The sequence below is a fragment of the Serinicoccus marinus DSM 15273 genome, from assembly GCF_008386315.1.
Lineage (GTDB): Bacteria > Actinomycetota > Actinomycetes > Actinomycetales > Dermatophilaceae > Ornithinicoccus > Ornithinicoccus marinus.
Genome location: NZ_CP043808.1, coordinates 54,854 through 112,524 on the forward strand (window position 1 = coordinate 54,854; position 57,671 = coordinate 112,524).

The 57,671-nt window shown below is 72.6% G+C and carries 50 protein-coding genes and 5 pseudogenes (2 of these 55 running past the window's edge); 20 read left to right on the plus strand and 35 right to left on the minus strand.

Annotated features, from left to right (window positions below; genetic code table 11):
* Positions 1-278, minus strand: the 5' portion of a protein-coding gene (locus FU792_RS00290; protein ID WP_022923414.1) for a hypothetical protein. Its footprint begins 514 nt before the window's first position; only the first 278 of its 792 coding nucleotides appear in the window; it begins with the start codon at positions 276-278; its stop codon lies beyond the left edge, outside the window.
* A gap of 243 nt (positions 279-521) precedes the next feature.
* Between FU792_RS00290 and FU792_RS00295 the strand changes: the two genes are divergently transcribed.
* Positions 522-803, plus strand: a complete 282-nt coding sequence (locus FU792_RS00295; protein ID WP_022923413.1) for a DUF1540 domain-containing protein — start codon at positions 522-524, stop codon at positions 801-803.
* Here the strand turns inward: FU792_RS00295 and FU792_RS00300 are convergent.
* Both FU792_RS00300 and FU792_RS00305 read right to left on the minus strand, forming a co-directional pair.
* Positions 788-1,585, minus strand: a complete 798-nt coding sequence (locus FU792_RS00300; protein WP_022923412.1) for a hypothetical protein — start codon at positions 1,583-1,585, stop codon at positions 788-790. The genes FU792_RS00295 and FU792_RS00300 overlap by 16 nt on opposite strands.
* A 57-nt stretch (positions 1,586-1,642) precedes the next feature.
* Entirely contained in the window at positions 1,643-2,668 is a 1,026-nt protein-coding gene (locus FU792_RS00305) for an endonuclease/exonuclease/phosphatase family protein (protein ID WP_022923411.1), read from the minus strand.
* 188 nt (positions 2,669-2,856) lie between these two features.
* Between FU792_RS00305 and FU792_RS00310 the strand changes: the two are divergent.
* Together FU792_RS00310 and FU792_RS00315 are read left to right on the plus strand one after the other, a co-directional pair.
* Positions 2,857-5,217: pseudogene (locus FU792_RS00310) on the plus strand (excinuclease ABC subunit UvrA).
* 114 nt (positions 5,218-5,331) lie between these two features.
* Positions 5,332-6,504: a serine hydrolase domain-containing protein gene (locus FU792_RS00315; protein WP_149814443.1), complete on the plus strand. Its 1,173-nt coding sequence runs from the start codon at positions 5,332-5,334 to the stop codon at positions 6,502-6,504.
* A gap of 182 nt (positions 6,505-6,686) precedes the next feature.
* Here the strand turns inward: FU792_RS00315 and FU792_RS00320 are convergent, their stop codons facing one another.
* The gene (locus FU792_RS00320; protein ID WP_022923409.1) at positions 6,687-7,124 is read right to left on the minus strand and encodes a hypothetical protein; all 438 of its coding nucleotides are present in this window, start codon (positions 7,122-7,124) and stop codon (positions 6,687-6,689) included.
* Between the two features lie 86 nt (positions 7,125-7,210).
* Here FU792_RS00320 and FU792_RS00325 point away from each other — a divergent pair, with 86 nt between their 5' ends.
* Positions 7,211-8,143, plus strand: a complete 933-nt coding sequence (locus tag FU792_RS00325) for an exodeoxyribonuclease III (RefSeq protein ID WP_022923408.1) — start codon at positions 7,211-7,213, stop codon at positions 8,141-8,143.
* Positions 8,144-8,803: 660 nt separating this feature from the next.
* Here FU792_RS00325 and FU792_RS17495 read toward each other — a convergent pair.
* The 5 genes and pseudogenes from FU792_RS17495 to FU792_RS17510 form a co-directional block, all read right to left on the minus strand.
* Positions 8,804-9,256 (minus strand): NAD-binding protein, encoded by a 453-nt coding sequence (locus FU792_RS17495; protein WP_338101193.1) that lies wholly within the window; start codon positions 9,254-9,256, stop codon positions 8,804-8,806.
* A gap of 103 nt (positions 9,257-9,359) precedes the next feature.
* Positions 9,360-9,680, minus strand: a pseudogene (locus FU792_RS17500) (NAD(P)/FAD-dependent oxidoreductase); the annotation flags it as partial.
* The gene (locus tag FU792_RS17505; protein WP_237739959.1) at positions 9,566-10,387 is read right to left on the minus strand and encodes a response regulator; all 822 of its coding nucleotides are present in this window, start codon (positions 10,385-10,387) and stop codon (positions 9,566-9,568) included. The gene FU792_RS17505 and the pseudogene FU792_RS17500, both read right to left, overlap by 115 nt.
* Before the next feature lie 13 nt (positions 10,388-10,400).
* A complete protein-coding gene (locus FU792_RS00335) occupies positions 10,401-12,128 on the minus strand; it encodes a Na+/H+ antiporter (RefSeq protein ID WP_238706016.1) in 1,728 nt (575 codons plus the stop codon).
* Positions 12,094-12,330: a hypothetical protein gene (locus FU792_RS17510; protein WP_238706017.1), complete on the minus strand. Its 237-nt coding sequence runs from the start codon at positions 12,328-12,330 to the stop codon at positions 12,094-12,096. Before FU792_RS17510 ends, FU792_RS00335 begins: the two co-directional genes overlap by 35 nt.
* A gap of 109 nt (positions 12,331-12,439) precedes the next feature.
* On the opposite strand from FU792_RS17510, the gene FU792_RS00340 reads away from it, so the two are divergent.
* The 5 genes from FU792_RS00340 (at position 12,440) to crtI (ending at position 19,271) form a co-directional block, all read left to right on the plus strand.
* Positions 12,440-13,945 (plus strand): MmgE/PrpD family protein, encoded by a 1,506-nt coding sequence (locus FU792_RS00340; protein ID WP_022923403.1) that lies wholly within the window; start codon positions 12,440-12,442, stop codon positions 13,943-13,945.
* The gene (prpB, locus tag FU792_RS00345) at positions 13,942-14,862 is read left to right on the plus strand and encodes a methylisocitrate lyase (RefSeq protein WP_022923402.1); all 921 of its coding nucleotides are present in this window, start codon (positions 13,942-13,944) and stop codon (positions 14,860-14,862) included. Before FU792_RS00340 ends, prpB begins: the two co-directional genes overlap by 4 nt.
* 13 nt (positions 14,863-14,875) lie before the next feature.
* Complete coding sequence (locus FU792_RS00350) at positions 14,876-15,991, plus strand: bifunctional 2-methylcitrate synthase/citrate synthase (RefSeq protein ID WP_022923401.1); 1,116 nt, start codon at positions 14,876-14,878, stop codon at positions 15,989-15,991.
* A gap of 143 nt (positions 15,992-16,134) precedes the next feature.
* On the plus strand, positions 16,135-17,790 hold the full coding sequence (gene idi, locus FU792_RS18680; protein WP_022923400.1) for an isopentenyl-diphosphate Delta-isomerase: 1,656 nt from the start codon (positions 16,135-16,137) through the stop codon (positions 17,788-17,790).
* Entirely contained in the window at positions 17,787-19,271 is a 1,485-nt protein-coding gene (gene crtI, locus FU792_RS00360) for a phytoene desaturase family protein (protein WP_022923399.1), read from the plus strand. Before idi ends, crtI begins: the two co-directional genes overlap by 4 nt.
* Before the next feature lie 9 nt (positions 19,272-19,280).
* Here the strand turns inward: crtI and FU792_RS00365 are convergent, their stop codons facing one another.
* The gene (locus tag FU792_RS00365) at positions 19,281-20,420 is read right to left on the minus strand and encodes a lycopene cyclase family protein (RefSeq protein ID WP_022923398.1); all 1,140 of its coding nucleotides are present in this window, start codon (positions 20,418-20,420) and stop codon (positions 19,281-19,283) included.
* 45 nt (positions 20,421-20,465) lie between these two features.
* Here FU792_RS00365 and FU792_RS00370 point away from each other — a divergent pair, with 45 nt between their 5' ends.
* Both FU792_RS00370 and FU792_RS00375 read left to right on the plus strand, forming a co-directional pair.
* A complete protein-coding gene (locus tag FU792_RS00370) occupies positions 20,466-21,389 on the plus strand; it encodes a phytoene/squalene synthase family protein (RefSeq protein WP_022923397.1) in 924 nt (307 codons plus the stop codon).
* On the plus strand, positions 21,386-21,826 hold the full coding sequence (locus tag FU792_RS00375; RefSeq protein ID WP_149814445.1) for a hypothetical protein: 441 nt from the start codon (positions 21,386-21,388) through the stop codon (positions 21,824-21,826). The genes FU792_RS00370 and FU792_RS00375 overlap by 4 nt, the downstream gene beginning before the upstream one ends.
* On the opposite strand, the gene FU792_RS00380 is transcribed toward FU792_RS00375, so the two are convergent.
* The 3 genes from FU792_RS00380 to FU792_RS00390 are packed head-to-tail and all read right to left on the minus strand — an operon-like array spanning position 21,766 to position 25,425.
* Positions 21,766-23,010 carry a cytochrome P450 gene (locus FU792_RS00380; protein ID WP_022923395.1) on the minus strand — a complete coding sequence of 415 codons (1,245 nt, stop codon included), beginning with the start codon at positions 23,008-23,010 and terminating at the stop codon, positions 21,766-21,768. The genes FU792_RS00375 and FU792_RS00380 overlap by 61 nt on opposite strands.
* 1 nt (position 23,011) lies before the next feature.
* Positions 23,012-24,595, minus strand: coding sequence for an FAD-dependent oxidoreductase (locus FU792_RS00385; protein WP_149814446.1), 1,584 nt, complete (start codon positions 24,593-24,595; stop codon positions 23,012-23,014).
* A complete protein-coding gene (locus FU792_RS00390) occupies positions 24,592-25,425 on the minus strand; it encodes a methyltransferase domain-containing protein (RefSeq protein ID WP_022923393.1) in 834 nt (277 codons plus the stop codon). Before FU792_RS00390 ends, FU792_RS00385 begins: the two co-directional genes overlap by 4 nt.
* Before the next feature lie 140 nt (positions 25,426-25,565).
* Between FU792_RS00390 and FU792_RS00395 the strand changes: the two are divergent.
* The 6 genes and pseudogenes from FU792_RS00395 to FU792_RS00420 all read left to right on the plus strand — a co-directional run.
* Positions 25,566-26,453 (plus strand): annotated as a pseudogene (locus tag FU792_RS00395) (ABC transporter ATP-binding protein); the annotation flags it as partial.
* Positions 26,454-26,551: 98 nt separating this feature from the next.
* Positions 26,552-26,839 (plus strand): annotated as a pseudogene (locus FU792_RS19010) (hypothetical protein); the annotation flags it as partial.
* A gap of 151 nt (positions 26,840-26,990) precedes the next feature.
* A complete protein-coding gene (locus FU792_RS00400; protein WP_161600170.1) occupies positions 26,991-27,623 on the plus strand; it encodes an ABC transporter permease in 633 nt (210 codons plus the stop codon).
* Positions 27,620-28,300 (plus strand): ABC transporter permease family protein, encoded by a 681-nt coding sequence (locus FU792_RS00405; protein ID WP_149814448.1) that lies wholly within the window; start codon positions 27,620-27,622, stop codon positions 28,298-28,300. Before FU792_RS00400 ends, FU792_RS00405 begins: the two co-directional genes overlap by 4 nt.
* On the plus strand, positions 28,261-28,785 hold the full coding sequence (locus FU792_RS00410; protein WP_238706102.1) for an ABC transporter permease: 525 nt from the start codon (positions 28,261-28,263) through the stop codon (positions 28,783-28,785). Before FU792_RS00405 ends, FU792_RS00410 begins: the two co-directional genes overlap by 40 nt.
* Positions 28,786-28,921: 136 nt before the next feature.
* Positions 28,922-29,773 carry a LolA-like protein gene (locus FU792_RS00420; RefSeq protein WP_022923389.1) on the plus strand — a complete coding sequence of 284 codons (852 nt, stop codon included), beginning with the start codon at positions 28,922-28,924 and terminating at the stop codon, positions 29,771-29,773.
* On the opposite strand, the gene FU792_RS00425 is transcribed toward FU792_RS00420, so the two are convergent.
* Both FU792_RS00425 and FU792_RS00430 read right to left on the minus strand, forming a co-directional pair.
* Positions 29,754-31,748 (minus strand): ABC transporter ATP-binding protein, encoded by a 1,995-nt coding sequence (locus FU792_RS00425; RefSeq protein WP_022923388.1) that lies wholly within the window; start codon positions 31,746-31,748, stop codon positions 29,754-29,756. The two genes, FU792_RS00420 and FU792_RS00425, sit on opposite strands and share 20 nt — an antisense overlap.
* Positions 31,745-33,480: pseudogene (locus FU792_RS00430) on the minus strand (ABC transporter ATP-binding protein). Before FU792_RS00430 ends, FU792_RS00425 begins: the two are co-directional and overlap by 4 nt.
* Before the next feature lie 234 nt (positions 33,481-33,714).
* Here FU792_RS00430 and FU792_RS18265 point away from each other — a divergent pair.
* Positions 33,715-37,398 carry a cell wall-binding repeat-containing protein gene (locus FU792_RS18265; protein WP_022923386.1) on the plus strand — a complete coding sequence of 1,228 codons (3,684 nt, stop codon included), beginning with the start codon at positions 33,715-33,717 and terminating at the stop codon, positions 37,396-37,398.
* 160 nt (positions 37,399-37,558) lie between these two features.
* Here FU792_RS18265 and FU792_RS00440 read toward each other — a convergent pair whose 3' ends face one another.
* The 7 genes from FU792_RS00440 to FU792_RS00465 form a co-directional block, all read right to left on the minus strand.
* Positions 37,559-38,578: an ArsA family ATPase gene (locus FU792_RS00440; protein WP_022923385.1), complete on the minus strand. Its 1,020-nt coding sequence runs from the start codon at positions 38,576-38,578 to the stop codon at positions 37,559-37,561.
* 13 nt (positions 38,579-38,591) lie between these two features.
* Positions 38,592-38,876 (minus strand): cory-CC-star protein, encoded by a 285-nt coding sequence (locus FU792_RS00445; protein ID WP_022923384.1) that lies wholly within the window; start codon positions 38,874-38,876, stop codon positions 38,592-38,594.
* Between the two features lie 19 nt (positions 38,877-38,895).
* The gene (locus FU792_RS00450) at positions 38,896-40,635 is read right to left on the minus strand and encodes a carbon starvation CstA family protein (protein ID WP_022923383.1); all 1,740 of its coding nucleotides are present in this window, start codon (positions 40,633-40,635) and stop codon (positions 38,896-38,898) included.
* 134 nt (positions 40,636-40,769) lie between these two features.
* Positions 40,770-41,555, minus strand: a complete 786-nt coding sequence (locus FU792_RS00455) for a DUF4097 family beta strand repeat-containing protein (protein WP_022923382.1) — start codon at positions 41,553-41,555, stop codon at positions 40,770-40,772.
* Positions 41,552-42,247, minus strand: a complete 696-nt coding sequence (locus FU792_RS00460; RefSeq protein WP_022923381.1) for a response regulator — start codon at positions 42,245-42,247, stop codon at positions 41,552-41,554. The genes FU792_RS00455 and FU792_RS00460 overlap by 4 nt, the downstream gene beginning before the upstream one ends.
* A complete protein-coding gene (locus FU792_RS18685; RefSeq protein ID WP_338101195.1) occupies positions 42,244-42,504 on the minus strand; it encodes an ATP-binding protein in 261 nt (86 codons plus the stop codon). Before FU792_RS18685 ends, FU792_RS00460 begins: the two co-directional genes overlap by 4 nt.
* Positions 42,501-43,673: a sensor histidine kinase gene (locus FU792_RS00465; protein ID WP_149814452.1), complete on the minus strand. Its 1,173-nt coding sequence runs from the start codon at positions 43,671-43,673 to the stop codon at positions 42,501-42,503. Before FU792_RS00465 ends, FU792_RS18685 begins: the two co-directional genes overlap by 4 nt.
* Before the next feature lie 450 nt (positions 43,674-44,123).
* Between FU792_RS00465 and FU792_RS00470 the strand changes: the two genes are divergently transcribed.
* The gene (locus tag FU792_RS00470) at positions 44,124-45,662 is read left to right on the plus strand and encodes an ATP-dependent DNA ligase (protein WP_022923379.1); all 1,539 of its coding nucleotides are present in this window, start codon (positions 44,124-44,126) and stop codon (positions 45,660-45,662) included.
* Between the two features lie 61 nt (positions 45,663-45,723).
* Here the strand turns inward: FU792_RS00470 and FU792_RS00475 are convergent, their stop codons facing one another.
* The 6 genes from FU792_RS00475 to FU792_RS00500 all read right to left on the minus strand — a co-directional run bounded on the left by FU792_RS00475 (position 45,724) and on the right by FU792_RS00500 (position 50,935).
* Entirely contained in the window at positions 45,724-46,107 is a 384-nt protein-coding gene (locus FU792_RS00475) for a hypothetical protein (RefSeq protein ID WP_149814453.1), read from the minus strand.
* Positions 46,108-46,307: 200 nt separating this feature from the next.
* On the minus strand, positions 46,308-46,739 hold the full coding sequence (locus FU792_RS00480; protein ID WP_022923377.1) for a hypothetical protein: 432 nt from the start codon (positions 46,737-46,739) through the stop codon (positions 46,308-46,310).
* Positions 46,740-47,856: 1,117 nt separating this feature from the next.
* Entirely contained in the window at positions 47,857-48,285 is a 429-nt protein-coding gene (locus tag FU792_RS00485; RefSeq protein WP_149814454.1) for a hypothetical protein, read from the minus strand.
* 113 nt (positions 48,286-48,398) lie between these two features.
* Positions 48,399-50,318, minus strand: a complete 1,920-nt coding sequence (locus FU792_RS00490) for an alpha/beta hydrolase (protein ID WP_022923373.1) — start codon at positions 50,316-50,318, stop codon at positions 48,399-48,401.
* Between the two features lie 54 nt (positions 50,319-50,372).
* Entirely contained in the window at positions 50,373-50,675 is a 303-nt protein-coding gene (locus FU792_RS00495) for a hypothetical protein (protein ID WP_022923372.1), read from the minus strand.
* On the minus strand, positions 50,672-50,935 hold the full coding sequence (locus FU792_RS00500; RefSeq protein ID WP_022923371.1) for a hypothetical protein: 264 nt from the start codon (positions 50,933-50,935) through the stop codon (positions 50,672-50,674). Before FU792_RS00500 ends, FU792_RS00495 begins: the two co-directional genes overlap by 4 nt.
* 155 nt (positions 50,936-51,090) lie before the next feature.
* On the opposite strand from FU792_RS00500, the gene FU792_RS00505 reads away from it, so the two are divergent.
* A complete protein-coding gene (locus FU792_RS00505; protein ID WP_338101136.1) occupies positions 51,091-52,548 on the plus strand; it encodes a long-chain-fatty-acid--CoA ligase in 1,458 nt (485 codons plus the stop codon).
* Between the two features lie 35 nt (positions 52,549-52,583).
* Here FU792_RS00505 and FU792_RS00510 read toward each other — a convergent pair whose 3' ends face one another.
* The 7 genes from FU792_RS00510 to FU792_RS00540 all read right to left on the minus strand — a co-directional run.
* Entirely contained in the window at positions 52,584-52,889 is a 306-nt protein-coding gene (locus FU792_RS00510) for a hypothetical protein (RefSeq protein ID WP_022923369.1), read from the minus strand.
* The gene (locus tag FU792_RS00515; RefSeq protein ID WP_022923368.1) at positions 52,886-53,683 is read right to left on the minus strand and encodes a hypothetical protein; all 798 of its coding nucleotides are present in this window, start codon (positions 53,681-53,683) and stop codon (positions 52,886-52,888) included. The genes FU792_RS00510 and FU792_RS00515 overlap by 4 nt, the downstream gene beginning before the upstream one ends.
* Positions 53,676-54,149 (minus strand): hypothetical protein, encoded by a 474-nt coding sequence (locus FU792_RS00520; protein ID WP_022923367.1) that lies wholly within the window; start codon positions 54,147-54,149, stop codon positions 53,676-53,678. The genes FU792_RS00515 and FU792_RS00520 overlap by 8 nt, the downstream gene beginning before the upstream one ends.
* On the minus strand, positions 54,146-54,475 hold the full coding sequence (locus FU792_RS00525) for a hypothetical protein (RefSeq protein ID WP_022923366.1): 330 nt from the start codon (positions 54,473-54,475) through the stop codon (positions 54,146-54,148). Before FU792_RS00525 ends, FU792_RS00520 begins: the two co-directional genes overlap by 4 nt.
* A complete protein-coding gene (locus tag FU792_RS00530) occupies positions 54,472-55,473 on the minus strand; it encodes a hypothetical protein (protein WP_149814456.1) in 1,002 nt (333 codons plus the stop codon). Before FU792_RS00530 ends, FU792_RS00525 begins: the two co-directional genes overlap by 4 nt.
* Before the next feature lie 138 nt (positions 55,474-55,611).
* The gene (locus FU792_RS00535) at positions 55,612-56,856 is read right to left on the minus strand and encodes an NAD(P)/FAD-dependent oxidoreductase (RefSeq protein ID WP_022923364.1); all 1,245 of its coding nucleotides are present in this window, start codon (positions 56,854-56,856) and stop codon (positions 55,612-55,614) included.
* 65 nt (positions 56,857-56,921) lie between these two features.
* Positions 56,922-57,671, minus strand: partial view of an amidase gene (locus tag FU792_RS00540; protein WP_022923363.1) — the 3' portion only. 624 nt of this gene lie beyond the right edge of the window; the window shows 750 of its 1,374 coding nt (coding positions 625-1,374); its start codon lies beyond the right edge, outside the window; its stop codon occupies positions 56,922-56,924.

The following is a 57,671-nucleotide window of genomic DNA, read 5'->3' on the forward strand; positions in this document are numbered from 1 at the left end:
ACCGCCGCGGAGCCGTCGAAGAGCTCTACCTGGATGCCGGTCCGGGGCGCCGTCAGCTCGCCGTAGACGTCGCCGCCGGTCTCCTCGGCCACCCAGGTCTCGAGCTCGCCGCTGAGCACCTCGCGCAGCCGGGTCTCGATCCGGCGGAACGTCTCCACGCCCTCGGTGAGCGCCTGCTCGTCGGCCTCCCTGCCGGAGTCCTCGGCGTCTGCGGCGGCGAGCGCGTCCTCCCAGCTCTGCCCCGCATCCCGTGGGCACAGGGTGATGTCGTAGCTCATGACCCCATCTTGCCCGCTCCGGCGCTCGCCCTGAGCACGCCCTCATCGGGAAGGCGCATGAATGCGTCAGCGAAATCATCCGAAATGTCCGCAGCCGCACCTGCGCGGCGCCTCGGCGTCAAATGAGAATGCCCTTTTCCCCTTTGTCCGATCAGGTGCGATGTCCTTGTGCGCCGCGTCCCGACGGCCCTACCGTGATGGTGTCGGAAACATTTCCGTGGCCGACGAGAAAGGACCAGAACCATGGCCACCATGACCGCAATCACCTCGTGCGCCGCGACCGCGTGCGCCTACAACAATGGTGGGTGCAGCGCCGAGGCCGTCACCATCGCCGGTGACTCCGGCGGCGCCTCGTGCGGCACCTTCGTCGAACTGGACGTGCGCGGGGGCCTGCCCGTCGCCGAGGGGCACGTGGGTGCCTGCCAGCGACTGGAGTGCGCGCACAACAAGGACCTCATGTGCACGGCCGAGGCCATCACCGTCGGCGGGGACACCGCCAACTGCCTGAGCTACACCGCCGGCTGACCCAGACCGGTCACCGCGGCCTCGAGCTGATCGAGGTCGCGGACCGGTGCGTCGAAGGGCACGAAGACCGTCCGGGTCCGGTCGGCGTCGATGCGTAGCCACGTGCAGCCGGTCCCGTCGACGTCGGCCAGCACCGTCTCGCCGACATGGGGTCGCACCGACGCCGGGGTGGGGTGTCCCTGGCCGACGACCCCGGCCCGGTCGCCGGCGCAGACCTGCGCCACGACGGCCGCGGGGTCGTCGACCGCCTGGGCGATCTCGTGGCAGAGCCATTCCTGCGACCGGTGCGGGAAGCGGTCCGAGCAGACCAGCTCGGCGAACGCCAGGGGGGTGACCCCTCCCTGGTCGTGCAGGAGCACGCGGTCCAGCGCGAGCAGCGCGACCCGGGCCCCGGCCTCGGCGGCCCACCCGACCTCGGTCGGGAGGAGCCCCAGGGCGGCCAACCGGCCGAGCTCCACGTCCTCCACGAGCCGCAGGTGCGCGAGGGCGTGCACGCTGGCCGTCGAGACCCGCAGCCGAGGGTCGGCGCCGTGCTGGTCGATCCGCAGCCGGACCTCGTGGCAGCCCTCGCCCTCCGCCAGGCAGGCGGTGGGGAGCGCGACGGCCAGGACGTCGGCCGGGGTGAGTCCGTGCGCGAGCACCTGATGCGGTCGTCCCGCGTCCTCGCGGTAGGCCACGACCGTGGCGCGACCGGCGCCGTCGAGCAGCCGCGCGGCCGTCGACCGGGTCGTCGCGGCGCGGGGGTCCAGCTGCGGCCCGACGACCGGTGGGGTGCTCGTCATGAGGTAAGGATAACCTCACCCCTTTAGCACCAGGCAAGCCCCGCGCATACCCCCAGGTCAGGCCGGGTCGTGGGTGAAGCGCACGAGCACGATGCCGTGGTCCGCGGTCCCGTCGGCCTTGTGGTCCTCGGTGTTGAGGTGGTCGTTGTAGATCACGAGCCCGTCGAAGAGCCAGCGCCGCCGGTAGGAGTGGTCGTAGAACTGCTCGGAGACGAGGACGTGGTCCAGCGACTCGCGCAGGTCCTGGTAGACGTGCGTGTAGTAGACGTCGCGGGTGTCGCGGTACTGCTGCAGCGTCTGCGCCGTGTAGAGGGCGATGTCGCCCCCGCCACGTGACTCGCCCACGAGGTAGCGGGGCTGCTCGGTGAGGATGTTGAGGGTGTTGGAGTGCTGCCCGTCGTTGACGTCGCCGAGCACGATCACCGGCGTCACGGTGCCCTTGGTCTCCGCGGTGAGGATCACCCGCAGCGCGGCCGCCTCGGCGGTCCGCCGGATGGTGGACAGCGCCGCCCCGATGGCCGTGGTGTGCGGCTTGTAGCGGTCGCGGTCGGCGTTGTACCACCCCTCCCGCCAGATCTGGGTCGGCGCCTTGGACTTGAAGTGGCAGACGTAGACCGCGGTCGGCGGCTCGTCCTCGCGCGGGGCGATCTCGAACCGGAGCACCGGTCGGGAGAAGCCACGGATGCCCACGTCGATCTGCGGGGTCTGCGGGTCCTCACCGGAGGAGGTCAGCCGCAGGTCGTCGGGGAAGTCCTGGATCCACCGCGCCGAGTCCGGGACGAGCAGGTCCCGCCGCACCAGCGCCCCGCACACGATCCTGGCACCGGTCGCGGGTGCGGCGAGCAGCTCGTAGTCCTCGTCCATCCCGGCCTGGGTGACCACCTCGGCCAGCGCGTCGGCGTGCCACCGCTCCTGCACCCCCAGGACGTCCGGTGCCAGCTCGCGCAGCAGGCGCGCCGACCAGGCGACCTTGGCGGCATACTCCTCGATGCTCCAGCCGTCGGCGTCCTGGTACATCGGGCCGCCGGGCAGGTTCAGGTTGTAGAGGTTGAAGGTCGCGACGGACAGCTCGTCGGCGTTCATCGGTGCGCCTCCTGCGGGTTCGCGGCGGGTATGCCTGTGCTCACCCTCTCAGAGCGGGGCGGCACCACTCGGATACGGACTGGTCACCGGCGGCTCAGGGAGTCCCGGAACCGCGGCGTCCGGACCGGACGCCCCGTGCGTCCAGATATCAGGCCCCTCCGGTCGCGAGCGCGTGGCACGATCAGCGCATGCATCCTGCTGACGGTCACGACGTCATCAGGGTCCGTGGCGCCCGGGTCAACAACCTCCAGGACGTCGACGTCGACATCCCCAAGCGTCGGATGACCGTGTTCTCCGGTGTCTCCGGCTCGGGCAAGTCGAGCCTGGTCTTCGGGACCGTCGCCGCGGAGAGCCAGCGCCTGATCAACGAGACCTACTCCGCCTTCCTGCAGTCCTTCATGCCGGTCACGAGCCGCCCCGAGGTGGAGGAGCTGGACGGGCTCTCGGCGGCCATCGTGGTCGACCACGAACGACTCGGTGCCAACGCCCGGTCGACCGTCGGCACCGCGACGGACACCTACGCCCTGCTCCGGATCCTCTTCAGCCGGCTCTCCGAGCCGCACGTCGGCCCGAGCTCGGCCTTCTCCTTCAACCAGGCCTCGGCCAGCGGCAGCGGCCGGCTCGTCGTCGAGAAGGACGGCAAGCCGCCCAAGGGAGAGGTCGCGACCTTCGAGTTCATCGGCGGCATGTGCCCGGTGTGCGAGGGGCTGGGGCAGCAGGCCGCGATCGACGAGGACGTCGTCGTCGACCGGTCGCTCTCGCTCAACGACGGTGCGATCCTCGTGCCCGGCTACGGCGTGGGCACCTGGGGCTGAAAGATATACGGCGACGAGGGGGCCGCCGCCGACGGCAAGCTCGACATGGACAAGGTCCTGGGGGACTACTCCGAGCGGGAGTGGCACTGGCTGATGTACCAGGAGCCCACCAAGGTGAAGTTCGCCGGGATCAACCTCACCTACGAGGGCCTGGTCGTGCGGATCCGGCGCACCCTCTTCGGCGACAAGGAGCCGAAGCAGAAGCACATGATCGACTTCAAGGAGCGGGTCGCCACCACCGGTCCGTGCACCGAGTGCGGCGGCACCCGGCTCAACGAGGCGGCGCGGACGGCCACGGTGGCCGGCACGACCATCCCCGAGTGCACCGCGATGCAGGTGAGCGATCTCGCCGAGTGGGTGCGCGGCATACCGGACACCTCGGTCGCGCCCCTGGTCAGCAACCTCGCGGCGATGCTCGACTCGTTCACCGAGATCGGGCTGGGCTACCTCTCCCTCGACCGGGAGGCCGGGACCCTGTCCGGCGGTGAGGCGCAGCGGGTCAAGATGATCCGGCAGCTCGGCAGCGCGCTGACCGACGTCACCTACGTCTTCGACGAGCCGACCGTCGGTCTCCACCCGCACGACATCCGCCGGATGATCGCGCTGCTGGAGTCCTTGCGCGACAAGGGCAACACGATCCTCGTGGTCGAGCACAAGCCCGAGGTCATCGAGGCCGCCGACCACGTCATCGACATCGGCCCGGGCGCCGGCAACGACGGCGGCTCGATCACCTTCGAGGGCGACGTCGCAGGGCTGCGGGCCTCCGACACGGTCACCGGGCACTACCTCGACCACCGTGTGCCGCTGCGCGACCCGGAGGAGCTGCGGTCCGCGACCGGGGCGATCCACATCCGCGGCGCCGCGACGCACAACCTCAAGGACGTCGACGTCGACATCCCGACCGGCGTGCTCGTCGCGGTGACCGGTGTCGCAGGGTCCGGCAAGAGCTCGCTGGTCCACGGCTCGCTCAGCGGGCGTGAGGACGTGCTCATCGTCGACCAGTCCGCGATCCGCGGTTCGCGCCGTTCCAACCCGGCGACCTACTCCGGGCTGCTCGACCCGATCCGCACGGCCTTCGCGAAGGAGAACGGCGTCAAGGCCGCGCTCTTCTCGCCCAACTCCGAGGGGGCCTGCCCGGCGTGCAACGGCCAGGGCGTCACCTACCCCGAGCAGGGCATGCTCGTCGGCGGCCCGTCGCAGTGCGAGACCTGTGGGGGGCGACGCTTCCGCGAGGACGTGCTCGAGCACACCCTGCACGGGCTCACCATCGCCGAGGTCTTCGACCTCTCGATCGCGCAGGCCGCGGAGGTCTTCACCTCGGGCAAGGCGCAGGGCATCCTGGCGCGGCTGGTCGACGTCGGCCTGGGCTACCTGCGCCTCGGTCAGCCGCTCACGACCTTGTCCGGCGGCGAGCGGCAGCGGCTCAAGCTCGCCTCCCAGCTGGGGGGCAAGGGCACCACGATCGTCCTCGACGAGCCGACGGCGGGACTGCACCTGGCGGACACCGAGCGTCTGGTCCAGATGCTGCATACCCTCGTGGACCAGGGGCACAGCCTGGTCGTCATCGAGCACAACCTCGCCGTCGTGGCCAACGCCGACCACGTCATCGACATCGGTCCCGGGGCGGGGCACGACGGTGGTGAGGTCGTCTTCGAGGGCACCCCGGCCCAGATGGTGCAGGACGGGTCGACGCTGACCGCCGAGCACCTGCAGGAGTGGGTGGGCGCCCGCTGACCGCCGCGATCTCCGTCCGTGGGAGGAGTGATCTCCTGCCACGGGCGGAGGCGTGGCGCCCCGGGTGGGGGCAGGGTGGGAGGTATCGGTTCATCCACATCTGGGAGGGACACCATGCACCGACGCACCATCACCACCAGCATCGCCGCCCTGGCCCTGGCGGCCGTCCCCGCCGCGGCGGGAGCCGTGCCGGGCACGCAGGAGCAGCCGCAGCCCGACGCCCTGCCGGCGCCGATGACGGTCGAGCCCGAGGACGAGCTGCGCCGGTCGATCCGCGAGGCAGCGGCGCAGGCCCAGCGGTCGACGGCGGCAGACCTGCCGGCGACGCAGGGGCTGCCCGGCACCGACCGGCTGCCCCGCTCCCTGCGCCCCGACCTGGACGCCGGGCTGGAGCAGCTCGTGGCCGACGGCGCCATCGGGGTCACCGCACGGGTGGACACCCCGACGCTGCGCTGGTCCGGCTCGGCGGGGACGCGGAGCTTGGACGGCGCCGCACCGGCGCTGGACCGCAGCCCGCTGCGCGTGGCGAGCAACACCAAGATGCTCGTCGCGACCCTCGTCATGCAGGAGGTGGAGGCGGGCACCTGGACCCTCGACACCCCGGTGGAGGAGGTGATCCCCGGCCTCTTCCCGGACCACCCCGAGGTCACGATCCGGCACCTGCTGAGCCATACCTCGGGTATGCCCCGGGGCACCGGCGAGCTCATCGCGCCGTACCTGGGGGACGACCCCGAGGACTGGGACGCCTTCGTCGCGGCGGTGAGCCGGGACTACACCGACGACGAGCACATCGCCGCGGTCAACGCCGTCGAGTGGGATCTGGAGCCGGGGGAGGGGTTCCTCTACTCCAACGCCGGCTACGTCGCGCTCGGGATGCTCCTGGAGGAGGCGACCGGCAGCGACGTCGGGACCCTCATCACCGAGCGGATCCGTCGGCCCGCGGGCATGGGCCAGACGCGCTACCCGGACGAGCCGGGGATGCAGGGCGCCGCCCTGCACGAGGCGATGTTCGTCGACGGACGGGGGTGGATCGGGCTGGAGACCTTCGACCCGGACGTCTTCCGCGCCTCGGGTGCCGCTGTCGCCACGGTCGAGGACCTGCAGGACCTGACCGGCTCCCTGATGTCCGGTGAGCTGCTCTCCCAGGAGAGCGTCGAGGCGATGGTCACGCCGTCCTCGGACAACATCATGAACTACGGGCTGGGGATGTACTCCATCCTGACCCGTGCCGACCCGGCGAGTTCCTCCACGGCCACGACGGCGGGTCGCTGGGCAGCCTCAGCCTGACCTTCACCTCACGGGACGGCGCGCGCCAGTTCTCGCTCGGCGTGACCGGGCGGGACCAGACGCTCGCGCAGGACGCGCTCTACGACCTCAACGATGCCCTGGTGCCGATGCTGCTCGCCACCTGCTGACACCCGACCGCCCGGCTGCGCGGTCTGCATGGACCGGCCGCGCGGTATACCGGATCAGGGCCGCTCGTCGTCCCACTCGCCCTCGCGGACCTGCAGCGCCGCCTCCTCGGCCGGCTCGCCGGCCGAGTCCTCGGGGTGCGTCGTCGGCATCTCGGCGGGTCCGCCGAGCACGTCCTGGTCGGCGGGGATGGCGTCCGGGTCGTCGCCCCCGATCAGCTCGGTCTGCGGCTCCCGGGCGGTGTCCTCACCCCCGGTCTCGGGGCGGCCGTAGGAGGTGCCCTCCTCCGGCAGCTCCTGGGCGATCCGCTGGTCGATGGTCTCCTCGGCGCGGTCGTCGTCGGCGAACTCCGAGCTCACCGGTCGGCGGTCCGGCGGGCTCCAGGCGACGTCCGCGGTGGCGTCCGGCTCGTCGAGGTTGACCTCGGCCTCCGCCTCCTGCTCGGGGGTGTAGTCGCGGATGCCGCTCTCGTCCTCGTGGGGGTGTTCGCTCATAGGACTACGGTGCGCCCGCAGGTCGACGGACGCAAACCAAGCGGCCGGTCGGCGCAGACCGTGCGGCCGGTCCGTAGCATCGTGGGGTGCTCCGCGTCGCCTCGGTCAACGTCAACGGCATCCGGGCCGCGCGGCGGCGCGGGTTCGGCGACTGGCTGGCGCAGCGCGACTGCGACGTCGTGACGCTGCAGGAGGTCCGGTGCCGGGTCGAGGACCTGCCCGAGGACGCCTTCGGCGGCTACCACGTCGCCTACGACCCGGGGTCGATCCCCGGTCGCAACGGGGTCGCCGTCCTCACCCGCAGCCGCCCCGCCGCGGTCCGCACCTGGGGAGCCGAGGTGCTCCTGCGCGGACCCGGCGACCGACATACCGGCCTCGTCGCCGCCGACGCACCCGGCACCCTCGCGCGCGGGATCTCCCGGTATGCCGGTGAGGGCCGCTACGTCGAGGTCGACGTCGACCTGGCCGACGCGGCGGTGACGGTGGCCAGCCTCTACCTGCCCAAGGGAGGCCTGCCCGCCGAGCTGCAGCAGCCGGGGAGGATGCGGGACGAGCCCGACGGCGGCGCGAGGTATGCCCGCAAGATGCACTTCCTCGACGCCTTCGCCCGGCAGCTCTCGCGCTCGCGCCGGGCGGCCCGCGCCCGCGGCCGGGAGTTCCTGCTCACCGGCGACCTCAACCTCGCGCACACCCGGCTCGACGTGGCCTCCTGGCGCCGCAACCAGCAGTCCGAGGGCTTCCTCCCGCAGGAGCGGGCGTGGCTGGACGCCCAGCTCTCGCCGCGCACCCTCGTCGACGTCGTCCGCCGCCTGCACCCGGGCGTCGAGGGGCCCTACACCTGGTGGTCCTGGCTCGGGCAGGCGTATGCCCGGGACGCCGGGTGGCGGATCGACCACCAGCTCGCGACGCCCGGCCTGGCGCGCCGCGCCGTCTCGGCGGTCGTCGACCGGGAGCACCGAGGGGTCCGGCTCAGCGACCACGCTCCGGTCGTGGTCGACTACGCCCGGCCTCTCGGCTGAGCGCCAGGCCGCCAGCCGCCAGCGCGAGCGCGGCCGTGGCGACGACGGCGACGGACATGGTGGCTCCCTGCCGCGCCACCGGCCGGTCCCGGTGCGCTGCCCGAGTCGTGCGGGTCGGGGTGTCTCACGTCAGGAGGAGCCTGCACCGGTGAGTTCGCCCGCTCCCGATGGTCGACACGACATGACCACGACCGCCACGACGGCAGACCGGACCTTCCACCACCTGCTGGTGAACACCGCGCTGGCCGGCCTGACCACGTCATACCTCTGGTTCGGGCTCACCTTCTGGGCCTACCTGCAGACCCGGTCGGACCTCGCGACCGGCATCATCGGTGGCGCCTACATGCTGCTCGTCGCCTTCAGCAGCGTCTTCTTCGGCACCCTGGTCGACCACCACCGCCAGCTGCCTGTCATGCGGGTCTCGAGCACGCTGAGCCTGGTGGCGTTCACGGTGGCCGGGCTGCTCTACCTCGTCGTCCCGCAGCAGGACACGACCGACCTGACCCAGCCGTGGTTCTGGACCCTGTCGGTCATCATCATCGCGGGCGCGGTGGTCGAGCACCCCGGACGACGGCGTGCCTCAGCGCCGCTGCTCGTCCAGGTAGCCGTGGACCAGCGAGACGACCGAGGCGCCTTCGCCGGTGGCGGAGGCGACCCGCTTCATGCTGCCGGCCCGGACGTCCCCGGCGGCGAAGATCCCGGGCACGCTGGTTGTCTGCGGCGCCGGTGGCAGGTCCTCGAGCCACTGCTCCTGCGGCACCTGTCGCCCGGTGAGCACGAAGCCGCGCTCGTCGAGGGCCAGCTCCGGCGGCAGCCAGTGGCAGTGCGGCTCGGCGCCGATGAGCAGGAAGAGCCCGTCGACCTCGATCCGCTGGCGGTGCTCGTTGTCCTTGTGCTCGAACTCCAGCCACTCCAACCGGTCATCGCCCCTCCGTCGACGACCTGTGCCCGGCCGTAGACGGTGATCCGGGGGTTCGCGTCCAGCTCCTGGATCAGGTATGCCGACATCGTCGAGCTGAGGTCGTCGCGCCGGACCACGACGCTCACCGACCGGGCGAAGCGGGTCAGGTGCACGGCCGCCTGCCCGGCCGAGTTGCCGCCGCCCACGACCACGCCGTCCCCCTTCCATCTCGCGGGAGGCCGCCATGGCCGCCCCGTAGTGGACCCCGCGACCGACGAGCTCCTCCAGCGACTCGATGCCGAGGCGGCGGTACTCCACCCCGGTCGCGATGACGACGGCCCGCGCGAGGACGTCGCCGCCCTCGGTGACCACCCGGTGCGGCGCCCCGTCGGCGCCCGGCACCAGCTCGACGGCCGGCCACCCGGTGTAGAACTGCGTGCCGAAGCGGATCGCCTGCAGCCGCGCGCGCTGGCCGAGGCGCATACCGGAGATGCCCCGGGGGAAGCCGAGGTAGTTGCGGATCATCGAGCTCGTCCCCGCCTGGCCGCCGATGGCCTCGGACTCCAGCACCACGGTCCGCAGCCCCTCGCTGGAGGCGTAGACCGCCGCCGCGAGCCCGGCGGGTCCGGCGCCCACGACCACGACATCGGCGACCTGGTCCTGCTCGATCTCGTCGGGGCGGCCGTAGAGCCGGGTCGCCATGTCGCGGACGGAGGAGACCGGGCCGACCTGGTCGAAGGTCGCGACGACGGGCCATGCCGGGGTCCCGTCGGACCCCATACGGGCGAGCACCTGCTGCCCGACCTCGCTGTCCGGCGCGTGCACCCCGGTCGGTGCCCCGACCCGGTGAGGTACTCCAGCAGCTGGTTGGTGAGCGCGTCCCGCTCGGGGGTGATGATCTGCGTCGACTCCACCTCGGGCGTCGCGACCGTGGCGTTCCAGTCGTTGAGCAGCTCGCCGACGGCGACGTGGAACTCCTCGTCCCGCTTGCCCCGCGGCAGCAGCATGAAGGCGTCGATGGCCCCGGTGGCGACCGGAGTCCGCATCTCCACCGCGCCCTGCCGGAAGTGGTCCCAGTGCGAGACGGCCATCCGCCGCGCGGTGGGCACCAGGAGGCGCAGCTTGGCCAGCACGTGCTCGGTCTCGACCCCGGACACCGGGTGGTCGACGACGAGCAGCGCGACCGGTATGCCGTCGGCCACCATCGTGCCGAGCAGCTGCTTCGCGGCGAGCGGGGTGCTGGTGGGGATGACGGCGTACTCGCCGCTGTAGCGCGCGAACTGCGACAGCAGCGTGTCGAGGTGGCTCTCCGAGAGCACGACGATGGCGGGAGTGTGGGTCACCCGGCCAGACTAGTCAGGTCGCGAGGTGGTGCACGTAGCACCAGCGCCAGCTCTCGCCCGGCTCGGCGGACTGCATGACCGGGTGCCCGGTCTCGTGGAAGTGGGCGCTGGCGTGCTGGCCGGCGGAGCTGTCGCAGCAGCCGACGTGGCCGCACTCCCGGCACTGACGCAGGGCCACGACCTCCCGCCCCTCCTGCGCGCAGAGCTCGCAGCGCGGCTCCGGGGCGGCCGGTCCGATCGGGTAGGCCCGCAGCTCGGGACACTGCAGGTGCCCGTCGCTGCCGGTGGCCCGGATGTCCTCCCGGGCGCTGGCCGAGGAGTCGATCATCGACTCCTCCAGGTCGAGCATGCCCAGCACCTGACGCACCACGGGCGAGGGGACCTTCCCCTTGGCGCGGATGTGCAGGATGCGCTCGCGCTCCGCCTCGATCATCGCCCGGCGCAGCTCGGCGTAGGCGTCCGAGGGCGTCTGCCGACCCTCGGTCGTCGAGAGCTGCTCCCAGGCCGCGAAGGTGCGCTGGTCCAGGCGCTGGCGGATCGTGCGGGCCACCTCCACGGTGTCCGTCGTCTCCAGCTCCTCCAGCCGCGCCAGCCCGGCGGTCGCCGCCTGCTGCAGCAGCGTGGCCCGGGCCAGGGCATCGTCGGCCGGGTCCGGCGGGCGCACCCCGAGCAGGCGGGTCAGGGCCGGCAGGGTCAGCCCCTGCAGCAGCAGCGTGCCCGCCACCACGGTGAGGGCGACGAGCAGCAACAGGTCGCGGTAGGGCGTGTCGACGGGGAGGATGAAGGCCGCCGCCAAGGTGACGACGCCACGCATACCGGCCCAGCCGATGAGCGTGGTCTGCGCCGCGCCGGCGGGCTCGCGCCGGTCCCCGAGCCGGCTGCCCAGCAGCGGCCGGGTGAGGTGCACCCAGGCGAGCCGCACCGCGATCACCGTGGCGAGCACCGCGACCGGCACGAGGACGATCGTCCCGACGGACAGGTCGCTGCCCGAGAGGTCCTCCACGATCCACCGCGCCTGGAGCCCGATGAGGAGGAAGACGACGTTCTCCAGCAGGAAGGAGATGGTGCGCCAGGTCGTGCTCTCGGTGATGCGCCCCTGCGCGCTCTGCAGGGTCGAGGACCGGTGGCTCAGCAGCAGCCCGGCGACGACGACGCCGATGACGCCGGAGGCGTGGATGGCCTCGGCCAGCAGGTAGGCCGCGAACGGGGTGACGAAGGAGACCGCCGTGTCGAGCAGCGGGTCGTGCAGCCGTCGCCGCACCCAGGCGACGACCCGGTAGACGAGCAGCCCGACGAGCACGCCGCCCCCGGCCGCCAGCAGGAAGTCGCCGGCGACCCCGCCGGCGCTCACGCCTCCGGCCATCGCGGCGATCGAGGTGCGCAGGGCCACGAGGGCGGTCGCGTCGTTGAGCAGCGACTCGCCCTCGAGCACCGAGACGACCCGGCGGGGCAGGCCGATCCGTCGGCCCACGGCGGTCGCCGCCACGGCGTCGGGGGGCGCGACGACCGCGCCGATCGCGAGCGCGACCGGCCAGCCGACGTCCGGCAGCAGCGCCCGGACGACGACGGCGACCGCCACCATCGTCACCAGCACGGCGGCGACCGAGAGCAGCATGATCGGTCGAAGGTTGGCCTTCATGTCGACCAGCGAGGTCGACAGCGAGGCGGTGTAGAGCAGCGGCGGCAGCAGCCCGATGAGCACGATCTCAGGCTCGAGGTGGATCTCCGGCACCCCCGGCACGAAGGACAGCGCGATCCCGACGACGGTCAGCAGCAGCGGCCGGGGCGCCCAGGCGCTCGGACAACGCCTCGCCCGCGATCACGACGACCGCGAGCAGCACGAGCAGGATGGCGATCTCCACCGGCTCATTCTCCCCCACGCCCGGCGGGCGGCCCCCGTCGAGGTCGGTGCCGCGCCGGCCGTCCTGCTGCCTTGACCCCACGGCACCGACTGCGGGTGGCTAGCCTGGGGACCGATCCACCGGCCGTGCGGTCGCACGCCCGCGCCGCGCCCGGTCCGACACCGACGTCCAGCCCCACGGAGGAGACCCGATGATCACGCACGACGTGCGCGTCCACCCCAGCGCCGACGAGCTGGCCCGCGAGGACCAGCTCGCCTGGAAGATCGCGGAGGTCGCCGCCGACCCGGTCGCCGTCGAGGCCGAGGTCGCCGACATGGTGATCAACCGGGTCATCGACAACGCCTCGGTCGCGCTCGCCTCGGTCAACCGGCGCCCCGCGGTCGTGGCGCGAGACCAGGCGCTCGCCCACCGGCACACCCCTGCCGACGGCGCGCAGGGTGCGGCGATCTTCGGGGACCCGGAGGCGCGGGTCTCCCCGGAGTGGGCGGCCTGGGCCAACGGCACCGCGGTCCGCGAGCTGGACTACCACGACACCTTCCTCGCCGCGGAGTACTCCCATCCCGGCGACAACATCCCGCCGATCCTGGCGGTCGCCCAGCACGTCGGCGCCGACGGTGCGAGCCTGCTGCGGGCGCTCGCGACCGGATACGAGATCCAGGTCGACCTGGTCCGCGCGATCAGCTTGCACGCGCACAAGATCGACCACGTCGCCCACCTCGGCCCGTCCGCCGCGGCCGGCCTCGGGACCCTGCTCGGGGCGCCGACCGAGGTGACCTACCAGGCGATCGGCCAGGCGCTGCACACGACGACCGCGACCCGGCAGTCGCGCAAGGGCGAGATCTCCAGCTGGAAGGCGTATGCCCCGGCCTACGCCGGCAAGGCCGCGATCGAGGCCTTCGACCGGGCGGTGCGGGGTGAGGGTGCGCCGGCGCCGATCTACGAGGGCGAGGACGGCGTCATCGCCTGGATGCTGGACGGCAAGGACGCGCACTACCAGGTGCCGCTGCCCGGCCCGGGCGAGGCCAAGCGGGCGATCCTGCGGACCTACACCAAGGAGTACTCCGCGGAGTACCAGAGCCAGGCGCTCATCGACCTCGCGGTGCGGCTGCGCGAGCAGGTGCCGGACCTGTCGCAGGTCGAGTCGGTCCTCATCCAGACCAGCCACCACACGCACTACGTCATCGGCACCGGCGCCAACGACCCGCAGAAGATGGACCCGAAGGCGTCGCGGGAGACCCTGGACCACTCGATCATGTACATCTTCGCGGTGGCCCTCGAGGACGGGAGCTGGCACCACGTCGACTCCTACACCCCCGAGCGCGCCGGCCGGCCCTCGACCGTCGAGCTGTGGCACAAGATCAGCACGGTGGAGGACCCCCGCTGGACCGAGGCCTACCACGCGGCCGAGCCGGCCTTCGGCGGTCGGGTCGAGATCACGCTCCAGGACGGCACGGTGGTCGCCGACGAGCTCGCGGTCGCGGACGCGCACCCGGCGGGGGCACGGCCCTTCGCCCGGGACCAGTACGTCGCGAAGTTCCGCACCCTCGCCGAGGGCGTGGCCAGCAAGGCCGAGCAGGACCGCTTCCTCGAGGTCGTCTCCGGGCTGGCGGACCTGCCCGCGGGCCGGCTGCACGAGCTCAACGTCGTCGCCGACGCCCTCACCCTCGAGGTCGGGCCGCAGGGGATCTTCCGGTGAGCGGCGACCAGGCCACCGAGGGCGTGCTCGCCCCGACCCGGCGCCGCCAGGCCTTCCGTGCCGGTCTCTCCTCCGGGCGGATCCAGCGGTATGTCGGCGCGTTCACGCCGCTGTCCGTGCCGCTCATCGAGCAAGCCGGCTTCGAGGGCGTCTACATCTCTGGCTCGGTCCTCGCGGCCGAGCGCGGGCTGCCCGACATCGGGCTGACCACGGCCAGCGAGGTGATCGGCCGCGGCCAGGAGATCGCGGGCATGACCTCGCTGCCGGCCATGATCGACGCCGACACCGGCTTCGGCGAGCCCAGCAACGTCGCCCGCACCATCACCGGCCTGGAGCGCGCGGGCCTGGCCGGGGCGCACCTGGAGGACCAGGTCAACCCCAAGCGCTGCGGCCACCTCGACGGCAAGCAGGTCGTGAGCACCGAGGAGATGCTCCGGCGCGTCCGGGCCGCCGTGGTGGCGCGCACCGACCCGGAGTTCGTCCTGTGCGCCCGCACCGACGCCCGCGCGGTCGAGGGCTTCGACGCCGCGCTGGATCGGGCGAGGGCCTACGCCGACGCCGGGGCCGACCTCATCTTCCCCGAGGCCCTCAAGGACCTCTCGGAGTTCGAGGCCTTCGCCCAGGCCCTGGACGTGCCCATCCTGGCCAACATGACCGAGTTCGGGCAGAGCGAGCTGTTCACCACGACTCAGCTCGCGGACGCCGGCGTGTCCATGGTCATCTACCCGGTGACCCTGCAGCGCCTGGCGATGGGGGCGATCGAGGCCTCGCTGGCCACGATCGCGCAGGAGGGCAGCCAGAGCGACCTCGTCCCGCAGATGCAGACCCGCGCGCGCCTCTACGAGGTGCTGCGGTATGCCGACTACAGCAGCTTCGACGCCGACATCTTCGACTTCGCCGTCCCCGGCGAGCAGTGAGGAAGGACCCACCATGACCGAGACCACCATCCACCGCGGCCTCGCCGGCGTCGTCGTCGACGAGACCTCCGTCTCCAAGGTCGACGCCGAGACCAGCACCCTCATCTACCGCGGCTACCCGGTCCAGGACCTCGCCGCGCAGTGCTCCTTCGAGGAGGTGGCCTGGCTGCTGTGGCACGGCGAGCTGCCGACCGAGGACGAGCTGGCCACCTTCACCCAGAACGAGCGCGGCCTGCGCGCCGTCCCGGACGAGCTGGTCGAGGTCCTGCGCGGGCTCCCCGAGGACTGCCACCCGATGGACACGGTGCGCACGGCCGTGAGCTGGCTCGGGGCGCGTGACCCGCGCTCGGAGTCCGACGACCCGGAGGACACCCTGGCGGTGTCCGTGGCGCTCTTCGCCCAGCTCCCCACCATCGTCGCGATCGAGCAGCGCCGCCGCCGGGGTCAGGAGCCGATCGCGCCCGACCCGTCGCTGGGCTACTCGGAGAACTTCCTGGCGATGACCTTCGGTGAGGCCCCCGACGAGGCCACGGTCACCGCCTTCGAGACCTCGATGACGCTGTATGCCGAGCACTCCTTCAACGCCTCGACGTTCACCGCGCGGGTCGTCACCTCGACCCTCTCCGACGTCTACAGCGCCGTCACCGCGGCCATCGGCGCGCTCAAGGGTCCGTTGCACGGCGGCGCCAACGAGGCGGTCATGCACATGCTCGCCGAGGTCGGGGACGCGGACAACGCCGAGCCGTGGCTGGACACCGCGCTCGCCGAGAAGCGCAAGATCATGGGCTTCGGCCACCGGGTCTACAAGACCGGCGACTCGCGGGTGCCGACGATGGACGCCGCGCTGCGCACCTTCGCCGGGGAGGACCACCCGGACCTGCTCGCGACCTACGACCGGCTCAAGGACGCCATGATCGAGCGCAAGGGCATCCACCCCAACCTCGACTACCCCGCGGGTCCGACCTACCACCTCATGGGCTTCGACATCGCGATGTTCACGCCGCTGTTCGTCATGGCCCGCATCACCGGGTGGACCGCCCACATCCGGGAGCAGCAGGCCGCCAACGCCCTCATCCGCCCGCTGAGCGAGTACGTCGGCGCGGAGAAGCGTGAGCTCCCGCAGCGCTGAGCCACCGCGGCGACCGTCCGCCGAGACATGAATCACCTTTCAGTTGGGATCGATGACGGGCCCGAGTGGACCCACGACGCGCGCCCGGAGGAGGCGCCGTTTACGCTTGTCCTCTGGGATTCACCGACCGCAAGGGAGCTCAGATGACCGATGTGGTCCAGGATCTGGTCGTCCTCGTGGACGAGGACGGCCGCGCCCTCGGCACGGCCCCGCGGCAGGGCGTCCACACCGCGTCGACCCCACGGCACCGCGCCTTCTCGCTCTATCTCTTCGACGAGCAGGGGCGGGTGCTGCTCACCCGGCGGGCGCTGTCCAAGCGGACCTGGCCGGGCGTCTGGACCAACGCCTGCTGCGGCCACCCCCGGCCGGACGAGTCCGACGGGGCCGCGGTGCGCCGGCGGCTGCAGGAGGAGCTGGGCGTCGACGTCACCGACCTCCAGCTCGCCCTGCCCACGTTCGCCTACCGCGCGACGGACGCGAGCGGGATCGTCGAGAACGAGGTCTGCCCGGTCTTCGCCGGACGGGTGAGCGGCGAGCTCCTCCCCGACCCGGCGGAGGTGGCCGAGCACCTCTGGGTCGAGTGGGACGACCTGGTCGCGGGCGTGCGCGCCCTCCCCGGGGTCTACAGCCCGTGGGCGGCCGAGCAGGTGCCCCTGCTGGAGTCCGAGCGCCTCCGGCTGCCGCTGCGACCGGGCTCCCCGGCGGATGCTCGGGCCACGGGTGGCGCGGAGCCGCGCGGCACCCTCGACCGGGTCGAGGCGCTCATCGGGGATGAGTGCTCCTGGACCGACCAGATGTGGTCGACCCTCGCCCCGAGCGGGCCGGTCGACCTGATCGCCGACGAGCCGGGCGACCTGCCGAGCTGGCTGCGCGCCGTGCTCACCCACGGCGGCAAGCGACTGCGGCCGCGCATGGGCCATTGGGGCTTCGTCGCCGCCGGGGGGCGCCTCGGCTCCCGCTCCCACGACGACCTCGTGCGGGCGGCCGCCGCCCTGGAGATGCTCCACGCCTTCGCGCTCATCCACGACGACGTCATGGACCAGTCGTCCACCCGGCGGGGCGCGCCTGCCGCCCACGTCGTGGCGGCGAAGAGGCACCGGCAGGGCGGTGGTCAGGGGCGCGCGGAGCGGTTCGGCGAGAACATCGCGATCCTCCTCGGTGACCTCGCGCACTCCCTGGCCGACCGCCTCGTGAACCCCCTCCCGAGCACGATGCGCGACTACTGGTACGAGCTGAACCTGGAGCTCATCGCCGGGCAGCGCGGCGACCTGACCGGCTCCGCGGCGGGCCGGCGGGACCTGGCCCACGCCGAGGCCGTCGCGGCCCTGAAGTCCGGCGCCTACACCATCGAGCGACCGCTGCAGCTCGGCTCGCTGGCCGCCGTCGCCGACGGGGAGCAGCGCGAGGCGCTCTCGGCCTACGGTCGGCACCTGGGCCGCGCCTTCGCCTGGCGCGACGACATCCTCGGGGTGTGGGGCGAGCCGGAGCGGACGGGCAAGCCCAGCGGCGACGACCTGCGCGAGGGCAAGACCACGCTCATCTGGGTGCTGGGGTCCGAGCGGCTGACCGGTGCGGCGGCCGACGCGATGGCCCGGGTCGGCACCGACCAGGCCCGCGCCGAGGACGTCGCGGTGCTGCAGGACGCCCTGGAGTCGGCCGGCGTCCGGCAGGACCTGGAGACGAGGATCCGCGAGGAGGTCGAGGCCGCCGAGGCGGCGCTCCGGCCGGGCCTGCTCACCGAGGAGGGCATCGCCGGTCTGCGCGACGAGGCCCGCGCGATCGCCTGGAGGGACGCATGAGCCACATCGTCGTCGTCGGGGCAGGCCTCGCCGGTCTGGCCGCAGCCTGCCACCTGGTCGGGGACGGGCACCGGGTCACCGTCGTCGAGCGCGAGGACGTCCCGGGCGGGCGGGCCGGCCGGCTCACCCAGGACGGCTTCACCTTCGACACCGGGCCGACCGTGCTGACGATGCCGGACCTCATCGACCGACCCCTGCGTGCCGCCGGGTCGAGCCTCGCGGAGCGGCTGGAGCTGAGGCTCCTGGACCCGGCATACCGCGGCTTCTTCGCCGACGGGTCCACGCTCGACGTCCGCCACGGCCACGCCGGGATGCGCGAGGAGATCCACCGCGAGTGCGGCAGCGTCGACGCCGCGGCCTTCGACGAGTTCGTCGGCTGGCTGCGCCGGCTCTACCTCGCCGAGATGCCGCACTTCATCGACCGCAACTTCGACCGCCCCACCGACCTGCTGGCCCGCCCCCGCGCCGCCGCGCAGCTGCTGGGCATGGGTGGCTTCGGCCGGCTCGGCCCGATGATCCGCCGCCGCTTCTCCGACGAGCGGCTGCACCGGCTCTTCTCCTTCCAGGCGATGTATGCCGGGCTCGCCCCGGACGAGGCGCTGTCGATCTACGCGGTCATCACCTACATGGACTCCATCGAGGGCGTCTTCTTCCCGCGCGGCGGGATGCGCGCGGTCCCCGACGCGCTCGCCGGGGCCGCGGCCGACGCCGGTGCGCAGTTCCGCTACGGCACCTCGGTGACCTCGCTGCTGCGCGACTCGGCGGGTCGGGTGCGCGGCGTGGCCACCGACGACGGCGAGCACGTCGCCGCCGACGCGGTGGTGGCCACCGTGGACCTGCCCAGCGTCTACCGCTGGTGGCTCCCGGACGTGCGCCCACCGCGTGCCGTGAGCGGGCTGCTGGGCGGGCGCTACTCGCCCTCCTGCGTGGTGTGGCACGTCGGGGTCGAGGGCGTGCCCGAGGGCAAGGGGCACCACAACATCCACTTCGGGCATGAGTGGTCCGGCGCCTTCGACGACCTGCTGAAGCGGGGCACCCTCATGGGCGACCCCTCCCGGCTGGTGACCGTGCACTCGCTCGACGACGAGGAGGCCGCCCCGGAGGGCCACAGCACGCTCTACGTCCTGGAGCCGACGCCCAACCTCGAGGTCGGCTCGGTCGACTGGGAGCGGGAGTCTACCCGCGACATGATGCGCGAGCGGCTGCTGACCTTCCTCGACGAGGCGGGCTACCCCACCGGTGTCGTCACCGAGCAGCTCGTCACCCCGGCGGACTGGCAGGCGCAGGGCATGGCCGCCGGCACGCCGTTCGCGCTGGCCCACACCTTCCCGCAGACCGGACCGTTCCGGCCGAACAACATCGACCGGCGGGTGCCCGGCCTCGTCTTCGCCGGCTCCGGCACGGTGCCGGGTGTCGGGGTGCCGATGGTCCTCCCCTCCGGCCGGCTCGCGGCCGAGCGGGTGCGTCAGCTCGTCGGCTGACAGCAGTCGTCACCGGCCGAGCCGCAGGCCCTCCCACGGGGCGCCGAAGGTGGCGCGCACCAGCTCGACGCGGCCGTGCCCGGGCATCGCGGAGAACATCTGCCACATCGCGCCCAGCAGCTCCGGGGCACCGCTGGTGCGGGACATGAAGGCGCGCTGCCGGTGCGGCCCGAGCCGGCCGAAGGCCTCGAAGAGCTCGAGCGTGCCGTCGGTGTCCAACCGCAGTAGTGCCCGCAACCCCAGCTCGCGCACCACGTCGGCCGGCCCGGCCACGTCGACCTGGTGCGCTCGCTCCCCGGCTGCGAGCTGCGCGGCGAGGGTGCGGGCGCGGGCCAGCGAGGACGCGACCGAGTAGCCGGTGACCGGGTGCCCCCCGCGTCCCGCCACGCCCAGGGCCACCGTGCCCTCGGGGGCTGGCGCGTCGCGTCCGCGCATCGGGATGCGCACCACCTCGCGGCTCCGCGGTTCGTCCAGGGCGTCCATCGCGACGCCCCGGGCCCGCAGCCGGTGCTGCAGCCGGTCCCGGAGCTGGGCGACGGGCATACCGGGTGCTGCCGCCAGGCAGGTCTCCTCCATCAGCACCTCCTGCGGCCCGAGCGGGATGGCGTAGAGGAAGGTCGGGACCCCGCCGGGGCTGGGGTGGGGCGACCAGTCGGTGCGCCAGTCCATGAGCAGCGCCTCGGCCCCGTCCAGGGCCGGGACGGCCACCTCGCTCGGGACCACGACGCCGTAGGCCGTCTGCGCGGCGGCGGGGTCGTCCGGCACGTGACCCGCGGGGCGGGCGCCCCGGGCGTCGACCACCACCCGGGCCCGCCCGCGCAGGCCCGTCATCTCCACATCCGTCAGACGGGCCCGCTCGACGGTGGCTCCTTCCAGCGGCAGGGTCCGCTGCAGCTCGGCGTTGTCCAGCACCACGTAGGCCCGGTCCAACCGGTGCCGGCCCCGGCTGCGCAGCTCGGGCTGCGCGACGCGGTGCCGGACGACCGCCGTTGGGAGGTGGCTCAGCTCGTCCTCCCAGACGCCGTAGGTCGGACGCCACACCGCATCGGGGCGGGGGTCGACCGCCAGCACGTCCAGCCCCCGGTCCACGCAGTGGGACGCGAGGGCGCGCCCGGCCGGCCCCAGGCCGACGATCGCGACGTCGTGCACCGCCTCACCTCCGTCCCCGAGCCTATCCGCCGGTAGGCTGGGGACATGGCGCGACGGGGCACGGAGGCTGCGGACCCGGTCCTGGCGGAGGGCTACGCGGAGTGCGAGCGGCTGACCCGTCGCCACGGCACGACCTACTACTGGGGTGCCCGCCTGCTGCCGCCCGGGCAACGCGTCGACGTCTACGCCGTGTATGCCCTGTGCCGGCTGGCCGACGACATCGTCGACGAGCCCGAGACGGTCCGGGTCCCGGTGCCACCCGACCCCGACCCGGGGGTCAGGCTGCGCCGCTTCGAGGAGCTGTTCACCTCGGCGCTGGCGCAGGGGGGATCGAGCGACCCGGTGATGGCGGCCGTGGCGGACAGCCTGCGCCGGCGCGGCACCGACCCCGAGTGCTTCGACCGTTTCTTCCGGGCGATGGAGCTCGACCTCACCCGCGAGACGTGGGCCAGCTGGGAGGAGCTGCGGGACGGCTACATGGAGGGCTCGGCCGCGGTCATCGGCGAGATGATGCTGCCGGTCCTCGAGCCCACCACCCCGGCCGCGAAGGCCCCCGCGCGCTCCCTGGGGCTCGCCTTCCAGCTCACCAACTTCCTGCGCGACGTCGGCGAGGACCTCGACCGGGGGAGGGTCTACCTCCCCCAGGACGATCTCGCGCGGCACGGCGCCGACCCGCACCAGCGAGCCGTGACGCCGGCCTGGCGGGCGATGATGGCCGAGCAGATCGCCCGCAACCGGGAGCTCTACGCCGACGCCTCCCGCGGCGTCGCCATGCTGCCGCCCCGGGGCGCCCGGTGCGTGGCCACCGCGCTGCGGATGTACTCCCTCATCCTGGACCGGATCGAGGCGGCCGACTACGACGTCTTCACCGCGCGCCGCCGGGTGCCCCGGCGGACGAAGGTGGCGATCCTGACCGACGTGCTGGGACGCGGTCCGCTGCACCGCCTCCCCGGCCCGGTGGGGGCGTGAGCCGGATGGCGCTGCGCCTGCCCGCAGGGATGCCGCACCCGCACCTCGTCGTGCTGCGCACGCTCGCGACGCTGGCGCTGAGCGCCGTCGTCGCCCAGGCCGGCTGGGCAGCGGCCTTCCTCGGCGGGCAGGGCCAGTACGTCGGCTACCACCGCGTCGGGGCCTGGGTGACCGCAGGCGTCGTGGTGCTGACGGCGGTCGGCTACCTGGTGCTGCGGCGGTCAGCCGGTCCGGTCAACCTCTCCCTCGCCCTGCTCCTGGCGCTCGCGGTCGTCGTGCAGGTCACGCTGGGACGTGCCGGGGCCGCCTCGGCGCACATCTTCCTGGGGGTGCTCATCGCCATGGTGGCGACCGCGCTCACCTCCTGGACGTATCGTCACTCGCTGTCGGACGGTGAGGACGACCCGGTCGACAGGTCGAGACCGCGCAGCCAGTAGCCCTCGATGAGGTGGTCCCAGCCGAGCTCGGGCTGCTGCGCGACGCGGGGCCGGTGCGCCAGGAGCCGCACCAGCAGCGCGTCCGTCTCGAGCAGGGCCAGCGGCTGACCAGGGCACTTGTGCTCGCCGTCACCGAAGGCCAGTCCCGACCCGCCCGTGCCGCGGGGCATCGCCCGGCCCGGGCACAGGCCCATCGGTGCCGCACCGACGGCCTCTTCGTCGGTGTTGGTGGCGCGGACGCAGACGTCGACGAGGTCGCCGGCCGGGATCGTCCAGGTGTCGTCCCCGTCACGGATCTCGACCGGCTCCTGCACCCGGCGGTAGAGGTGGCCCACCACCGGCTCCAGCCGGATGATCTCCTCGAGCATCTCGAGCCGGGCGGGCTGGTCCGCGGCGAGATAGGTCTCCAGCAGGTCGGGGTCCTCCAGCAGGTGCCAGGCGGCCATGACGATGAACTCCCGCGTGGTGACCATCCCCGCCGTCCCGTAGGTGACGCACTCCACGAGGATGCTGGCGGGGCTGTAGCCCTCCGCCAGCAGGTGGCTGACGATGTCGGTCCGGGGGGTGCGGCGCCGGGACCGCACGGCCGGCCGCACGTCGGACCACCAGAAGCGCAGCACGGGCCACAACCCGTTGCGCGCGGCCCGGGCCCAGGCCCGGCGGGAGCGGCCCAGGTCGGCCCGGGTGATGTCGAAGGGCGGCTGGTTGAAGAAGCTCACCAGGCGGCGTGACATCGCGGGGACCGGGGACTCGGTCAGGCCGACCAGCTCGGCCGTCACCTCGACGGTGTAGTGCAGCGCGGCCTCGTCCAGCCGCACCCGACCCTCCTCGAGGAAGGTCGCCACGAGCCGGTCGGCGCACCGGGCCATCGTGGCGCCGTAGCGGTCGGCGACCACCGCAGGGGCCAGGAACCGGGCGACCTTGCGGCGTTGCTCGTCGTGCTGCGGCCCGTCGGAGACGAGGATCGGGTGGTGCTCCAGGCGGCCGCGCGGGATCGCCTCGGCCGTGAAGCCCGCCTGCGTGGTGCGGTGGCGTGCCCGCAGCAGCTGGCGGGCCGGCGCCAGCGCGCGCAGCCGCCAGACGGTGCTGACACCCTGCTGTCCGCCGGCGTCGACCCGCTCGACCCGCGGGCGGGTGGCCTCGTCGGGCCGCTGCGCCCGGCGGGCGTCCGGCCCCGGGCTCACCTCACGCCACCGTCCGGCCCGGCCGGCGTCTCAGCAGTCCCTGGAGCGGCACGGTCCAGAGGTCCTCGCCCCGGACGCCCCACCCGGAGAGCAGCTCGTTCGCCGCCAGCACCCCGGTGACCGCCGCGCGCTCCATGAGGGCGATGGGCCACGCGGTGCGCAGGCCGTCACCGGCGAGCACGAGCCCGGGGTAGGGGGTGTCCACCGTGAGCCGGTCCCGCCACGGCCCGGTGCTGACCAGCCCGCAGTCGTCCTCGACCAGGAGCTCCTCGTGCAGCACGACCGCGTCCGCGGTCTCGGGGTAGACCTGGTGCAGGGAGCTGACCAGCCGCTCCCGGACGGCCTGCTCGTCCAGCCCGCAGCGTCCCTGCCCGGCGACACCCTCGTCCCGAGCCGGGTCGACGGCATACCCGTGCAGCTCCACGACCGAACCGGCGTGCTCCTGCGCCCAGACCTCCGCGCCGCGCTCGAAACGCTCCAGGACCGTGATGTTGTCCAGCAGGTCGTAGCCGCTGGTCCCGAGGAAGGCCTCGCGACCGGCCTCGACCGGGCGGTCCAGCCACAGCCGCAGCACGGCGAAGGGTGGCGCGTTGCGCCCGGCCGCGACGCGCTCGTGCCAGGAACGGGTCGCCTCGTCCGTCGTCGCCGCCGACGCGGCCCACGGCTGCACCAGGTGCCGGGTCGCGCGGGGGTCGGTCGCGAGCACGACCGCGTCGGCGGTATGCCGCTCGCCCGCCACCTCGACGTCCCAGCCGCCTTCCGGCCGCTGCTCCAGCGCCTCCACCCGCTCGCCGGTCCGCACCTGCGCACCGTGCTGCTCGAGGTAGCGGCACAGGGGGGCCCAGAGGGCGGTGTCGTAGTCGTCGTCGGGCACGTCGAAGATCAGGCCCTCGGAGGAGCCGGTGAAGTAGGTGTGGAACATCCCGACGAGCTCGCCGGCGCCGAACTCCGAGGGGTGGGCGAAGAAGGACCGCGCGAAGACCTCCAGCGCGAGGTGGCGGGCGCCCTCCGGGAAGCGCAGCCGGTCCAGGAAGTCGGCCGCGGACTCACCGTCGTAGCGCTCGTGGCTCTCCGGGTAGGACGTGCTGATGAGCTCCAGCGCGCTCGGCAGGTGGGTGCACGTCGGCGAGCCGGTGACGGGGAAGGTGGGGCTGCGCAGCACGAAGGCCGCCAGGTTGGCGGGGGGTGAGGCCGGCAGGGCGGCGAAGCTGTCGGTGAGCCCGTCGCCGCGGCGCAGCGGGTAGTCGGGTACGGGCACGAGCCGCTCACCCCGCGGGTCGACCCGCCGCAGCAGCGCCCGCAGGGTGTAGTACTGCCGGAAGAAGGCGTGGAAGCCGCGCGACATGGTGCGCCCGTCGCCCACCGGCCAGGACCTGACCCGTCCGCCGAGGCTCTCCTGCGCCTCGACCAGGGTGACCCGCGCGCCGCGCTCGACGAGCGTCACGGCGGCGGCGATCCCGGCGATGCCGCCTCCCACGACGACCACGTCCTGGTCCGTCGTCAGCCGGGCTGCTCCCGGGGCGGCGCGGTGCAGCTGAGCGCGGCGGTCCCGTCCCGGCACGAGGCCCGGGCGCGTGCCGCTCACGAGAGCCCTCCCTCCTGCTGCGGGCGACGGGCCAGCAGGGTGTGCAGGATCCCGCGCTGCCAGCCACCGGCCGTGCTCCAGGACAGGTCCACGAAGCCCGCCCGCCGGACCCGGTCCTCCAGGACGGCGGTGCTGTCGTTGTCGAGCACGCTGCGCCACAGGTAGCGGTAGATGGCCGGATGACCACCGGTCACGGTGGCGAGCGGCGTCACCATCCCACGGCAGACAGCGGTCCAGGTGCGTTCGGCCCGGGCGTCCCCGGTCACGTGGTAGTCCTGCAGCGCGACCCATCCGCCGGGACGCACCTGCTCCAGGACCGAGCGCAGCACCGCGTCCCGCTGCTCCTCGGGCACGTTGCGCAGGAGGTATGCCGCGAAGGCGCCGTCCGCCGGGCGACCGAGCTCCTCGGCGGCGATGGCGGGCAGCTGCTGCGCGGTGGCGTGCACGAAGCTCACCCCGGCGGGCCAGTCTTTCTCCCGCGCCTGCCGCAGCATGCCGGCCGAGGCGTCCAGCCCGACGATCCTGACCTGCGGGCCGGTGGAGCGAAGGAGGGCCTGCGTGGACAGGCCCGAGCCGCAGCCGAGGTCCCAGAGGGTCAGGGGCGCCTGGTCGGCGCTGCTGAGCGCGGCGCCGGGGACCTCGAGCCGCGAGACGAGCCCACGGGCCGCGAGCCGTAGGGCACGGTGGTAGCCCGGGTTGAGCCGGGTCAGCAGGTCGTAGCGCGGGGCCGCCCGGTCGAAGGCCTCGTCGAGCTGGTCGACCTCATCCTCCTGCGGTGACGTCGGGCTGCCGGTGAGGCTGGGCGAGGGCGGGTCGTTGAGGCGGTCCACAGCACCAGCGTAGGTGAGGGTATGTCCTGACCAGCAGGGGACAGATGTCATGGCGCCTCCGGAGGGTCGCGCCCTAGCGTGGCCCCATGATCGATCCCGTGCTCCGCGTGACCGGCCTGCGACGCTGCTTCGGCACGCACGTCGCGGTCGACGACATCAGCCTCGACATCAGGCCCGGTGAGACGTTGGGGTTGCTCGGCCCGAACGGCGCCGGCAAGACGACCACCATCTCGATGATCGTCGGGCTCCTCGTCCCGGACGCGGGTTCGGTCGAGGTGGCCGGCGTGAGCATGGGCGGGCACCCCATCCGGGCCAAGCGGAGCATCGGGTTGGTGCCCCAGGACCTGGCGATCTATCCCGAGCTGTCCGCGCGCGACAACCTGCTCTACTTCGGTCGGCTCCAGGGGTTGTCCGGCGCCCGCCTCAAGGAGCGTGTGGCCCACGTCCTGGAGGTGGTGGGTCTCGGCGACCGCTCGCGGGGGCCGAGCAAGACCTTCTCCGGGGGCATGAAGCGCCGGCTCAACATCGCCGTCGGGCTCCTGCACGAGCCGGCGCTGCTCGTGCTGGACGAGCCGACCGTGGGCGTCGACCCGCAGTCGCGGCACGCGATCCTCACCTCCGTGGAGCAGCTGTCCACCGCGGGGATGGCGGTCCTGTACACGACGCACTACATGGAGGAGGCAGAGCGGCTCTGCGACCGGATCGCGATCGTCGACGACGGTGCGGTGCGGGCCGAGGGCACGCGGGAGGAGCTGGTCGACCTGGTCGGCGGAACCGACACGGTGATCTTGACCGGGAGCGGGCAGCTCGGGGAGGCCGCGCTCGCGCTCGCCTCGCTGCCCGTCGTCGACCAGGTGCACGAGAGCCCCACCGCGCTGCGTCTCGTGGTGCGGCGGGAGCCGGGGTCGATCAGCGACATCGTGGCCGCGGGGAGCGAGGCGGGGATGACGCTGTCCGACGTCGAGATCACCCGTCCCGACCTCGAGTCGGTCTTCCTCCACCTCACCGGCAAGGCCCTGCGGGACTGACCATGCGCCGACTCCTCGTCATGGTCGCGAGCGACCTGCGGCAGCAGGTGCTCGACAAGTCCTTCTTCATCTTCGGTCTAGCGGTCCCGCTGGCCCTCATGTGGGTGTTCTCCCTGATCTTCACCCCGCTCGCCGACGACCTCGACCCCGTCAGGGTGGCGGTCAGCGCGCCCGCTGGTGACGACCTGGCCGCGGTCGTCTCGAGGACGCTAAAGGGGATCGACCCCGAGCAGCTGGAGGTGACGGTGCGTGACGTCGGCCCCGAGGAGGCCACCGAGCTCGTGGCCGACGGGCAGGCGGGTGCGGCCGTCGTCCTGCCGGACGGTTTCGGCCGGTCCCTCCGGGAGGGTCGGGCGCCGGAGGTGGTGGTGCACCGGCCGTCGGGCGCCGGCCTCGAGGCAGACGTCGTCACCAGCGTCGTCGACGGGGTGCTGGACCAGCTCACCGCCACCGCCCGGTCGGCGCGGGCCGCGGACGAGCTCGGGGTCGACCCGGAGCGTCTGGGCGGCCGAGCTGCGGGACACGAGCGGTCCCGCGGTGGTCTGGACCCCCGGCCGCACGGCCGACGAGCAGCTCAGCCCGGGAGGCTCGATCGTGGCGGGGCAGGCCGGCTTCTTCCTGCTCTTCACCGTCGGCTTCGGCGTGCTCGGGATCGTCGTGGAGCGGGAGTGGGGGACGCTGGCGCGTGTCCTCTCGACGCCGATACCCCGCTGGTGGGTGCCGCTCTCCAAGGGGTTGTCGAGCTGGGTGCTCGGGGTGGTCGCCACGCTCGCCCTCCTCACGGCCGGGTCGCTGCTCCTCGACGACGTGGACCTCGGCTCACCGCCCGTCGTGGCCGTGCTCGTGGCGGCGGTGGTGGCCGCCGCCACCTCGATCAGCTTCGTCGTGGTCCGGGTCGCCGGCACCGCGGAGCAGGCCGGGATCGCGCAGACCATCGTCGCGATCACGCTGGGAATGAGCGGTGGCGCCTTCTTCCGGGTGCCCTCGACCGGCACCCTCGGGCAGCTGCTCCAGCTCAACCCGGTGGCCGCGCTGGGGCGGGGTCTGGGGATCACGGCCGGCGGCGGTGGGGTGACGGCGCTCGGGCCCACCCTGCTCACGCTGCTCGTGTTCACCGTGGTGATGCTGCTGCTCGCGCGGGTCCTGCCCGGACGGAGGGAGCTGGTATGAGGGTGCTCACGATCGCGGCCGTCGAGCTCCGGCGGTTCTTCGCCGACCGCTCCAACCTCTTCTTCGTCTTCATCTTCCCGCTCGCGATGGTGGCTGTCATCGGCTGGCAGTTCGGCGGCGAGAGCGGTGGCGGGGCGGTCGCGGTGCACGCCGGGGACACCCCCGCCCGCGCGGCCCTGGTCGACCGGTGGGAGGAGGGCGAGCTCGAGGTCACGCTGCTGGACGACGGCGCGCAGCTGCGGCAGCAGGTGGCGGCCGGTGACGTCGAGGTCGGTGTGCTCGTCCCGGCCGCGGCGGCCGAGGCCTACGACCGGGGAGAGCCGATGTCCCTGGAGATCGTGCAGGGCACGTCGTCCGGGGCCCCGGCCGTCGCCGAGGTGGTGCGCACTCAGGCGGAGACGGTGGCGGTCGAGGCGGCCCAGGTCGCCCTCGTCTCCCGGGTCGCCGAGCGCGACGCGGCGCAGGAGGCGCTGCGGGTTGCGACCCGGGCGCTGCCGGCGCCACGGCTGCTGGTGCAGGAGCCGGAGGACCCGCTGGCCCAGGAGTTCGCCGGAGCGGGACGCTTCGGCACCGGGGCGGCGGGACAGCTGCTGCTCTCTTCGTCTTCCTCAGCACGCTCAGCGCGTCGGCCACCCTCATCAAGGCGCGACGCGACGGCGTCGTCCGCCGCACGATGAGCGCTCCGCTGACCGGGACGGAGGTGGTCGCCGGCCTGGCCCTCGGGCGGGTGGCGATCGCGCTGACGCAGGGCGGCTACATCATGGTCGCCAGCTCGCTCCTCTTCGGCGTGGACTGGGGACACCTCTGGTCCGCCCTGCTGGTCATGCTCGTCTTCGCCGTGGTCGCAGCGGGGGTGGCCCTCGTCATCGGCGTCCTGGTCGACTCCGAGGGTGCGGCCAGCGGGCTGTCGGTCGGTGCCGGGCTGGTGATCGGCGCGATCGGTGGGTGCATGGTGCCCCTCGAGCTCTACCCCGACCGGTTGCGCGCGCTGGCGCACCTCACCCCGCACGCGTGGGCCTACGACGCGCTCGCCGACATCCAGCGGCGCGGGGCGGCCGTGCCGGACGTCCTCCTCGAGCTGGGCGTCCTGGTCGCCATGGCCCTCCTCGTGCTCAGCCTGGCCACGCTCCTGCTGCGCCGCAGCCTGGCCCGGGCGATGTGAGGCGCGCGAGGGCCCGGGGCCGGCGGTCGAGCCCTGTAGGGTGGCGGTGCGCCACGGACGAGCACGAGGGGTCCGTCCGCCGGGTCACGGCCGAGTGGGGCAAGGGCGCGGATCATCGACGAGAGGGAGCACCATCATGGCCAGGCACCGCCACATCACCACGCTCGCGCTCTCCGGCCTCCTGGTCGGCGGCCTGACCGCCTGCGGTGGTGGGGACGAGCCGGCCGCCACCGAGACGGAGTCGGCGCAGGAGAGCAGCGCGCAGGAGACCGGGTCCTCGGAGGAGGAGTCCGCCACCGAGGAGACGACGGAGGAGAGCTCGCAGGAGGAGACGAGCGAGGAGTCCGGCGGCGAGGCCTCCGGCGTCCCGCCGCTGGAGGAGCTGTGGCCGACCGTCATCGACAACGCCAACTCGGCCGAGTCTATGACGACGACCATCGCGGGCTCCGACGGGGAGATGACGATCGACGCCACCCTCACCGGGCAGCTCGACGACTCCAACTTCCAGGTGGAGGCCACCATCGACGGCGGCGAGGTGTCGATCATCGCCGTGGAGGAGACCTACTACCTCAACGGTGACGAGTCCTTCTGGACGATGGCCGGTGGCGAGGCCCAGGCGGGCACCCTGGCCGGGCAGTGGATCGAGGCACCGCCGGAGATGGGAATCGGTGACAGCTTCTCGCTGTCGACCCTGTGGGAGGAGTTCTTCGGGGAGGTCCCGACGGACGCCAGCGACCTGCAGACCTCGACCGCCGAGATGGGCGAGGTCGACGGGATGGAGGCCTACCACTACGTCGTCGAGAGCGACGAGGCCGAGATCTGGGTGTCCGCCGACGGGGAGGACAACCTGCTCCGCGTCGTCATCGCCGATGGCGCCGAAGCCGGCGACGACCTCGAGATGAACATCCGCGACTGGAACGACGCGCCGCAGGTCGAGGCCCCGCAGGACGCGGTCCCGATCGAGGAGCTCATGGGCTCGCAGGGCTGACGTCCAGGTCCTCACCCGCCACCGCGGCCCCGCTGAACTGGGCCGCGTGCAGCCGGGCGTAGGGCCCGCCCGCGTCCACCAGCTCGTCATGGGTGCCCTGCTCCACGATCTGGCCCGACTCCATCACGAGGATGAGGTCGGCGTCACGGATCGTCGAGAGCCGGTGCGCGATGACGAAGCTGGTACGGTCCGCCCGCAGCCGGGCCATCGCCTCCTGCACCAGCAGCTCGGTGCGGGTGTCGACCGAGCTGGTCGCCTCGTCGAGGATGAGCAGCGAGGGCTGGGCGACGAAGGCCCGGGCGATGGTGATGAGCTGCTTTTCCCCGACGGACACGGCACCGGCGTCGTCGTCGAGCACGGTGTCGTAGCCGTCGGGCAGGTGCTGCACGAACCGGTCGACGTAGGCCGCCTCGGCGGCCGCGCGGATCTCTTCCTCCTTCGCCCCCGGTCGGCCGTAGGCGATGTTGTCGCGGATGCTGCCCTCGAAGAGCCAGGTGTCCTGGAGGACCATCCCGACCCGGGAGCGCAGGTCGGCCCGCGTCATGGTCGTGATGTCCTGCCCGTCGAGGGTGATGCGTCCGGCGTCCAGCTCGTAGAAGCGCAGCACCAGGTTGACCAGCGTGGTCTTGCCCGCGCCGGTGGGTCCCACGATGGCCACCGTCTGCCCCGGCTCGGCGACGAGCGACAGGTCCTCGATGAGCGGCTCCGACCCGTAGGAGAAGCTCACGTCCTCGAAGGCGATGCGCCCACCGCGGTCCTGCGGAGGGGATGCCGGGTCGGGGGTCTCGGGCACCTGTCGCTGCGCGTCGAGGAGCTCGAAGGTGCGCTCGGCCGACGCCACCCCGGACTGCAGCAGGTTGGCCATCGAGGCGACCTGGGTCACCGGCTGGGTGAACTGGCGCGAGTACTGGATGAACGCCTGCACGCCCCCCAGCGAGAGCGTCCCGGAGGTGACCCGGAGGGCCCCGACGACGGCGACGAGGACGTAGCCGAGGTTCCCGATGAGGAACATCGCCGGCATGATGACGCCGCTGAGGAACTGCGCCCGCCAGGTGACGTCGTAGAGCTGCTCGTTGATCTCCCGCACCCGCTGCCCGACCTGCTCGCGGCGGCCGAACACGGTGACCAGCTCGTGGCCGGTGAAAGTCTCCTCGATCTGCCCGTTGAGCGTCCCGGTGTGGGCCCACTGGGCCTTGAAGAGCTTCTGGCTGCGCCGCGCGATGAGCACCGTGACCAGCACCGACACCGGGACGGACAGGACCGCGATGAGGGTCAGCGCGGGCGAGATCCACAGCATCATCGCCAGGATCGCCACGACGGTGACCAGCGCGTTGAGCAGCTGGCCGAAGGTCTGCTGCAGGGTCTGCTGGAGGTTGTCCAGGTCGTTGGTGACCCGGGAGAGGATCTCCCCGCGGGGGCGACCGTCGAAGTAGGCCAGCGGCAGCTCGTGCAGCTGGTCCTCGGCGTCCGAGCGCAGGTCGCGGACCGTCCGCATGGAGATGCGGTTGACCAGCCGGGTCGAGACCCACATGAGCAGAGCGGAGCCGACGTAGAGCGCGACGACCAGGGCGACCGTCCGCCCCACCGCACCGAAATCGATGCCCTGGCCCGGCACGAGGTACGGCGTGCCCGCCACCAGGTCGGCCATGGTGTCCTGCCCGTCGGCGCGCAGCCCGCGGACCACCGAGTCCACGCTGGCGCCCTCCGGCAGCCGGGCGCCGAGGAACCCGGCGAAGATGTAGTTCGTGGCCCGGCCGAGCACCCGCGGCCCGAGCGTGCTGAGCACGACCGCGACCAGGGTGAGCAGCACGGACAGGGCGACGTAGGCCCGGTAGGGCGCCAGGCGGCCGGCGAGCCGCCGGGCCGAGCCGGCGAAGTCGCTGGCCTTCTCCACGGGGACGGCCGCCCCGTGCGCACCACCCGGTCCGCGACGCGGCGGTGGTGTCGGCTGCCGCTCCTCGGTCTCCTCGCTCACGCCCGCACCTCCCCGCGCTCCTGCGACCGGACGATCTCGGCATACGTCGGGCAGGTGTCGAGCAGCTCGGTATGCGTCCCGAGACCGACCACCCGGCCCTCCTCGAGGACGACGATCTGGTCGGCGTCGGCGATGGTGGACACGCGCTGCGCCACGACGACGACCGTCGCGTCCCGGGTATGCGGGCGCAGGGCGGAGCGCAGCCGTGCGTCGGTCGCGAGGTCGAGCGCCGAGAAGGAGTCGTCGAAGAGGTACACGGAGGGCCGGGCCACGAGCGCCCGCGCGATGCACAGCCGCTGGCGCTGGCCACCGGAGACGTTGCCGCCGCCCTGCGCGATCGGGTGCTCCAGCCCCTCCGGGAAGGCACGGACGAAGTCCTCGGCCTGCGCGACCCGCAACGCCTGCCACAGCTCGTCGTCGGTGGCGTCGGGGTCGCCGAAGCGCAGGTTGCTGGCGACCGTGCCGGAGAAGAGGTAGGGCCGCTGCGGCACCAGGCCCACGCGGGACCACAGCTGCTCCGGCGCGAGGTCGCGGACGTCCACCCCGTCCACCAGCACGGCGCCGCCGCTGACGTCGGCCAGCCGCGGCACGAGCCGAACCAGGGTGGTCTTGCCCGACCCCGTCGCGCCGACGACCGCGGTGGTGGTGCCGGGGCGCGCGACGAGGTCGACGTCGCGCAGGACCGGGTGCTCGGCGCCGGGGTAGGTGAAGGTGACCCCGCGCAGCTCGACCACCCCGCGGGCGTCGTCCCGGGGAGCCTGCGGCCGGGCGGGGGCGACCACGGTCGTGGTGGTGTCCAGCACCGCGCCGATGCGCTCGGCGGACACGGTGGCCCGCGGGATCATCGTGGCCACCATCGTCGCCATCATGATCGACATGAGGATCTGGATGAGGTAGCTGATGTAGGCCGTGAGCCCCCGACCTCCATGGCGCCGGAGGACACCCGCTGGGCCCCGAACCAGATGACGCCCACGCTGGAGAGGTTCATGACGAGCATGACGAACGGGAACATCAGGGCCATGAGGTCGCCGAGGCGCAGCCCGATCCCCGTGAGCTCCTCGTTGGTGCGGGCGAAGCGCTCGCGCTCCTGCGGCTCGCGGGTGAAGGCGCGGATGACCCGGATGCCGGTGATCTGCTCGCGCATGATTCGGTTGACCGCGTCGAGCTGACGCTGGTTGGCCCGGAAGAGCGGCACCATCCGGGTGATGATGACGCCCATCCCCGCGAGCAGCACCGTCACGGCCACCGCGATGAGCGGGGAGAGGCCGACGTCCTGGCGGACCGCCATGACGACCCCGCCGACCGCGGTGATGGGGGCGGCGACCAGCATGACGAGGGTCATGAAGGTCACCTGCTGGACCTGCTGGACGTCGTTGGTGCTGCGGGTGATGAGCGAGGGTGCGCCGAACTCCCCGAGCTCGCGGGAGGAGAAGGTCAGGACCCGCTCCACCACGGCCGCCCGCACGTCGCGGCCGACCCCCATCGCCGTCCTCGCCGCCGCCCAGGTGGCCGCGACCTGCGCGGTCGCCTGCACGGCGCTGACCGCGAGCATGATCCCGCCGACCCGCCAGATGTAGGGCAGGTCGGTCTGCACGATGCCCCGGTCGATGATGTCCGCGTTGAGGCTGGGCAGGTAGAGGCTGGCCAGGGTCGCGACCAGCTGGAGGACCAGCACCGCCACCACCAGTCCGGCGAAGGGCCTCAGGTGCTGGCGCAGGAGACGGATGAGCACCATCTGATTGTGCACCCTGCCGCTGGGCGCGCGCCGTGACCTCACCTGCGGAGGTGAGGTAAAGAGCATACCTGCAGGTCAGAGACCGTTTCCGCAACGTCGGGTATGCCGTCGCCGTGACCACAACGTGACCTGATCGTGACTCTCCACCCCTGGCCAACGGCCGCTGGCGACCTAGGGTCGAAGACGGTCCTCGCGACCTGTCGGGGGCCGGACCATCGAAGGAGACCATTCGTGAGCAGTGCCAGGCCTGGGGGATCTCCCCGCCGCGCTCTCTCCGCGATCGCCGTCCTGTCGCTGACCGGTGCCGTGCTGGCACCGCTGTCGGCCGCAGCCGACGACGACGCATTCGTCGCACCGGGTTCCCCGGCGCCGGAGAGCAAGATCCAGGACGACGGAGTCACCGGCGCAGAGCTGGTGCCCGACTCCTACTTCGTCCAGCTCGCTGGACCCAGCACGAGCGCCGGCGGTTCGCTGGCCTCGATCGAGTCCCAGCGCGACCGCTTCCTCGCGGACGTGGACGCCACCGGCGTGGAGCTGGAGGTGCGCTCGGAGTTCGGCACCCTGTGGAACGGCCTGTCGGTCAAGGCCGACGAGGAGTCGCTGCTCGAGCTGGCCGCCTCCGACGCGGTCGAGGCGATCTTCCCGGTCGGGGTCATCGACGCCCCCGAGCGGCCGGAGGACACCCAGATCGACCCCGAGCTGTTCACCGCCATCTCGATGACCGGCGCCGACATCGTGCAGAGCGAGCTCGGCTACGACGGCACCGGCGTCAAGGTCGGCATCATCGACACCGGCATCGACTACGACCACCCTGACTTCGGCGGCAACGGCAGCCCCGGGAGCACCACCTTCCCGACCGAGAAGGTCGCCTTCGGTCACGACTTCGTCGGCGACGACTACAACGCCGACCCCGGCGCTGGCGACGCTTACCAGCCCAAGCCGTTCCCGGACGCGGACCCTGACGACTGCCAGGGCCACGGCACCCACGTCGCCGGCATCACCGGTGCCGACGGCGAGGTGACCGGTGTCGCCCCCGGTGTGACGCTGGGCGCATACCGCGTCTTCGGTTGTGACGGCTCGACCGACGCCGACATCATGCTGCACGCGATGGAGCAGACGCTGACCGACGAGATGGACGTCGTCAACCTGTCCATCGGCTCGGCCTTCTCCGCGTGGAAGGAGTACCCGACCGCCCAGGCCACCGACGCGCTCGCCCGCGAGGGTGTCGTCGTCGTCGCCTCCATCGGCAACTCCGGTGCCAGCGGCCTGCACTCGATCGGCGCCCCCGGCGTCGGTGAGGACACCATCGGTGTCGGCTCGGTGGACAACACGTCCTACGAGGCCAACTTCTTCCTCGACGAGGAGGACAACGAGGTCCCCTACACCGTCGGCTCGCCGGCCCCCGAGCCGCCGACCTCCGGTGAGGACACCGTCGTGGCCGTCCACGCGCCCGGCACGACCGAGGCCCAGGCCTGCGGCACCGACCCCTTCAGCGCGGAGGAGCAGGCCGTCATCGAGGGCAACTGGGTGATGATCCAGCGCGGCAGCTGCAGCTTCTACGAGAAGGCGCTCAACGGCCAGGAGGCCGGCGCGACCGGTGTCATGCTCTACAACAACGTCGGTGGCAGCATCAACCCCAGCCTCGCCGGTGAGGAAGACATCGAGGTCCCCGTCGTGATGGTGACCCAGGCCGACGGTGAGCGGCTGGCCGCCGACGCTCTCGCGACCGAGGGCCACGTCGTCACCTGGACCGAGGGTTCGACCTCGGTGCCGAACCCGACCGGTGGGCTCATCAGCTCGTTCAGCTCCATCGGCACGATGGCGAACACCACCGTCAAGCCGGACCTGTCCGCCCCGGGTGGCCAGATCTACTCCACCTACCCGCTGGAGACCCAGCCCTACGCCACCCTGTCCGGCACCTCGATGGCGTCCCCGCACGTCGCGGGGGCGGCCGCCCTCATGCTCGAGGCCGACCCGGACCTCGGCGTCGAGGAGGTCAAGCTCAAGCTGCAGAACAGCTCGATGCAGTTGCCGCTGAACATCGCGCCGGCGGCCGGCCTGGAGCTCGTGCACCGGCAGGGCGCCGGCATGATCCAGGTCGACGACTCGATCCTCGCCCAGGCGACGATCGAGCCCGGTCTGGTCCAGCTGGGCCAGCAGCTCGCCGGCGAGACCAGCACCCAGACGGTGACGCTGACCAACACCAGCGACGCCGAGCAGGTCTACGCGGTGGAGCACACCCCGGCCGTGGCGACCTCCGGCACGGCGAACGACTTCGGCTACTACCTGGCCCCGGCCGACGTCGCCGTCGCGCCGAGCGTGGTGGTGCCCGCAGGCGCCAGCGTGGAGGTCCCCATGACCATCACGTCGCCGTCGATCGACGGCGAGATGGGTCCGATCTTCGGCGGCTACGTCACCTTCAGCACCGGTGAGGGCGAGGAGGCCGACAGCTACTCGGTCGCGTACGGCGGTCACGCGGCCGACCTGCAGGAGACCGAGGTGCTCGCCGACATGGTCGACGCGGAGGGCAACGTCACCCAGGAGCTGCCGGCCCTGGGCGCCATCGCCCAGTGCGGCCTCTACCTCGGCTACCAGTGCGTCGAGGACGGTGGCACCTACGGCTTCGTCGACGAGGGCTACACCTTCTCCATGGAGCAGGACGACGCCCCGCAGTTCCTCGTTCACTTCGAGCACCAGGCGCGGCGTATGGAGTGGGAGGTCTTCGCGGCCGAGGACGACGGCAGCAAGGGTGAGTCCCTGGGCACCGTCGCCGAGCTCGACTACCTCGCCCGGTCCGCCAGCCGGAACGGCTTCACGGCATACCCGTGGGACGGCATGATGATCGACGAGAACGGCGCCAAGGTCCGGGTCCCGGACGGCGACTACATCCTCGAGCTGACGGTCACGAAGGCCTCGGCGTGGAACGACGACCGTGAGGCGCAGACCGAGACGTGGGACAGCCCGGTCTTCGGGATCGCCTTCGACGGCTCGGACTACGGCGACGTGGACCGTCCCGAGGTCCAGCGCACGATCGGCCAGGACCGCTGGTCCACCGCCTCCGAGCTGGCCGTCGAGGCCTTCCCGCAGGGTGCGGACACGGTCTACGTCGCCAGCGGTCTCGCCTTCCCGGACGCCCTGGCCGGCGGTGCCCTCGCGGGCTCCGACGAGGCGCCCGTCCTGCTGACCCAGCCGGACAGCCTGCCGGCGGCGACGCGGATGGCCCTGCAGCAGCTCGGCCCGGACAGCATCGTCGTCCTCGGTGGCGAGGGTGCGGTGAACGGCGACGTCATGACGGCGCTCGCCGAGTACGCCGACGTCGAGCGGCTCGCCGGTGACAACCGGTACGAGACGGCGGTCGAGGTCAGCCAGACCCAGACCGACGACGCCGACGTCGTGTTCCTCGCCAGCGGCAAGGACTACCCGGACGCCCTCGCGGCGGCCGCGGCCGCCGGGATGGAGGACGCCTCCGTCCTGCTGACCCGTCCGGACCTGCTGCCGAACGCGACGGCCGCGGAGCTGGAGCGCCTGTCGCCGGAGACGGTCTACGTCATCGGTGGTGAGGGTGCCGTCTCCTCGACGGTCGCGACCGCGGCCGGTGCGGCCGCCGGTGAGGTCGTCCGTCTGGGTGGCACGAACCGCTACGGCACCGCTGCGGCGGTGGCTGAGGAGTTCTTCCCGACCCCCGCGCCCGGCGTCTTCCTGGCGACCGGCGTGGAGTTCCCGGACGCCCTCGCGGCGGCCCCGGTGGCGGCGATGAACACCATGCCCGTGCTGCTCACGCGGCCGGACATGCTGCCCAGCCCGACCGTCGACGTGATGACCTCTCTGCGGGCGCAGATGGTCCACATCGTCGGTGGCTACGGCGCGGTCGAGCTCGGGGTCCAGGAGACCCTGGAGGACGTCGTCTACCCGTGAGGTCACCGACCTGACGGACGACACCGGAAGGCCCCCGTCGCGCCTCGGCGCGGCGGGGGCCTCCTGCGTCCTCGGGACACCGTGGACGCGGAACTGCCGACCGTGGATGTGTTGCCGGGGGCAGCAGGGTCGGGGTCGGGGTGGGGTGCGCTCCCGCGCCTCAGAGGTGTGCCGCGAGCCGCTCCAGCCCGTCCGCGCCGAGGACCTCCTCGGGCAGCAGCGGCACCTGGGTCACCGGGAGGTGGGGCAGGGCGTCGGCGAGCTGCCCGACATACCCCTCCTCGAGCTCGCGGCGGGCGGCGAGCAGGTCACCGGCGCCGGCGGGGGAGCGCTTGTTGACCACGAGGGCGCCGACGCTCATGCCGGCCCCGGTGAGCTGCTCGTGCAGCTCCACGGTCTCCAGCACCGGCAGGCGCTCGGCCGCGAGCACGATGACGAAGGCGCTGCGCGCCGGGTCCTGCAGCACCGCCCGCAGCTCGGCGAAGCGCGCCTGCCGCCGGTCCAGGATGCGCCGGATCTCGGCGTCCCGGCGCGAGCGCCGGTCGGGTGCCGCCGCCTGCCGGCCACCGGGGGAGCTGCCGAGGATGTCGGCCGCCGCCCGCTCACCGGCGTCCTGCCGGGGCCGTCCCTGCAGCCCGCGCAGCGCCGCGCCGAAGCGGGCCGAACGGTCCTGCCGGCGCAGCAGCCCCTCGGTCCACGCCTGCATGAGCTCGGGCAGCGCGACGAGGCGCGAGGTGTGCCCGGACGGCGCCGTGTCGAAGACGACCAGCTCGTCGGGGTGCCGTCCCTCGAGCACCTCCGCGATCCGCTCCAGCACCGCCGCCTCGTGGGTGCCGGGGGCGTCGCGGGCCAGCTCGAGGTGGCGGGTCACCTCCCCCTGCAGGTGCTCGGGCATGAGCCGGTGCATCGTGGCGCGCACGGCGCGCAGGTGCTCGTCGGTGGTGCGCGCCGGGTCGATCTCCAGGCCCCGCAGCAGGGGGGCCAGCTCGACGGTCTCGTCGCCGACCGGCCGCCCCCACAGGTGGCCCAGGTTGTGCGCCGGGTCGGTGGAGACGACGAGCACCCGCCGGCCGCCCCGGGCGAGCGCGAGGCCCAGCGCCGAGGCCACCGCGGTCTTCCCGACCCCGCCCTTGCCGCCGACGAAGAGCACCTCCCGACCGTCGGCGAGCCCGCTCAGCACGCCGGGCCCCCGGTCAGCAGCACGAGAAGTGGTCCAGGGGGCTGCGGTCCAGGCCCATCCGCCGGTGCCAGTCGTGCACCTGGTCGTAGACCACCGGCAGCAGCTCCACGGTGTAGTAGCTCGCCGGGTTGGGCACCCCGAGCGCCTCGGCCATGACGACGACCATGAAGAGGTCGTCCTCGTCCTGCTGCGCCCGCGCGAAGGTGCGGGCGTAGGGCCCGGAAAAGACGTCCCGCAGCACGCCGGCCGCCGTCCGGAGACGCCCGGCCGGCGTGGGGTGCTGCGCGCCGTCGCTCATCGCCCCACCGTATGCCGGGTCAGCTCTCGTCGTCGCGGGTGCGGCCGGGCCCCCCGGGGGCGGCCACCTCGGCGGTGGAGAGCTGCTCGAGCTCGGCGTCGTCGTCACCCTGGTACTCGCGGGCCTTGCGCATGGCGCCGAGCGCCTCGACCATCACCCAGAGCGAGGCGACGAGGATGACGATGTCGAGGACGAGCAGCAGCCAGTTGCCCTCCGACCAGAAGGTGCCGAGCTGGATGAAGAGGGCGTAGAGCGTCATGACGCCGACGAAGGCCAGCGGGATGAGCGCCGGCAGGGCGGTCCGGCCGCGACGCAGCAGCATGATCGCCACGATCGACAGGGTCAGCCCGGCGAGCAGCTGGTTGGTGGTGCCGAAGAGCGGCCAGATGAGCATGCCGCCGGAGCCGTCCACACCGGCGCCGAAGGTCAGCGCCAGCGCGACCCCGACGGCGACCAGGGTCGCGACGCCCTTGCCCAGCCGGACGCCGGCGATCTCGCCGATCTCCTGGACGACGAAGCGCTGCAGCCGGACGCCGGTGTCCATCGTCGTCGCGGCGAAGAGGATCGCCGTCGTCGCGAGGATGGTCGCCGACAGCGACTGCGGCAGGCCGAGCCCGCTCTCGACGATAGCCCCGCCGCCGGAGACGAAGGCCCCGACGCTGCCCTGGCCGAAGGCCGAGTAGACCTCCTCCCAGGCGGCGAGCGTCTGGAAGCCCGCGGTGGCCGCGATGATGGCACCGAGCGCCAGCAGGCCCTCGCCGACGGCACCGAAGTAGCCGACGAACCGGGCGTCGCTCTCCTTGTCCAACTGCTTGGAGCTGGTGCCGGAGCTGACCATGCCGTGGAAGCCGGAGATGGCGCCGCAGGCGATGGTGACGAAGAGCAGCGGCACGATCGAGGGGGTGCCCTCCGGGACGTTGCCGTTGACGGCCGGCGCGACGATCTCCGGGCGGGCGATCAGCACCGAGCCGTAGAGGATGCCCAGGGCGATGAACAGCTGCAGGCCGTTGATGTAGTCACGCGGCTGCAGCAGGACCCAGACGGGCAGCATCGAGGCGATGCCGGCGTAGACGAAGAGCAGGACGATCCAGATTGCGTTGGCCGGCAGCCCGGCGACCGTCTCCGGGAGCGCGAGCGGCACCTGGTCGCCGATCCAGATGAGCGCGTACAGCGCGACGACGCCGACGACCGAGACCAGCGGCAGGCTCCAGCGCAGCCGGTAGATCGCCTGCCCGACGAGGAGCGCCACGAGCAGCGCGCCCCAGGTCGGGATGACGGCGGTCGGGGTGCTGACGAGCAGGCCGGCGATGACGACCGCGAAGGCCGCGTTGACCATGAGCAGCAGCAGGAAGATGACGACGAGGAAGAGGTTGCGGCCGCGGCTGCCGATGTAGCGGCCGGACAGCGCCCCCATCGACTGGCCCTTGTTGCGGACCGAGGCCCACAGCGCGCCGAGGTCGTGCATGCCGGCGAAGAAGACGGTGCCGATGGTGACCCAGAGGAAGGCCGGCAGCCAGCCCCAGATCACCGCGATGGCCGGCCCGACGATCGGGGCGGCCCCGGCGACCGAGGTGAAGTGGTGCCCCCACAGCACGTACTTGTTGGTGGGGACGTAGTCGACCCCGTCCTCGAGCTGGTGCGCCGGGGTGGTGCGCGAGTCGTCCAGGGCGTAGATCTTGCTCGCCAGGAAGCGTGAGTAGAGGAAGTAGCCCGCGAGGATCATCGCAACCCCGACGAGGGCGAGCACGAGCGAGTTCATGACGGTCTCCGTTGACGGTGAGCCCTGGGCAGGGTGGTGACGACCCTGAGCCTAGCCTCCCCACGCCAGCCCCACCAGCCCCATGCGTCACGTATTGCGCTTCCGAGCACCCGGGTACGGGCGATCCCGCCCGATCAGCCGGAGCTCGCCGACTCCGGGGTGAGGACCTCGATGCTGCCCATCGTCGTCTCGAGGTCCACGATGTAGGGGGAGTCGCTGGCGCGGTCGACGGTGACCCGGGGGTCGGCGCCCATGTCGGTGCTCGTGGTCACGGCGTAGGACACCTCTCCGGGCAGGGTCACCGTGACATCGCCCATGGTGCTGGTCACCCGGACGAGCTCCGGCGGCTCGCCGAGGCCCTCGATCGTGACGTCCCCCATCGTGGAGTCCAGCTCGACCCGGGACGGCTCGCCGTTGATCGTCATGTCGCCGCCGGTGCCGCTCGCCGACACGGCGCCGGTGGTGGTGACGTCGATGTCGCCGAAGCCGCCGGTCACCTCGACGTCGGTGCCGGGCGGGACGGTGACCGAGAAGCCGGCCGCGCACTGCCCCAGGTTGCCGCCGCTGCACGGAGCCTGCACCACGACCGACCCGTCGTCCGGGGAGTCCCGGAGCAGGCCGAGCTCGGGCTTGGCGAGGGACCAGTGGAGGTCGGCCTCGACCCGGGCCTGCTCGCCCTCGCGCGCCTCCCGCACGTCGACGTCACCGCGGGGCGACTGGATGATCACGCGGTCCAGGCCGTGCGGCAGGGTCAGCGCAGCGGTGTCGGACTGACGGAGCATGCTCGGCACCGAGCCGACCGTCGCGCCCCCGACCAGCACGGCGGTGACGACGCCGCCCACGACCCGCAGGCCGGTGTAGCCGCCGCGGCTGGTGCGGATGCCTCGTGCCGACGTGCGGGCCGGCTGCTGCCCGGTCATCCCGCGTGCTCCCCGTGCTCGAGCCACTGGAGCACGGCGAGCACGCGGCGGTGGTCGTCGTCGGTCGGCGGGAGGTCGAGCTTGCCGAAGATCGAGGAGACGTTCTTCTCCACCGCGCCCTCGCCGATGAACAGCTCGCGGCTGATCGCGCTGTTGGTGCGGCCCTGCGCCATGAGCCGCATGACGTCGCGCTCGCGCGCGGTGAGCCGCTCCAACGGGTCGATGTTGCGGGCGCGGGACATCAGCTGGGAGACGACCTCCGGGTCGAGCGCGGTGCCGCCGGCGGCCACGGTGTGCAGGGCGGCGACGAAGTCGCTGGTGTCGGCGACCCGGTCCTTGAGGAGGTAGCCCACCCCGCGCGGGCGACCGGCCAGCAGCTCGGTGGCGTAGCGCTCCTCGACGTACTGGCTCAGCACGACGACGGCCACGTCGGGCAGCTCGGAGCGCACCTCCAGCGCCGCCATGAGGCCCTCGGCGGTGAAGGTCGGGGGCATCCGCACGTCGACGACCACGAGGTCGGGCCGGTGCTCGCGGACGGCGGTGAGGAAGCTCTTGGCGTCCGGGCAGGCGTCGACGACCTCGAAGCCGGTGGCGGTCAGCAGGCGCACGATGCCGTCGCGCAGGAGCACCGAGTCCTCGGCGAGGACGACCCGCAGGGGGGTGTCGGAGGCGCGCTCGGTGCTGGTGCTCATCGGGTGGTCCTCTCGCGCAGGGGGAGGGTGATGGCGACCGTGGTGCCGGAGCCCACGGGCGAGTGCACGTGGAGCTGCCCGTCCACCGCGCCGACGCGTTGCCGTAGACCGGTGAGGCCGCTGCCGCCGCCGACGACGGCACCTCCGTCCCCATCATCGGTCACGGTGATGGCCAGCAGGTCGCCGGTGAGGCCGCGGGCGGTGCCCAGCTCGACGGTGGCCCGGTCCGCCCGCGCGTGCTTGGCGATGTTGGTCAGGGCCCCGAGACCGAGAAGTAGGCGATGGCCTCGACCGTCGGGTCGAGCCGACCGGCCGGCAGCCGGCTGCTGACCGTGACCGGCACCGGGCTCCGGGCCGCCAGGGCCGACACGGCGGCGTCCAGCCCGCGGTCGGTGAGGATCGGCGGCACGATGCCGCGTGCGACCTGCCGCATCTCGGTGATGGCGTCCTTGCTGGAGGAGTGCGCCTCGTCGAGCAGCTCGCGCACCCGTCGGGCCGCTTCCGGGTCGTCTGGGTCACGGTCCAGCGCGTCCCGGGCCAGACCCAGGCTCATGGCGATGGAGACCAGGCGCTGCTGGGGTCCGTCGTGCAGGTCGCGCTCGATCCGTCGTCGCTCGGCCTCGACCGAGTCGAGGGTGTCCTCACGGGTGGTCGTCAGGGTGTCGACGCGCTCGCTCATCTCGCGCAGCCGGGCCTGCGCGTCCTCGCCGATGAGCCAGCGGGCCAGCACGACGTCGACGCTGGCCAGGCCTCGCGCGATCCACGGCATACCCAGGACGAGCGCGACCCCGATGAGCCAGGCCACCGTCAGCTCCAGGGTCGAGCCGACCCGGAGCAGGCCCATGATCGAGACGCCGTCGCCGAGCCACGCCCACAGCGGCATCGTCGCCAGGAGCACCCCGGTGACGAGGAGCACGAGCCCCAGCGAGCTGGAGATGAGCCCCCACAGACCGTGCAGCCCGGCCCATCCGAGGGCCCGGAGCCGGGCCTCGTCCAGGCCGAGCACGCGGCGCCAGGCGGGGGCGGTCGACGGGCCCCGCTCGCCGATGTCGACCCCCAGGAAGGCGGCGATGCGGTGCCGCTCCAGCCGGGACAGGGCGAACGAGCCCCAGAGCGCGGGGACGAGGATGAGCACCCCCGCGCCCATGCCGAGGAGCGCGGCGAAGCCGCCGATGGCGACGCCGGCCAGGGTGAGCGCGAAGACCGCGGTGAACAGGCCGGTGACGACGTAGCAGATGGTCCACCAGGCCTCGAGCAACCAGCCGACCGGTCCGCCCTCTCGGGCGCGGGGGAGCACGGGCGCCGTGGCCGGCGTGTCCTCGACGGGTGCGACCCTCGGATCGTCCCCCGGGCTGCGCACGAGGCGGGCCATGCCGACGGGCTCGAGGTCCGGGGGCCCGTCCGGGTGGGCGGTGTCTGCGCTCATACCACCCCAACGTAGTCAGGACGCGGAGCGTCGGGCAGGGTGTGCTCCCCCGATCCGGTGGGGGGTTAGCCCCCGTGCCAGCGCGGAGAGCGCATCCCGGACGTGGCTCGGCGATGGTGGCGTCAAGGGGAATGAGGGAGGGCGCGTCGGTCCCGTGACAGCCGACGCGCCCTCCTCGACGGACACATCACCCACCCCGACGGTCTGGGACCGGGGCGGACGCGCAGGGGGTGAAGCCCGCGTCCGGTCCACATCGTCGTGGACGTGTCCGGCCGATCGCAGCAGGTGCGTAACCAGAGCGACGCCCCACGTCGATCGACAACACCTACGCTAGGCCCGGATCGGCAAAGGGTGGGTATAAGCCGGGTAAGGAGTTGGTCAAATCTCGACGGGCTGCGTGCCGGGTTGCTGACCGCGACGTCTGTCACCGGCGTGCGTCAGACTGCCGGTATGCAGCTGGCCCGGGTCACCGAGACGTCCGCGGCGGTGGCGGCGACGCGGTCGCGCACCGCGAAGACCGCCCTGCTCGCCGAGGCCCTGGCCGAGGCGGCCCAGGGCGGTGACGAGCGCGAGGTCGAGGTCGTGGCGGACTACCTCGCCGGGACCCTCCCGCAGCGCACCGTCGGGGTGGGGTGGCGCAGCCTGCGCGACCGGCCCGCGCCGGCGGACGACGCGTCGCTGTCCGTGCTGGAGGTGGACGAGGCGCTGAGCGAGCTCAAGGCGCTGTCCGGAGCCGGGTCGACCGCGGCCCGGGCGACCGCGCTGGCCGACCTGCTCGGTCGGGCCACCGCACAGCAGCAGCAGTGGCTCGTCGGGCTGCTCACCGGGGAGCTGCGCCAGGGTGCCGGCGACGGGGTGCTGCTCCCGGCCGTCGCGCAGGCCGCCGACGTGCCGGAGCCGCTGGTGCGGCGGGCGGTCATGCTCGCCGGCTTCCCCGGGCCCGTGGCGCGGGCCGCGCTGGCCGGTGGCGCGGCTGCGCTGGAGCAGGTGCGGCTCGAGGTGGGTCGACCGCTGCGGCCCATGCTCGCCGGCTCCGAGCCGGACATCGCCTCCGCGGTGGACGGCTCGCGCGAGGTGGCGCTGGACCTCAAGCTCGACGGCATACGGCTGCAGGCCCATCTCGACCGGGAGGGCGAGCGCGGCGACGGCGGCGCGACCGTGCGGCTGTTCACCCGGAGCCTGGAGGAGATCACCGACCGGCTGCCCGAGGTCGTCGCGGCGATCGAGGCGCTCCCGGTCCGCTCGGCGGTGCTGGACGGCGAGGTGATCGCGCTCGACGCCGAGGGTCGACCTGAGCCGTTCCAGGTCACCGGGGCCCGCACCGCCTCCCGCACCGACCCGACCGAGCTCGCGCGCACGACCCCGGTGACGACCTACCTCTTCGACCTGCTGCACCTCGACGGCCGGGACCTCGTCGACGAGCCGGCGCGCGAGCGCTGGGCGGCGCTGGCCGATCTCGCCCCCGACCTCGTGGTGGAGCGGCTGAGCACCAGCGACGTCGGCGCGGCGCAGGACTTCTTCGACCGGGTGGTGGCGCAGGGGCACGAGGGCGTCGTGGTCAAGGACCCCCAGGCGCCCTACGCGGCGGGGCGCCGGGGCGCGGGCTGGGTCAAGGTCAAGCCGAGGCGCACCGCCGACCTGGTCGTCACCGGGGTCGAGTGGGGCAGCGGCCGGCGGGAGGGCTGGTTGTCCAACATCCACCTGGCGGCGCGCGGCGCCGACGGCGAGCTCGTCATGGTGGGCAAGACCTTCAAGGGCATGACTGACGAGCTGCTGGCCTGGCAGACCGAGCGGTTCCTGGGGCTGGAGACCTCGCGCGAGGGGCACGTGGTGCACGTCCGGCCCGAGCAGGTCGTCGAGATCGCCTACGACGCGGTGCAGACGTCGCGACGCTATCCCGGTGGCGTCGCGCTGCGCTTCGCCCGGGTGCTGCGCTACCGCGACGACAAGCAGGTCGAGGAGATCGACACGGTGGACTCGCTGCGCTGACCACCGCCGGCGGGCGCCGCAAGTGGTCGCTCGTGCCCCGCCGAGCATGACCAGGGGTTGCTCAGGAGACCCGCTGCCCCCGGTCGTCGAAGCAGGGAGACCGGACGTCCACCTGAACTCGTGCATCCATCCAGGGCGTGATCGTCACCTCGAACCCATCCGTGTTGCGGTGATGGGTGACCGGATCACCCTCAGGGGCGGGGTCGTCGAGGCGTTCCCAGCCGTGGTCGTCCAGCCATGAGCGGACCAGTTCGGCTTGCTCGGCCTCCAGCCGGGGGTCCTCCTCCTCCGACACCCGCAGTCGAACCGTCTCGGCCCAGGCCGAGATCTCGGACATCGTGTCGAAGGTGCAGGCCCTGAGACCACCCGGCGCCATCTGCTCCTCGAGCTTCGGTTTGTCCGGCAGGTCGAACTGGTCCCACAGATCCTGCAGGATCTCCCGCACGCGGGGCTGCTGCTCCCCCGCCGCTGCCTCGGCGGCGCGGGACGTCACCACGGCGCCGCCGGGGGTGGTGATGCGGGTATCGTCCTCGGCCAGCAGCGAACAGCCACCGAGAGCGGTGAGCGCCAGTGCACCGACCAGCGCGGCACCCCGGCGTGACCGAGGTGATGGTGCCCTCGCGGAGCACCCCGCTCCGGCCGGCCTCATCCCACCTGTCGGCCCTGGTCGTCGAAGCACGGCGACTCCACATCCAGGATGACGCGGGCGTCGAGCTGGGGTGCCACGGTGACCGTGAAGCCGTCGTCGTTGCGGTGGTAGGTGACCGGGCTCGACTCGGGGGCGGGGTTGTCGATGCGTTCCCAGCCGTTGTCGTCCAGCCAGGCACGCACGAGCTCTGCCTGCTCGGCCTCGAGCTCGGGGTTCTCCTCCTCCGCGACGCGCAACCGGGCAGTCTCGGCCCAGGAGCTGCTCTGAGCGGTCGTGTCGAAGGAGCAGGCCACAAGGTCTCCCTCCCCGGGCTTGTCCTCCAGCGGTGGCTTGTCCTCGAGGTCGAACTGGTCCCACAGGTCCCGCAGAATCTCGCGTACGCGGGGTTGCTGCTCCCGCGCCGCTGCCTCGTCGGCGCGTCGGCTCACGCTCGTTCCCTCCGTCGTCGTGGATCCCTCGGGGCTCGTCGCACCGTCGATGGTCTGACATCCGGCCAGTGCCACCGCGGCGAGCGCGAGTGCAGAGGTCAGGAGCCTCACGCGGGCTCGCCTCCCTGCCCGAAGCTGCCGTCGAGCGGACCGGTTGCCATGATCTCGGGCTGGGACTGCTCCCACGGGGACTCCAGATCGTCGATGGGCACGGGGGTGTGCCAGGGTAGTCCGGGTCGTCGTAGACGTTGTCGGGGCCGATCCAGTCGCCGTCCTCGCGGTACGGAATGACGTCGCCGCCGGTGATGATGCCCACCGTGTTGGCCCAGGCATCGGTCCCGGGCTTGACCACGTGTCTGTGCGACTCGCGACCCTCCAGCCGCTGACCGGCATCCGCACCCTCGGTCCACCGGCCCGTCTCGAGACGGATGAACTGGTCCGAGGAGTTCGGGTCGTCGCCGTGCCCCCAGTCCTCGGGCAGACCCACCCACCAGCGCACGTCCTCCGAGGCCTGGGCCACGGCGATGCTGTCGCCGGGCGCGGTCTGGGTGAAGCGCTGGACGTCCCGGTCGTGGCCGTCCCAGGTCTGCGGTGGGTACTCGTCGGGAGTCGACGGCTGCGCGCCCCACGGGTCGAGCGGCCAGGGCAGCGGCCGGTGCAGCCCCAGCCCGGAGCCGGAGGGGGCGACGAGCAGGGTGCGATCGACATCGATGCCGTAGACGTCGGCGAAACCGACGATGCCACCGCCGGCGGAGTGGCCGACCGCTGTCACCGTCCGTTCCGACATGCCCAGGCCCTCGACGAAGCGCAGCAACGCTTGCCCGCCGTCCTCGGAGTAGCGGGTCTGGGTGGCCTCGGAGGCGACCGAGTTCGGCAGGTCGAACTGATCCCACAGATCCTGCAGGATCTCCCGCACGCGGGGCTGCTGCTCCCCCGCCGCTGCCTCGGCGGCGTGGGCCGTCACCACGGCGCCACCGGGGGTGGTGATGCGGGTATCGTCCTCGGCCAGCAGCGAACAGCCACCGAGAGCGGTGAGCGCCAGTGCACCGACCAGCGCGCACCCCGGTGTGACCGACAGGTGGATGGATTCCCGTGCATCGCGACCACTCAGGCAGCGTCATCCCACCTGACGACCCTGTTCGTCGAAGCAGGGCGACTGCACGTCCACCTGCACACGGGCATCTCCCCACGGAGTGAGAGTGACGGTGAACCCTTCGGCGTTCCGGTGGTAGCTCACCAGGTCTCCCTCAGGTGCGGGGTTGTCGAGTTCCTCCCACCCATTCTCCTCCAACCAGTCGCGGGCGAGCTGAGCCTGCCGCGCCTCGAGTGCCGGGTCCTTGACCTCAGATACCCGAAGTCGTGCTGTCTCAGCCCATGACGTGCTGTCGGAGGACGCGGTGAAGAGGCAAGCGCGGAGGCCACCTGGATCCTTGTGCTCGTCGAGGCCGGGCTTGTTCGGCAGCTCGAACTGGTCCCACAAAGCCTGCAGGATCTCCCGCACCGGGGGTTGCTGCGCGCGTGCGGCATCCTCAGCGGTTCCGCTCATGGTGGTTCCTTCTGTCGTGGGGACCGGCGAGGAGGTGGAGGGATCGTCGCCGCGATCGACCGCGCACCCCGTGACTATGGTTGCCAGGAGGGCCAATCCGGTGCCCGCCCGCCTCACGTCGAGCCGCCACCGCTGCCGAAGCTCCCGTCGACAGGGCCCGGGGCCATGATCTCGGGCTGGCTCTGCTCCCACGGAGACTCCAGATCGTCGATGGGCACTGGGTCGGTGCCAGGGTAGCCGGGGTCGTCGTAGAGGTTGTCCGGGTTGATCCAGTCTCCGTCCTCGCGGTAGGGGATGACCTCACCCCCAGTCATCACCCCGACGAGGTTGGTCCAGGAATCTGTGAAGGGGGTCACGACCCAAGTGTGGGCGTCCGCCCCTTCGAGCCGGTCACCGACCTCGATCCCCTCCGGTAGTCGGAGCGTGGGAGGGGGCTCGAGCCACCGTCCCGTCTCCAGACGGGTGAACTGGTCGGTGTCGATCGGGTCGTTGCCGTGCCCCCAGTCCTCCGGCAGGCCCACCCACCAGCGGACGTTCTCGGACTCTTGCGCAAGGCGGACGGTGTCGCCCGGGGCGGTCATGGTGAACCGCTGCACGTCGCGGGCCTCATCGTCCCAGGTGTGCGCCGGGTAAGACTCAGGGGTGCTCGGCTTCGCGCCCCGCGGGTCGAGCGGCCAGGGCAGAGGGCGGTGCAGCCCCAGCCCCGATCCCGAGGGCGCGATGAGGAGAGTGCGGTCGACGTCCATGCCGTAGACGTCGGCGAAGCCGACGATGCCACCCCCCGCCGAGTGGCCCACCGCTGTGATGGCCCGCTCGGGCATGCCTAGCCCTTCCACGAAGCGGAGCAGCGCCTGACCACCATCCTCGGAGTAGCGCGTCTGCGTCGCGTCAGAGGCCACCGAGTTGGGCAGGTCGATGCCCATCCAGGTGATGGTGCTCGTCCCACGTCGTGCGACCGTCACCATGTTGTCGCGGTACTTAGCGATGTTCGACATGTCCGTCGTCGTCCCCGGCACGAAGATCCCGACGTTCTCGCTGTCGAACTCGCCGTGCCACTCGGCATATCGTCCGTCTCCCCGTGGATCGAAGAGGAGGATCGCGCGGTGGTCGCCGGACAGCACGAGCCCAGAGTCGTCCGTGACATCGGAGAAACGCAGCTCGGACTTCGGCGCGAGGAGGTTGTTGTAGAACGCCAGCCGCTTCCGGGACCGCTCCACCTCTTGGTCCCGCAGCCGGAAGTCGTGGAGCAGCCTCTGCGCCTTGTCGTGCATGAGGCCGTCCACGATCTTCTCGGCGACCCAGTCCGGATACCACCCGGGCACGGTCTGCAGCACGTCCTCGCGGGTGGCGGCGTTGTCCGGCATCGCCTGCAGGATCGCCAGCCGCTGCTGCTCGATGTCGATCGCGCTCTCGACGAGCAACCGGTTGGCGGCCGCTCGGTGCTCCACCGGTATGCCGTCGAGGCTGCCGATCAGGGTCGGGTAGAGCAGCCGCATGCGCTGCTGCTCCTGCGGGGTGAGCCCGGCCCAGTAGTCGCGGATGTCCGCGATCGCGCGGGGGTCGGTCACCTGACCGTTCTCGAGCTCACCGATGGCGTCCCAGAGCCCGGAGAGCACGGCGTCGTCGGCGTTGCGCGGTTCGTAGTCCGTGGCCAGCGCCGCCATCACGTGCGGGTTGCGCTGCAGGAAGCCGGCCAGCCGCTCCTGGTCGAGCTCGTCCAGCAGGGCGCGCACGGCGTTCGGGTCCTCCGCCTGCGTGATCCGGGCGAGCAGGGCCTCGTCGGCGCGCGTGTTGGCCAGGCCGTGATCCCGGAAGACCTGCCACGCCCCCTCGGGTGCCTGCGACCGGGTGAAGCTGGCGGTGGAGGAGCCGGGCTGCAGACCGGCCAGCGAGGACCGGACCTGCGCGAGGGTGTCCCGACAGCCCCGGTCGGCGGTGCGCAGCATCTCCTTCGGGTGCTCGGTGCGGTCACGCAGGGCGTCCTCCCGACGTCGCACCTCGGCCCAGTCGATGACGCTCACGTCCTCGCCCACGTCGCCACGCACCTCGGTGCGCGGCCGGTCGGCGTGGAGGGCGTCCCAGTCCCGCTAGATGTCGCGCAGCGTCGGCGTGTGCTGGTCCAGCGCGCCGGCCAGGCCGTCCAGGGCGTCACCGGCGGCACGCAGGTCCTCCTGCATGACCCGCAGCCCGTCCTGCGCCGGGTCGGCCGCCTCGTCGGCGCGGTCGGTGATCTGGCCCTCCCACCCGAGCGCCGCAGCCGCCGCGCCGAGCGTGCGGCGCAGGCCGGTGCGCTCGTCGTCGACGACGTCGGCCGCATCGCGCAGGCCTCGTGCGGCGGTCCGGACGCGACCGTCGTCGCTGACCATCCAGTCGGGGATGTCGAGGCTCATCGCTCACCCGTGGCGTCGCCGGTGTTGTCGGCCAAGGTCGTCATGCCCTCGGCCAGCGTCGCGAGCTCCCGCCCGGCGTCCGACAACCGCAGGCGCCCGGTGCTCTGCAGGTCGGCGAGCACCCCGGCCGTGGACGACCCGCGCAGCTGACCCGTGAGGTCGGCGACGGCGACGGAGCCGGCGGCGCCGTCCAGCGCGTCGCCGCCCTCGCTCAAGTCCTTCGCGGCCGCCTTCGTGGCGGCGATGTCGATCTGTGGCACGGTCCTCCCTCCCGCGGCGGCCAGCCTAGCGGGGGGTGCCGACCTTTGGCAGGATCGGGGCACGCATACCGCTCGCAGGGAGGGTCACCGATGACCAGCGCCAACCTCGCCCACAACCTCGCCGCCACGGCGCAGGCCCACCCGACGCGCGGGCGGTGATCCTCGACGACACGGTCCTCACGTATGCCGACGTCGAGGAGTCCGTCGGGCGGCTGGCGGGATGGTTGCGGGCGCAGGGCGTGGGCGAGGGTGACCGGGTGGCGCTGATGCTGCCCAACGTCCCCGCCTTCCCGGTCCTCTACTACGCGACGCTCCGGCTCGGCGGGGTCGTGGTGCCGATGAACCCGCTCTTCAAGAAGCGGGAGATCCAGTTCTACCTCGAGGACTCCGGTGCAGCGCTGCTCGCGGCCATGCCGGGCGAGGACGCCACCGCGGCGGCCGAGGCGACGGGCACCCGGTTGCTCACCGTCGGCCCGGAGGGGCTGAGCCCCTACGTGGACGGCGAGGAGGCGGTGGATCCGGTGGAGGAGATCGTCCCCCGCGACGGCGGCGACACCGCCGTGATCCTCTACACCTCCGGCACCACGGGGCGTCCCAAGGGCGCCGAGCTCACGTGCGACAACCTCCAGACTAACCAGCTCGCGACCACCGAGACGCTCATCCACCTCGACGGTGACGACGTCGTCATGGGCTGCCTGCCGCTCTTCCACGTCTTCGGCATGACCTGCGGCATGAACACCGCCTTCCACGCCGGCGCGGCGCTGACGATGATCCCGCGCTTCGACCCGGCCAAGGCGCTGGAGGTCATCGCCCGGGACAAGGTCACCGTCTTCGAGGGCGTCCCGACGATGTACGGCGCGATGCTCGCCGCCGCGGCCGCCGCCGACACGGCCCCGGACCTCACGACGCTGCGCACCGCGATCTCCGGCGGCGCCAGCCTGCCGCTGGAGGTGATGAAGAAGTTCGAGGAGACCTTCGACGCCACCATCCTCGAGGGGTACGGCCTGTCCGAGACCTCACCGGTCGCCTCCTTCAACCACCCGGATCGCGAGCGCAAGGCGGGCTCGATCGGTATACCGATCCGTGGGGTGGAGATGAAGCTCGCTGGGCCGGACGGAACGGACGTCGGGGTGGCCGATTCGGGCGACCCCGACGCGGTGGGGGAGATCTGCATCCGTGGCGAAAACATCATGAAGGGCTACTGGAACCGGCCGGACGCCACGGCCGAGGCCATCGACGCCGACGGCTGGTTCCACTCCGGCGACCTCGCCCGCGTCGACGAGGACGGCTTCTTCTTCATCGTCGACCGCAAGAAGGACATGATCATCCGCGGCGGGCTCAACATCTACCCGCGCGAGATCGAGGAGCTGCTCTACGAGCACCCGGCGGTCGCCGAGGCAGCGGTCATCGGCGTCCCGCACGAGGAGCTCGGTGAGGAGGTCGCCGCCTACGTCGTGCTGGCGCCGGACGCCGAGGCGACCGAGGCCGAGCTGATCGAGCACGTCAAGAGCCAGGTGGCGCCCTACAAGTACCCCCGCACGGTCACGACGATCGAGGAGCTGCCCAAGGGCGCGACCGGCAAGATCCTCAAGCGAGCGCTGCGCGACGCCTGACGCCGGCTCCGCGGCTCTCCCGCGGCGGGACGCGCTCAGTCAGCCGACTGAGCCGCTTCCTGTGCGTCCGCCTCTTCCTCCAGCTCCCGTGCCCGGGTGCGGCACCGCTCTGCGTAGCCGAGGACGTCGTCCCGCAGCGTGCGGACCTCGCGCCGCACGTCGCGGACCCCGTCGTAGAAGTCCGTCGCGGCGCTGCCCCACCACACACCGTCGGGTGACTCCGGGTAGCGCTGCAGCAGCGTGTCGAGGTCGTCGTCCAGCAACCCACCCTTGGTGGTGATCGTGCCGGCCACCTCACGCATCAGCCCTGCGCGCCTGCGCTTCTCCTCCGGTGTGGTCACAGCAGGCTCATCCCGACGAGGATGGAGAAGAAGGCCTCGGACGGGAGGGCGCCGAGGGTCACCAAGGAGCTGCCGTGGTCCTGGAGCCGGAGATGACCGTGCCGGCCGGCGTGGATGCCGCCGAGCCGGTGCTCGGTGTCCGTGGTGATGGTCCAGGTGAACCATGGCTGGGCCCACACCTCACGCAGGAACTCGCCGGCGCCGTCTGGTGCCGGGGCACGGGGGTCGTCCATCCGGGCGGTGACCAGGTCGGTCGCGATCGCGTCGGGGGGCAGGTCCATCGGCCAGGAGGGTCCGACCTGCAGCCAGGCCGCCAGGTCCGTCGGCAGCTGCATCGTGGGCAACCAGAGCAGCGTCCCGGACGTCGCCGAGGCCAGCCGGTCGCGCCCCAGCGTCGTCCGCCCGTCCCACGACGCCGGGGAATCCGTGGCCCAGACCACAACCGCTCCCTGGCGCCGTGCGGCCTCGTAGGTGCCGGGCACGCCGGACGCGGCGCTCTCCACCCGGATACGCCTGTCAGCGGTGCTCAGCACCGCATGGGTGGTCATGCCGTCGTCGGTCAGCCGCCCTGCTCCGTCCACCAGCCCGACGGACTCCAGCTCGGTCGCGGCTGCCTCGTCCTTGACGCGCGCCGCCCCGACCCGCCGGCGGCCGACCTGGGCCAGGGCGACGAAGGCGTCGCGGGACAGCCGCACGCCGTCCGGCTCCCAGTGCTGCGAGCCGTGCAGCCGGGACAGGTCCTCCAGGGCCTCTCCCCTGGCACGCCAGAAGTCGTCGAGTCGCGGTTCAGGCATTCTTGGCCTCGGGGGACGGAGGGCGCTGCACGCGCAGGCTGTCGACGCAGGCGGAGATCAGCGGCATGACCCGGAGGTAGCGGTCGGAGTCGACCGTGGCGGTGAGGGACAGCGGCCGGTCTCCCTCCAGTCGCAGCCACGTCGTCGTGCAGACCAGGGCATCACCGCTGGGCCAGGTCGACAGCAACCGGCGACCGGCGTCGTCCTGCCACAGGTCCCAGGCGATCATCCGGTGCCCGGGCCCCATGGCGAGCAGGGTGGCGGCGGTCTGCGTGGCGACCGCCCGGACGCTCTCCTGCGTCGGTGCGCCCAGGCCGATCACGAGGTTGGGCCGCAGACCCAGTTCCTCGGCCCAGCTCTGCGGGGCGATGGCCAGGAGCACGGATCCGTCGTCGTCCGGCTCCTGCTGGATCTGTGCCCAGCCGGGCGGCGGCTCGACGTGGATGTCTAGGTCGGGCGGCGTCATACCGGGTCCTTCCATCGAGGGGCCTCCTGCAGCCACCGGGGTGTCAGCGGTCGGGGGAGCCAGAGCACCGCCAGGACGCCCAGGGCGAAGGACACCAGCGCCAGGACGAGGAGCACGGCACCGAGCGCGAGCGGGGCGAGGGCCGCGAGCTGGGTCAAGAGCAGGGCGGCGCCGAGGTAGAGCGGGGCGAGGTGCAGGGTCTGGCTGGGCCATGACCGCAGCATGACGGCGCGGATCCGACCCGACCAGGCGTGGAGACCGATGGCCAGCAGCCCGAGCGCCAGCAGCAGCAGCGGCCAGGAGAAGGTGAGGTCCTCGATGCTCATCCGAACAGCGACCCCCACACCTTCTTGGCACCGTCGGCCACGGCGCTGCTGGCCTCCTTGAGAGCCGTCCCGGCGGCCTTGCCGGCCTTTGAGCCGACGAAGGCACCGATCGCGCCACCGATGAGGGCGCCGCCCACGGTGCCGACGACGGGGATGGGGACGAAGCTGCCGGCGATCGCACCGTAGTGTGCGCCGACGAGCCCTCCCGCGACCGCGCCGCCGCCCTCCGTCACGACGTTGTAGCCCGCGGACGCCACTCGTTGCCCGGTGCTGTACTCCGGGTGGTAGCGCTGGTCATGCTCCCACTGGCTGGCGGCGGAGTCCCAGACGGTGAGACCCACCCCGGCGGCCCCCAGCGCCCGGCCTCCGGTCCGGGCCCATGTCGGGGGTCGCCCCAGGTCGGGGCTGGTGGTGACGTTGGGGCCGGGGCGGTAGGTCGCTTCGTCGGTCAGGGTGGAGATGCGGGAGAGGCGCGGGTCGGCGCTGCCTCCCTGCGGCACGAGCACTCCGCTCGAACGGCGGACGAAGGCCTGGCCGTCGTGCACGTCGTCAGCCGTTGAGAGCAGGGAGTTCAGCTCCTGCAGGGCCGGTGCGGCGCTCACGCTGTCCGCGCGAGGGACGTAGAGGTGAAAGTTGCGATACCGCTCCAGCAGGCCCTGACCGACGCCGAGGGGGATCGCGCCGAACTCGTCGCTGCGCGCGATGCGCTCTAGGTTCTCCCGGATGGTCTCGTCCTCACGGGGCAGGAGGTTGCCGAAGTCGGGAAGCCAGTACCCGGCCTCACGCAGCTCCTGGATCGGTCTCTCATGGTCGACGTAGCGGACGGCGTGGTCCTGCGCGGCACCGGCGAGGAGCGAGAGCGTCTCCGCGGCGACCGAGGCGCGGCGCCGCGCGGAGGGGGCGCCGCTCACCCATTGGTCGACCTTCTCGATCTGGGTGGTGATGTCACCACCGATCTCGGACACCGTGGTGCCGACACCGAGGGTGGCAGCGCTCATGGCCAAGACCCCGTCGGGGTCGATCCTCACGGTCACCGACGTCCCTCCCTCACCTGCTGTCGACCCCTCACCCTAGGTGATCCGGAGAGCCCCGGGCGCGACGACCTGAGCAGCACCAACCCGGATCTGCGGGCAGGATCAGGCGCAGCGACGCTGCAGGTAGCCCTCGGCGGCCCGCTGCCCGCTCACCATGGCGCCCTGGATGGACCCGGTGTCCACGTGGTCCCCGGCCAGGATGAGGCCCGGCTCGACCTCCAGCGCCGTGCGCTCCTGCAGCGGCGCCGGCTGGGCCGGCAGGGCATACCGGATGTCGTCGCGCCGCAGCAGCTCCCAGTCCCCGGTCGGGACGCCGTAGATGCCGCCGACCTGGGTGAGGACCGTCTGGTCGGACACCGGCTCCTGCCCCTGGCGCAGCAGGCTGCTGGCCTGCACGAGATGACGACCGGGCGGGGCGTAGGAAGGTGCCGCGTTGCTCATCACCGCGGTGTTGATGACCGGCCCGCGCGCCTCGCGCTGGTCGATGACGAGCAGCGCCTGGTCCATGGGTGCCTCGGGCACGGCAAACCAGTGGGTGGTGACGCCCTTGGCCGCCGGTGCGGTATGCCCGGTGAGCTCGGCAGCCGCCGAGGGGCCCGTGGCGACGACGACGAGCTCGGCCGAGATCTCCTCCCCGCCCGCGGTGCGCACGCTGCGCGGTCCGACCGAGGTGACCTCGGTGCCGAGCTCGACCGGCGTGCGCAGCCCGGCGGCGAGCTGCTCGGGGAGCGCCTGCATCCCGCGCTCCGGCAGTGCCGGACGACCGAGCGCGAACATGCGGCTCAGCAGATGGGTGAAGGCGGTGGAGGTGCTGCCGTCGTCTTCCAGCAGCACCCCGCTGAGGAAGGTGTCGACCACCCGGCGCAGCGGCCCGTGCAGGCCGGCGGCGTCCATCGACTCGCGGCGCGACACGTCGTCCTGCCCGCTCGCCAGGGCCCACTCGGCGCGCATCGCGGGAGCCGCCCAGCGGGCCAGGGAGGCCAGGCTGGAGGGGTGCAGCTTGCCCGAGCGCATGGTCTGGCCGATGAGCTGGGGCTCGCGCCGGGGGTCGGCCATGACCAGGAGGGTGTCGGTGCGGTCCGACCGCGCGGCCAGGCCGGCGCGGAAGGGTTGCAGCCCGAGGGCGGCCACGTCGACGTGCGCCTGGACCATGGGGTAGGCCGGGTTGAGCAGCTGGAAGCCGCGGTCGAGCAGGAAGCCGTCCACCTCGTCGGTGCGCACGCGACCACCGACGGCGTCGGCGGCCTCCAGGACCCGCACCTCGACGCCCGCATCCTGCAGGGTGCGGGCACAGGTGAGGCCGGCCAGCCCGGCCCCGACGACGACGACATCGGCTGAGGTGGACATGCTCTTCACCCTAGGACCAGGAAGGGCGGACGTCCTGTTGTGGCGAGGACCGTCTCCGGGCCGCGTCAGCGACGCTCCAGCGCGTGCAGGACGCGCAGCACCCCGCGGTCGTCGAAGGGGCGCCCGACCACCTGCACCCCGATCGGCCGACCGTCGGCGGTCCGGCCCGCGTCGACGGTCCCGGCGGGGTGGCCGGTCATGTTCCACGGCATCGTGAAGTTGATGTGCCACAGGCCGCGCCCGTCGTCCGGGTAGGGCATGGGCTGCACGGCCGGGAAGGCGACTCCCGGGGCGACGGGGGAGAGGAGCACCTCGGGGTCGCCGGCGGCGGCCCACGCCGCGCTCGTGCGCGCCTGGACCTGCCCGAAGGCGTGGTAGGCGTCCATCACCTCGGTGCCGGTGAGGTCGGCTGCTCGGGACACCCACTCCGCGATGTAGGGGAGCACCCGGGCCTGCTGCGCCGGCGCGAGCCGCGAGTAGTCGGCCCACGAGCGGGCCTGCCAGAACCGGTCGATCCCGTCGAGCAGGTCCTGGGTGAGCCAGGGTCCGACCGGCTCGACCCGCGCGCCAGCGCGCTCGAGCTCCGCCGCGGCGGCCTCGACCGCGGCGACGACGTCGGGGTCCGGCTCGACGCCATACCCCGCCTCGGTCCACAGGCCGACCCGCATCCCGGTGAGATCGAGGTCGAGGTCGGTCCAGTCGATCCGTTGGTCGGGCAGCGAGGTCCAGTCCACCGGGTCCGGTCCGGCGAGCACCGACATGAGCAGGGCGCAGTCGGCGGCGGTGCGGGCCATCGGCCCGGCGACGCGGCCGAG

Bases quoted from the DNA above. Each gene is read 5' to 3' on its own strand.
- FU792_RS00300 (WP_022923412.1), bottom strand. From the start codon at position 1,585: ATGACGAGCACCCCACCGGTCGTCGGGCCGCAGCTGGACCCCCGCGCC.
- FU792_RS00450 (WP_022923383.1), bottom strand. From the start codon at position 40,635: ATGAACTCGCTCGTGCTCGCCCTCGTCGGGGTTGCGATGATCCTCGCG.
- FU792_RS00420 (WP_022923389.1), top strand. From the start codon at position 28,922: ATGGCCAGGCACCGCCACATCACCACGCTCGCGCTCTCCGGCCTCCTG.
- FU792_RS00470 (WP_022923379.1), top strand. From the start codon at position 44,124: ATGCAGCTGGCCCGGGTCACCGAGACGTCCGCGGCGGTGGCGGCGACG.
- FU792_RS00350 (WP_022923401.1), top strand. From the start codon at position 14,876: ATGACCGAGACCACCATCCACCGCGGCCTCGCCGGCGTCGTCGTCGAC.
- FU792_RS00445 (WP_022923384.1), bottom strand. From the start codon at position 38,876: ATGAGCGACGGCGCGCAGCACCCCACGCCGGCCGGGCGTCTCCGGACG.
- FU792_RS00530 (WP_149814456.1), bottom strand. From the start codon at position 55,473: ATGAGCGCTGCCACCCTCGGTGTCGGCACCACGGTGTCCGAGATCGGT.
- FU792_RS00495 (WP_022923372.1), bottom strand. From the start codon at position 50,675: ATGAGCCTCGACATCCCCGACTGGATGGTCAGCGACGACGGTCGCGTC.
- FU792_RS00465 (WP_149814452.1), bottom strand. From the start codon at position 43,673: ATGAGCGCAGACACCGCCCACCCGGACGGGCCCCCGGACCTCGAGCCC.
- FU792_RS00460 (WP_022923381.1), bottom strand. From the start codon at position 42,247: ATGAGCACCAGCACCGAGCGCGCCTCCGACACCCCCCTGCGGGTCGTC.
- crtI (WP_022923399.1), top strand. From the start codon at position 17,787: ATGAGCCACATCGTCGTCGTCGGGGCAGGCCTCGCCGGTCTGGCCGCA.
- FU792_RS00455 (WP_022923382.1), bottom strand. From the start codon at position 41,555: ATGACCGGGCAGCAGCCGGCCCGCACGTCGGCACGAGGCATCCGCACC.
- FU792_RS00370 (WP_022923397.1), top strand. From the start codon at position 20,466: ATGGCGCGACGGGGCACGGAGGCTGCGGACCCGGTCCTGGCGGAGGGC.
- idi (WP_022923400.1), top strand. From the start codon at position 16,135: ATGACCGATGTGGTCCAGGATCTGGTCGTCCTCGTGGACGAGGACGGC.
- FU792_RS00535 (WP_022923364.1), bottom strand. From the start codon at position 56,856: ATGTCCACCTCAGCCGATGTCGTCGTCGTCGGGGCCGGGCTGGCCGGC.
- FU792_RS00515 (WP_022923368.1), bottom strand. From the start codon at position 53,683: ATGCCTGAACCGCGACTCGACGACTTCTGGCGTGCCAGGGGAGAGGCC.
- FU792_RS00305 (WP_022923411.1), bottom strand. From the start codon at position 2,668: ATGAACGCCGACGAGCTGTCCGTCGCGACCTTCAACCTCTACAACCTG.
- FU792_RS00340 (WP_022923403.1), top strand. From the start codon at position 12,440: ATGATCACGCACGACGTGCGCGTCCACCCCAGCGCCGACGAGCTGGCC.
- FU792_RS00315 (WP_149814443.1), top strand. From the start codon at position 5,332: ATGCACCGACGCACCATCACCACCAGCATCGCCGCCCTGGCCCTGGCG.
- FU792_RS00295 (WP_022923413.1), top strand. From the start codon at position 522: ATGGCCACCATGACCGCAATCACCTCGTGCGCCGCGACCGCGTGCGCC.
- FU792_RS00525 (WP_022923366.1), bottom strand. From the start codon at position 54,475: ATGAGCATCGAGGACCTCACCTTCTCCTGGCCGCTGCTGCTGCTGGCG.
- FU792_RS00520 (WP_022923367.1), bottom strand. From the start codon at position 54,149: ATGACGCCGCCCGACCTAGACATCCACGTCGAGCCGCCGCCCGGCTGG.
- FU792_RS00405 (WP_149814448.1), top strand. From the start codon at position 27,620: ATGAGGGTGCTCACGATCGCGGCCGTCGAGCTCCGGCGGTTCTTCGCC.
- FU792_RS00485 (WP_149814454.1), bottom strand. From the start codon at position 48,285: ATGAGCGGAACCGCTGAGGATGCCGCACGCGCGCAGCAACCCCCGGTG.
- FU792_RS00320 (WP_022923409.1), bottom strand. From the start codon at position 7,124: ATGAGCGAACACCCCCACGAGGACGAGAGCGGCATCCGCGACTACACC.